40 protein-coding genes are annotated in these 56,325 nt (G+C 62.7%); 14 read left to right on the top strand and 26 right to left on the bottom strand.

Going from position 1 to position 56,325, the window contains the following annotated elements; translation table 11 throughout:
- The 3 genes from B5F40_RS12575 to B5F40_RS12565 form a co-directional block, all read right to left on the bottom strand.
- Window positions 1-667 (bottom strand): DmsC/YnfH family molybdoenzyme membrane anchor subunit (locus tag B5F40_RS12575; protein ID WP_087194631.1); only part of this gene is annotated, 667 nt, incomplete at its 3' end.
- 1 nt (window position 668) lies between these two features.
- Complete coding sequence (locus tag B5F40_RS12570) at window positions 669-1,331, bottom strand: 4Fe-4S dicluster domain-containing protein (RefSeq protein ID WP_087194630.1); 663 nt, start codon at window positions 1,329-1,331, stop codon at window positions 669-671.
- Between the two features lie 2 nt (window positions 1,332-1,333).
- On the bottom strand, window positions 1,334-4,243 hold the full coding sequence (locus tag B5F40_RS12565; RefSeq protein WP_087194629.1) for a molybdopterin-containing oxidoreductase family protein: 2,910 nt from the start codon (window positions 4,241-4,243) through the stop codon (window positions 1,334-1,336).
- 205 nt (window positions 4,244-4,448) lie between these two features.
- Between B5F40_RS12565 and B5F40_RS12560 the strand changes: the two genes are divergently transcribed.
- From B5F40_RS12560 to B5F40_RS12535, 5 genes are all read left to right on the top strand, one after another.
- Entirely contained in the window at window positions 4,449-5,420 is a 972-nt protein-coding gene (locus tag B5F40_RS12560) for a LysR family transcriptional regulator (RefSeq protein ID WP_162610978.1), read from the top strand.
- Between the two features lie 267 nt (window positions 5,421-5,687).
- Complete coding sequence (locus B5F40_RS12555) at window positions 5,688-7,052, top strand: PFL family protein (RefSeq protein WP_087194627.1); 1,365 nt, start codon at window positions 5,688-5,690, stop codon at window positions 7,050-7,052.
- A gap of 657 nt (window positions 7,053-7,709) precedes the next feature.
- The gene (locus B5F40_RS12545) at window positions 7,710-9,557 is read left to right on the top strand and encodes an FAD-binding protein (RefSeq protein ID WP_162610977.1); all 1,848 of its coding nucleotides are present in this window, start codon (window positions 7,710-7,712) and stop codon (window positions 9,555-9,557) included.
- Between the two features lie 337 nt (window positions 9,558-9,894).
- Window positions 9,895-11,196 (top strand): helix-turn-helix transcriptional regulator, encoded by a 1,302-nt coding sequence (locus B5F40_RS12540; protein WP_162610976.1) that lies wholly within the window; start codon window positions 9,895-9,897, stop codon window positions 11,194-11,196.
- Between the two features lie 404 nt (window positions 11,197-11,600).
- Complete coding sequence (locus B5F40_RS12535) at window positions 11,601-13,241, top strand: FAD-dependent oxidoreductase (RefSeq protein ID WP_087194623.1); 1,641 nt, start codon at window positions 11,601-11,603, stop codon at window positions 13,239-13,241.
- 119 nt (window positions 13,242-13,360) lie between these two features.
- Here the strand turns inward: B5F40_RS12535 and B5F40_RS12530 are convergent, their stop codons facing one another.
- The 3 genes from B5F40_RS12530 to B5F40_RS12520 form a co-directional block, all read right to left on the bottom strand.
- A complete protein-coding gene (locus B5F40_RS12530) occupies window positions 13,361-14,908 on the bottom strand; it encodes a helix-turn-helix transcriptional regulator (RefSeq protein ID WP_087194622.1) in 1,548 nt (515 codons plus the stop codon).
- Window positions 14,905-15,669: a TlyA family RNA methyltransferase gene (locus B5F40_RS12525; protein WP_087194621.1), complete on the bottom strand. Its 765-nt coding sequence runs from the start codon at window positions 15,667-15,669 to the stop codon at window positions 14,905-14,907. Before B5F40_RS12525 ends, B5F40_RS12530 begins: the two co-directional genes overlap by 4 nt.
- Before the next feature lie 405 nt (window positions 15,670-16,074).
- Window positions 16,075-17,841, bottom strand: coding sequence for an FAD-dependent oxidoreductase (locus B5F40_RS12520; RefSeq protein ID WP_087194620.1), 1,767 nt, complete (start codon window positions 17,839-17,841; stop codon window positions 16,075-16,077).
- Window positions 17,842-17,955: 114 nt separating this feature from the next.
- Here B5F40_RS12520 and B5F40_RS12515 point away from each other — a divergent pair, with 114 nt between their 5' ends.
- Window positions 17,956-19,485, top strand: coding sequence for a response regulator transcription factor (locus B5F40_RS12515; protein WP_087194619.1), 1,530 nt, complete (start codon window positions 17,956-17,958; stop codon window positions 19,483-19,485).
- Between the two features lie 325 nt (window positions 19,486-19,810).
- Window positions 19,811-19,963 (top strand): hypothetical protein, encoded by a 153-nt coding sequence (locus B5F40_RS16305; protein WP_162610975.1) that lies wholly within the window; start codon window positions 19,811-19,813, stop codon window positions 19,961-19,963.
- Window positions 19,964-20,075: 112 nt separating this feature from the next.
- Here the strand turns inward: B5F40_RS16305 and B5F40_RS12505 are convergent, their stop codons facing one another.
- The 9 genes from B5F40_RS12505 to argF all read right to left on the bottom strand — a co-directional run bounded on the left by B5F40_RS12505 (window position 20,076) and on the right by argF (window position 31,470).
- A complete protein-coding gene (locus B5F40_RS12505; RefSeq protein ID WP_087194617.1) occupies window positions 20,076-21,125 on the bottom strand; it encodes an aspartate-semialdehyde dehydrogenase in 1,050 nt (349 codons plus the stop codon).
- 690 nt (window positions 21,126-21,815) lie between these two features.
- On the bottom strand, window positions 21,816-23,096 hold the full coding sequence (locus B5F40_RS12500; RefSeq protein WP_087194616.1) for an aspartate kinase: 1,281 nt from the start codon (window positions 23,094-23,096) through the stop codon (window positions 21,816-21,818).
- A 915-nt stretch (window positions 23,097-24,011) separates the two neighbouring features.
- The gene (locus B5F40_RS16020) at window positions 24,012-24,512 is read right to left on the bottom strand and encodes a hypothetical protein (protein WP_140396506.1); all 501 of its coding nucleotides are present in this window, start codon (window positions 24,510-24,512) and stop codon (window positions 24,012-24,014) included.
- A complete protein-coding gene (locus tag B5F40_RS12490) occupies window positions 24,502-25,140 on the bottom strand; it encodes a DUF1700 domain-containing protein (RefSeq protein WP_162610974.1) in 639 nt (212 codons plus the stop codon). Before B5F40_RS12490 ends, B5F40_RS16020 begins: the two co-directional genes overlap by 11 nt.
- The gene (locus tag B5F40_RS12485) at window positions 25,137-25,460 is read right to left on the bottom strand and encodes a PadR family transcriptional regulator (protein WP_204217398.1); all 324 of its coding nucleotides are present in this window, start codon (window positions 25,458-25,460) and stop codon (window positions 25,137-25,139) included. Before B5F40_RS12485 ends, B5F40_RS12490 begins: the two co-directional genes overlap by 4 nt.
- A gap of 885 nt (window positions 25,461-26,345) precedes the next feature.
- A complete protein-coding gene (locus tag B5F40_RS12480) occupies window positions 26,346-27,338 on the bottom strand; it encodes a hydroxyacid dehydrogenase (RefSeq protein WP_087194613.1) in 993 nt (330 codons plus the stop codon).
- A 437-nt stretch (window positions 27,339-27,775) separates the two neighbouring features.
- The gene (locus B5F40_RS12475) at window positions 27,776-28,636 is read right to left on the bottom strand and encodes a dimethylarginine dimethylaminohydrolase family protein (protein ID WP_087194612.1); all 861 of its coding nucleotides are present in this window, start codon (window positions 28,634-28,636) and stop codon (window positions 27,776-27,778) included.
- A gap of 57 nt (window positions 28,637-28,693) precedes the next feature.
- Window positions 28,694-30,214 carry a YfcC family protein gene (locus B5F40_RS12470; protein WP_087194611.1) on the bottom strand — a complete coding sequence of 507 codons (1,521 nt, stop codon included), beginning with the start codon at window positions 30,212-30,214 and terminating at the stop codon, window positions 28,694-28,696.
- A gap of 239 nt (window positions 30,215-30,453) precedes the next feature.
- Window positions 30,454-31,470: an ornithine carbamoyltransferase gene (argF, locus tag B5F40_RS12465; RefSeq protein ID WP_087194610.1), complete on the bottom strand. Its 1,017-nt coding sequence runs from the start codon at window positions 31,468-31,470 to the stop codon at window positions 30,454-30,456.
- Between the two features lie 239 nt (window positions 31,471-31,709).
- Between argF and B5F40_RS12460 the strand changes: the two genes are divergently transcribed.
- Window positions 31,710-33,119: a sodium:solute symporter gene (locus B5F40_RS12460; protein ID WP_087194609.1), complete on the top strand. Its 1,410-nt coding sequence runs from the start codon at window positions 31,710-31,712 to the stop codon at window positions 33,117-33,119.
- A 112-nt stretch (window positions 33,120-33,231) separates the two neighbouring features.
- Here B5F40_RS12460 and B5F40_RS16715 read toward each other — a convergent pair whose 3' ends face one another.
- Complete coding sequence (locus B5F40_RS16715; RefSeq protein ID WP_239443049.1) at window positions 33,232-33,777, bottom strand: PucR family transcriptional regulator; 546 nt, start codon at window positions 33,775-33,777, stop codon at window positions 33,232-33,234.
- Window positions 33,778-33,787: 10 nt separating this feature from the next.
- Window positions 33,788-34,405: a PucR family transcriptional regulator ligand-binding domain-containing protein gene (locus B5F40_RS16710; protein ID WP_239443048.1), complete on the bottom strand. Its 618-nt coding sequence runs from the start codon at window positions 34,403-34,405 to the stop codon at window positions 33,788-33,790.
- A 1,131-nt stretch (window positions 34,406-35,536) separates the two neighbouring features.
- Here B5F40_RS16710 and B5F40_RS12445 point away from each other — a divergent pair.
- A complete protein-coding gene (locus B5F40_RS12445; RefSeq protein WP_087194607.1) occupies window positions 35,537-37,156 on the top strand; it encodes an amidohydrolase in 1,620 nt (539 codons plus the stop codon).
- Between the two features lie 271 nt (window positions 37,157-37,427).
- Here B5F40_RS12445 and B5F40_RS12440 read toward each other — a convergent pair whose 3' ends face one another.
- On the bottom strand, window positions 37,428-38,654 hold the full coding sequence (locus B5F40_RS12440; RefSeq protein WP_087194606.1) for an MFS transporter: 1,227 nt from the start codon (window positions 38,652-38,654) through the stop codon (window positions 37,428-37,430).
- Between the two features lie 227 nt (window positions 38,655-38,881).
- Here B5F40_RS12440 and B5F40_RS12435 point away from each other — a divergent pair, with 227 nt between their 5' ends.
- Together B5F40_RS12435 and B5F40_RS12430 are read left to right on the top strand one after the other, a co-directional pair.
- On the top strand, window positions 38,882-39,859 hold the full coding sequence (locus B5F40_RS12435; RefSeq protein WP_087194605.1) for a zinc dependent phospholipase C family protein: 978 nt from the start codon (window positions 38,882-38,884) through the stop codon (window positions 39,857-39,859).
- Between the two features lie 10 nt (window positions 39,860-39,869).
- Window positions 39,870-40,958: a trimeric intracellular cation channel family protein gene (locus B5F40_RS12430; RefSeq protein WP_239443047.1), complete on the top strand. Its 1,089-nt coding sequence runs from the start codon at window positions 39,870-39,872 to the stop codon at window positions 40,956-40,958.
- Window positions 40,959-41,108: 150 nt separating this feature from the next.
- Here the strand turns inward: B5F40_RS12430 and B5F40_RS12425 are convergent, their stop codons facing one another.
- Together B5F40_RS12425 and B5F40_RS12420 are read right to left on the bottom strand one after the other, a co-directional pair.
- Window positions 41,109-41,738 carry a DUF47 domain-containing protein gene (locus tag B5F40_RS12425; RefSeq protein ID WP_087194604.1) on the bottom strand — a complete coding sequence of 210 codons (630 nt, stop codon included), beginning with the start codon at window positions 41,736-41,738 and terminating at the stop codon, window positions 41,109-41,111.
- 9 nt (window positions 41,739-41,747) lie between these two features.
- Window positions 41,748-42,800, bottom strand: a complete 1,053-nt coding sequence (locus tag B5F40_RS12420; RefSeq protein WP_087194603.1) for an inorganic phosphate transporter — start codon at window positions 42,798-42,800, stop codon at window positions 41,748-41,750.
- 385 nt (window positions 42,801-43,185) lie between these two features.
- On the opposite strand from B5F40_RS12420, the gene B5F40_RS12415 reads away from it, so the two are divergent.
- Window positions 43,186-44,322, top strand: a complete 1,137-nt coding sequence (locus B5F40_RS12415; RefSeq protein WP_087194602.1) for an MFS transporter — start codon at window positions 43,186-43,188, stop codon at window positions 44,320-44,322.
- 296 nt (window positions 44,323-44,618) lie between these two features.
- Here B5F40_RS12415 and B5F40_RS12410 read toward each other — a convergent pair whose 3' ends face one another.
- The 4 genes from B5F40_RS12410 to B5F40_RS12395 all read right to left on the bottom strand — a co-directional run bounded on the left by B5F40_RS12410 (window position 44,619) and on the right by B5F40_RS12395 (window position 52,753).
- Window positions 44,619-45,281, bottom strand: coding sequence for an MBL fold metallo-hydrolase (locus tag B5F40_RS12410; protein WP_087194601.1), 663 nt, complete (start codon window positions 45,279-45,281; stop codon window positions 44,619-44,621).
- A gap of 188 nt (window positions 45,282-45,469) precedes the next feature.
- Entirely contained in the window at window positions 45,470-47,872 is a 2,403-nt protein-coding gene (locus B5F40_RS12405) for a RelA/SpoT family protein (RefSeq protein WP_087194600.1), read from the bottom strand.
- Window positions 47,856-51,410, bottom strand: a complete 3,555-nt coding sequence (gene recJ, locus B5F40_RS12400; RefSeq protein WP_087195427.1) for a single-stranded-DNA-specific exonuclease RecJ — start codon at window positions 51,408-51,410, stop codon at window positions 47,856-47,858. The genes B5F40_RS12405 and recJ overlap by 17 nt, the downstream gene beginning before the upstream one ends.
- A gap of 314 nt (window positions 51,411-51,724) precedes the next feature.
- Complete coding sequence (locus B5F40_RS12395) at window positions 51,725-52,753, bottom strand: helix-turn-helix transcriptional regulator (RefSeq protein ID WP_087194599.1); 1,029 nt, start codon at window positions 52,751-52,753, stop codon at window positions 51,725-51,727.
- A gap of 442 nt (window positions 52,754-53,195) precedes the next feature.
- Between B5F40_RS12395 and B5F40_RS12390 the strand changes: the two genes are divergently transcribed.
- Window positions 53,196-53,621, top strand: coding sequence for a TOBE domain-containing protein (locus B5F40_RS12390; protein ID WP_087194598.1), 426 nt, complete (start codon window positions 53,196-53,198; stop codon window positions 53,619-53,621).
- Window positions 53,622-53,717: 96 nt separating this feature from the next.
- On the opposite strand, the gene B5F40_RS12385 is transcribed toward B5F40_RS12390, so the two are convergent.
- Together B5F40_RS12385 and B5F40_RS16015 are read right to left on the bottom strand one after the other, a co-directional pair.
- Window positions 53,718-54,155, bottom strand: coding sequence for a hypothetical protein (locus B5F40_RS12385; protein WP_140396505.1), 438 nt, complete (start codon window positions 54,153-54,155; stop codon window positions 53,718-53,720).
- Between the two features lie 16 nt (window positions 54,156-54,171).
- Entirely contained in the window at window positions 54,172-55,305 is a 1,134-nt protein-coding gene (locus B5F40_RS16015; protein WP_140396504.1) for a hypothetical protein, read from the bottom strand.
- Window positions 55,306-55,664: 359 nt separating this feature from the next.
- Here B5F40_RS16015 and B5F40_RS12380 point away from each other — a divergent pair, with 359 nt between their 5' ends.
- Window positions 55,665-56,312: an RNA polymerase sigma factor gene (locus B5F40_RS12380; protein WP_239443046.1), complete on the top strand. Its 648-nt coding sequence runs from the start codon at window positions 55,665-55,667 to the stop codon at window positions 56,310-56,312.
- Window positions 56,313-56,325 lie beyond the last annotated feature (13 nt).

Below are 56,325 nucleotides of genomic sequence, written 5' to 3'. Positions count from 1 at the left end.
CGGCCCCGGCGTCGGCCATCGCCTTGGTCGGGTGCGTGGGGTCGAAGTAGAAGCCGACCTCGGCGAAGGAGCCGCCGGAGGCCTGCAGGAAGGCCGCGAAGGCGACCGCCGCGAGGGCCGCGAGGGCCGCGCCGACGAGGGCCGGCGGCGCCGCCGGCGCCACGTCGTCGCCGCGCACGGCCATGACGACGGCCATCGTGCACGGCCCCATCACGCAGGCGTTCCCCAGCGCGTAGAGGATCCAGAGCGCGCTGTCCCACGCGGGGCGCGCCGCCATGGTGTAGCTGTGCGCCATCACGGCCACGAGCGCCGCGCACGCCGCGACCGCGACCCAGCACAGCCACCTCGGGACGCTCGCGCCGTCATCGGACTTGCGCATCGCGACCAGGTAGGCGACGGCGACCGCCGCGAGCACGACGACGACGATGAGCTCCTGGGTGATCCCGGAGGTCAAGCGCCCGAACCCGTTGAAGATGCGCTCCCAGTGCTCGAGGTGGAAGAACACCGCGACCCCGCCTACGGCCAGCAGCGCGGCCGACGCGGCCCACGCGGCCGCCTGCGACCTCTTCGCGTGCCCGCCGAGCGCCATCAGCGCCTGCGCCCCGAACAAGCCCGCGCTCCACGCCACGAGCGTGGTGAACGCGATCAAAGGCCACTGCAGCTCCATGCTACTCCCCTCCCTTCCACTCGCGGTTGCGCAGGATGTACGCGAACGACGGCTTGTTGCCCACGTCGGGCAGATGGCGCACATCGGGCTCGTCGAACGGCTGCACCGAATCTCCCAGCCGCACCCGGGAGACCCTGCAGCTTTCGTAGTCAGGGCTCTCCCCGGGTCCGAGCAGCGCAGGGCCCTCCAGATTCTCGATTCCCGCGTCCAGATCGCCAAAGAACCGCGCCCGCGCGCCGCACTGCGACACGCACTGCGGGAGCTCGCCCTGGGCGACCTTCTGCTCGCAGAGGGTGCACTTCTCCACCACGCCCTCCTCCTCGTTCAGATACCGCACGTTGTAGGGGCAGGCCATCGCGCAGAACTGGCAGCCTATGCACTTGGACTTGTCGATCTGCACGGTTCCGTCCTCCAGCTTGTGCGAGGCGCCTGTCGGGCACACCTTCACGCACTCGGGGTCGGCGCAATGCTGGCAACCCACGGGAAGGTAGTACATCTCGACGTTCGGAAAGGACGCGCCTTCGGACCGAGGGTTCGGACCAACCCGCAGCACCTTGACCCAGAACTCTCCCAATTCGGTTCCATTCACGGCCTTGCACGCCACGCTGCATGCAAGGCATCCGACACAGCGGTTCAAGTCGGTGACGATAACCGCTCTCGACATCGCTATTCCCTCCCTTCGTAGTTCGGAACCCACGCATGCAGACGCTCATCCTCGCCGGATGTGATGACCTCCCGTCCGGTTGCAGGGTCGCAGGGCACCGGATTGCCGAACGGTGAATTTTCGGGCGTGGCCTTGTACACCTTCACCGGAAACCCTCGCAGGGTGGTCGCACCGCACAGCGGATCTTGGTCGAATCCGTACACGAGCATGTTGATGTTGCACAGGTCGAAGCCCTTCCCCGGACCCTCCGCCTCGGGGAACCACCAGCCATGGTTCGCGTTGACCGTGCCTTTGCCGATACCATGATACAAGTCGACCACTTGCCGCACTTTGCCGTTCGCGTTCTCGATCCACACCCAATCGCCCTGCTCCAAGCCTAGCTCGGCGGCATCGGCAGGGTTCATCTCAACGCGCGGCACCGGCCACAGCTCGCGGCACCACGGCAGCTGCCGGTGCTCGGTGTGGAAGTACACCGGCGAGCGCGAACCCGTCGTCATGACGAACGGGTACTCTTCGAAATCGTCAGGCGCGGAAACGGGCGTGCGCGGCGGCTCCTCATAGTCGGGCAGGATGTGGCGCGCATCTCCGTACGTCTCGATCACCGTCGACCAGATCTCGGTCAAACCCGTTGGCGTGAAGAACCCGGTGAAGCCGTCGTTGGGACTTGTCCCCATGCCTCCCGTCTGCCGAAGTTTGCCCGTCTCCCAACGTCGATAGCTGTGCCACACGTCGGACAACTCGCGCGCGTCGAACCAGCCATGCTCTTGGAACGACTCCTTGAACTCGGCCCAGGACATCTTCATACCCGTCACGTCGTGGTCAAGCTCCTGCTCAAGGGTGTACCACTGCCTCTCCGGATCGCTATCCCATGGTTTTCCCATGGCCTTGAACAGCTTCAGCGTCAACTCGGTATCCATCCGCGCCTCTCCTGGCGGTTCTACGCACTTCACCGTTGCGCCGATGCCGCCAGACGGTCCCTGACTCATGCGCGGCGAATCCACCTCGAGCCAATGAGCCGCCGGGATGAGCACGTCGGCCATCTCGGTGGTCGGCGTGTGCCACAGATCCGACACCGAGAAGAACTCGAGCCGTTTGAGCGCCTCGTAGGCATGAAGCGAGTTGTCCATGTTGATGAACTGCGCAGCCATGCAGATGCCACCTCGAAGAGGATACGGCTCGCCGGTGATCGCCTGCTCCCACGCCGACGCGCAATCGCACCACATGTCGAACCAGCGGATGACGGGAAACTTGTCGCCTCCGGCCATCTTCTCGTTCGCAGCATAAGGCGAACGCCCCAGAGGATCGCGCATGAGGGAGGTGTCGCCCATCGGGCCGGCCGGGCTGTTGTTGAACCCGAGCATGCGGGTGGGCCCGCGGTTGCCGCCGGGAACGTCAGTGTTGTTCGTGATGGCAGAAAGCACCGCGAGCGCGCGCTCGGTCTGTATGGCGTTGCCTATCTGGTCGGTTGCAAGCTGGTAATGGATGCCCCCGTTTCCGTAGCTGCTGCCAGGATCGATAGGGGTCGCCCACGCCAGGCACGCCTCCTCGATCAGCCCCGCGTCAACGCCGGTGATCTCGGCCGCCCGTTCGGGCGTGTACTGCGCGCACACCTCGGCGAAGCGGTCCCACACCGGACGGGCCTTCACCGTGCGCCCATCCTTCAGCACAACGTCGAACTCCCCGAACAGGGCGGGATCTTTGTCAGGATCGAACCGGCTCTCGTCAGGCAGAAACGCCGTGCTCACGCGCGGATTGGCATCGGGTACCTCGTGCCCTTCGGTCTGGGGCTTTCCGCTCTCCCCCTCCCACGCATGGACCTCATTGTCCCAGAACGTCAGATGCCCTGACGGATCGTTGCCATGCAGCGGATGGGCGTCATCGGTGCCGGCAAGGTTGTCCCACACCATGAAGCGCAAGTGGCTGCCCCCTTCTTTGAGATCGCTCTCCTTCAGCAGGCGCGTTTTGAGATCGGTGCCGCCGCGACCGTCCTTTGCGAAGCCGCCCGAAGGCTCCATGTCGTCAACCACCAGACACGCCCCGTTCGTCCAGCGTTTCACGAAATGCGCGTTGTACAGATCGCGCTCGATGACGATGTTCGTCCACGCCATGGCAAGCGCCCCGTCGGTGCCCACGCGGATGGGCAACCAATAGTCGGCCTCCTTGCCCAACGGGGTCATGCGCGGATCGACAACGATGTGAACCTCGGCGCCTTCGGCGAGCGAGGACACGGTGCGGCACGTGCTGTCGTAGTTCGAGTACTCGCATGCGGTGCCCCATTGCACGTACACCTTCGCCTTGCCGGTGGCCTCGTACCAGAACATACCGAAGTCGTTGACGAGCGCCGTCGCGAAGGCGCGCGGCCCCTTGCATATCTGCAAGGCCTGGATGGAATTCGGAGTCTCGAGCAACGTGTTCAAGCTGGAATAACACGCGCATTGCACCCATACGCGGCTGGTGCCTCCCATCGTGAACAGCGCCTCTCCGCCGTACTTGTCCTTGATGGACTGGAAGTTCTCGGCAAGCAAATCGAGCGCCTCGTCCCAGCTGATGCGCTCCCAACCGGGATCTTCGCCCTTCGGCCGCGTGCGTCGCATCGGATAGCGCAGCCGATCAGGATGATAAGCCGCCTGCATGGACGACTGCGATTTCGAGCAGCAGTTCCCCTCGCTTTGAAACGCGCTCTCGTCCCCCTCGATGCGAATCACCCGACCGTCCCGCACGGTCACCCACACGCCGCATTCCATCTTGCCGCATGCGCGACAGCATGACCGCACGCGCTTGACCTCGCCCCGGGGCTCCTCGGACGCATGCGCCAACGCGCCATCATGCGGCGCATGCGCCGACACCGTGCACGCCGCCGCAGCGGTGATCATCGCCTTGGCGAACGTCCGACGTGTCAAGGTCTTGTTCATGCATTCCCCCTTTCGTCAGTTTGCAGCACCGCCATTTTCAACCAGAAAAGGGGAAACGCATTTTGCCGTATCCGCAACGATGTTTCCGCATTGGAAAGATGAGATCACGCACGCCGTGGCTCGTTCGGCAGCGCCTATACTGTTGGAAGACGAACCTTTGACCAAAGGGTCGATCAGCACGGAGAGGGTCAGGGGAAACGCAGATATGAGGGAGAACAACGTTAAAATCAGTCATTTGGAGGAGTTCGCCACGCTTGCCACGACGCTGAGCTATTCGCAGACGGCGAAACGTCGCTACCTTTCGACATCGGCGCTGAGCAAGCACATCGCCTCCCTCGAGCGCTACGTCGGCGAGACGCTGTTCGCGCGCGATACGCACTCCGTGGCGCTCACGACCGCTGGCAAGGCGTTCTACGAGGGGATTCAACCAATCCTCGACGACTACGAGCGCTTTCTCGCCGACTTCAAAAAAACCTGCTGGACAGAGGGCGACCACCTGCTGGTACGGCTCTCCATCCGACCGCCGTACCTGGTGCGCGCCTTCGCCGATCTGGGAGCGCCTGATCGGCTCCCATTTCGCGTGTCGTACGCGTCGAGCTTCGAAAACCAGCATGCGCACTTCCTGGAAGTAACATCCGAAGGCCTGGTCATCCTGTACGACTCCGGCCGAATCGACCGCGAGCGCTTCGACGTCGCACGCTTGGCGGAAGTACCGCTCGTCGCTCTTCTGCCCATCACGCATCCTCTGGCTCAGAAAGACGTGCTCTCCTTCGACCGCGACCTCAATCAGCAGACGCTCGTGAAGCTGCACAGCCGTTTTTTCTCGCCAGGATGGGACGCCATCGAAACGCTGCTCGCCCGACACGGAGTCGAGGCCCGCAGCACTTCGTCATTTGCATCGTCGTCGTTCGACCTCGCCATTCTCAACGGCTTCGACGACATCCTGCTGGTGCCGGAAAGCCCCACCGCACCGTTCACGCTCCCGGCAGGAGGACGACATAAGCTGCTGCGATTCAAAGAGCGCCGCTGCTTCGACGTCGTGGGCGTATGGAGCAAGACCATGGCCGACAGCGCCTCCGCACGAACCTACGTATCCCTGCTCAAGGAAACCATCGCCCGCCTCACCCCGCAGTTTGCCTGTCAAGAAGCGCAACCTCCGACGCCGAACCGAGACTGACCGAACCGACGCGAGGCGCAGAACAGCTGACACCGCTACGAGGCGGGGCTCGCCCCCCCCCCCGTACCGTCGTGCAATGCGTCCGCCGTCGAACCCGCCCCTGCACCACCGCGCGGCGAGTTCCCCGTCGAGGCCCACCCGCGCCCCGACCTGATCGCCCGTCGGGAGAAACGCCGGAAATGGCCGAACCGGACGCCCGACACGCGAGTCGTTTGCTAGACTGGTACGATACGCATCCCGAGGCCATACGAGAGAAAGACGGGCATCATGCAGATCACGCCGGCAGAGATCGCCGAAACGCTTGCCATGGTGAGCAAGCAGCACCTCGATATCCGCACCATCACGCTGGGGCTGAACCTGCGAGGTTGCACGGACGCCGACATCGACGTCATGGCGCGCAAGGTGTACGACCGCATGACGAGCGCCGCCGAGCGCCTCGTGCCCACGGCCGAGCAGCTCGAGCGCGAGTTCGGCATCCCCATCGTGAACAAGCGCATCTCCGTCACGCCCATCGCCGAGATCTGCGCCGCCACCGACGCGACCGACCTCACGCCCATCGCGCAGGCCATGGATCGCGCGGGGAAAGAGTTGGGCGTCGACTTCGTGGGTGGCTTCTCCGCGCTCGTGCACAAAGGCGCGTCCGCAGCAGACGTCAAGCTCATGGATTCCATCCCGCACGCGCTCTCCGTCACCGACAACGTGTGCTCGAGCGTGAACGTGGGCTCTACGCGCGCGGGCATCAACATGGACGCCGTGCTCAAGATGGCCGGCATCGTGAAGGCCACGGCCGAGGCCACGGCCGACCGCCAGTGCATCGGCGCGGGCAAGCTCGTGGTGTTTTGCAACGCCGTGGAGGACAACCCCTTCATGGCCGGCGCGTTCCACGGCTCGGGCGAGGCCGATGCCGTGGTGAACGTGGGCGTGTCGGGCCCCGGCGTGGTGCGCGCCGTGCTGGCCGACCTGCCGAAGGACGCCGACCTCACGAGCGTGGCCGAGGCCATCAAGGCCGTCGCGTTCAAGATCACGCGCGCCGGCGAGCTCATGGCGCGCGAAGCCTCGCGTCGCCTGGGCGCGCAGCAGGGCATCCTCGACCTGTCGCTGGCTCCGACGCCGGCCGAAGGCGATTCGGTGGCCGAGATCCTCGAGGCCATCGGCGTGGGCACCTGCGGCGGTCCCGGCACCACGGCGGCGCTCGCCATGCTCAACGACGCGGTGAAGAAGGGCGGCGTCATGGCGTCGTCGTCGGTGGGCGGCCTGTCCGGCGCGTTCATCCCCGTGTCCGAGGACGCCGGCATGATCCGGGCGGCCGAAGCAGGCGCGCTTTCGCTCGAAAAGCTGGAGGCCATGACCTGCGTGTGCTCGGTGGGCTTGGACATGATCGCCATCCCCGGCGACACATCCGTGGAGGCCATCTGCGGAATCATCGCCGACGAATGCGCCATCGGCATGATCAACAACAAGACCACCGCCGTGCGCGTGATTCCCGCCATCGGCAAGACCGTAGGCGACCGGCTGGAGTTCGGCGGCCTTCTGGGCTATGCCCCGGTCATGCCCGTGAACAGCCATGCCGGCACCACTTTCGCCCACCGCGGCGGCCGCATGCCCGCCCCGTTGAACTCGCTGAAGAACTAACGCGCGCCCAGTCTGAACGCCTGCTGTGAGAGCTGCCGCACGGCGGCTCTCACAGCGGCTCGCACCCCATGGCGAAGCGCTCGCAAGGTTGCATCCGACGAAAGGATCTTCAGGCTGCGGCTTTGCCTCCGATTACGTCGCGGAAGACGGAGCAGCCATACGTCAAGCGACCGCAATGCCGACCCTGGCAAAGCACGGCTTGCTCGAAGCCACATCGCATGCCGACGCGAAAAGCAGAGGCCCCTCCGGCTCGCCCCTGCCGCCTTCCACAACGCTTTCCGCCTCGCCTCGCGCCCCGCCTCTTCGCCACACGTGGCGGCGTTTCGAAAAGATGCCCTTGCCCCACTGCGCGAACGCCGTGAAACGGCACAGGACAAGGCTCACAAGGAAAGATGGCGTTATCCCAAACGCAGCTTATGAACTTGATATGACAGCGCGATCTAGCGCAATGCGCAAAATGCACCTCATGCTTCCAACCAACCGACATCATTCCTCAGGGGTGATCTCGTCAGCCCTACCAGCAAAAAGGGAATTCACCCCTGAGGAATGATGTGCCTACGCCATCGCCATCGCATCATGCGTTTCGATCTTGGCAGCGTCGACTGTCGCACAGAGACGCACAGGAGGGCCAAGATGGGGAACGAAAGGATCACGATCATGAAGAGAAACACGAACAATGAAGGCAAGGAGAGCCATAGCCTCTCGCGTCGCACTTTCCTTGCGGGTGCAGCCGTCACCGGCTTAGCCGCAGCCGGAGCGTTAACCGGATGCGCACCAAAAACAGCTAGCGAAAAAAGCGCTTCCGGCGAAAGCGGCTCTACCGCACCTGAGCATCGCTGGCAAAGCCAAGCGGCGGCTGACTGGCGCACTCCGCCCGAGCCAATCGACGAGGGAGAGATCGCCGACGGCGGCACCTTCGATATCGTCGTAGTGGGCGGCGGCCAATCGGGCACGTGGACAGCGCGCTCGGCAACCATGAACGGAGCGAGCGTCTGCGTCGTAGAAGCGCAGCCCGAGGACAGCTTCTTCTACATCGGCGGCGAGGTGGCCGTTGCAAATAGCGAATGGGCGCTTGAACGCGGTGCCGATCACATTGACAAGATTGAGTTCATGACGGGCTGGCTTGTTCGAAACGCCAACCGCACAAACCAACGCCTCATTCGCAATTTCGTCGATTACTCCGGCCAAATCATGGATTGGAGTATCTCCGAAATCGACGAAGTCGATCCCGATTTTTACCACAACACTGATCGGACGAACATTTATTCGGCCGAAGCTGACGACCGGATGGTCATGGATCCCTCAGGTTACAAATTCTACCGCTCCACCATTATGCACCGCCCCATCACCGGCGGTGGTTCCGATTGGGAGTGGGGCTCCGTTGTCATGACGCATCATCGCGAGAAGGCCATCGAAGAAGGCGCAGAGTGGCATTTCAATACGTACGCCGAGTACCTTGAGAAAGACGACTCCGGACGCGTGATAGCAGTTGTTGCCCGCAATCAAGACGACGACAGCTATGTGCGCTATACAGGCACGCGCGGTGTAGTGCTAACCGCTGGCGACTTCCAAGCAAACGAAGATATGCTCCGCGACCTCAACGACGAGTATCGCCATCTGGCTGAAAACTACGGCGACATCGAGTTGGCCACCTCCGGCGGCATGGGCGTCAAAGACGGCATGGGCATTAAGCTAGGCGTGTGGGCAGGCGGCCATGTAGAAGCCGGGCCGCGCACGGGAATGAACACGGGACAATCGGGTCCGTGGGAAACGGCGCCGTGGGGTCCAGGCTTCATGCTACTTAATCAGCGGGGCCTGCGTTTCTGCAACGAATGCGCAGGTGGCACCGAAGGCTCGGGCTATCAGTCTAGCCGCCAGCCGAAAGGCGTCATCATCTCGGTGGCTGACGCGAACTACCTCGACACCGTCGCTTGCATGCCTCCGGCGCACGGCTCCATCAACCTTACATCAAAGGTGACTTTCCACGGCATCGATCCGTTAAAAGAAAAGATGGCCGCGCTTGACCCCTCGTCAGACGAACCGAGCGAAGATGGAGTATACTGCGCCAACACCTTCGAAGAGCTGCTCGACAAAATCGGATGCTACAACGAAGAGCAGAAGGCCAACGCCTTGCAGGAATGGGAGAAATGGAACCAGTACGCTGAAGCCGGTCTTGACGAGGACTTCGCCATGGACGCGCGCATCATGAAGCCACTCACCACGCCGCCGTTCTACGCGATCACGGGCAACGCCGAGGACATCTACGTCGGCCTCTGCCAAACGACCGGCCTCGACACCGACTTCAACGGCTGCGTGCTCGACTCCGACCTATTTCCTATCCCCGGCCTGTACGCGGCCGGCAACAACTCGGGCAACCGCTACATTGTGAATTACTGCACGCCCATAAGCGGCATGAGTTTAGGGCTGTGCATGACCGAAGGTATGCTGCTGGGCAAGCGCCTGGCCACCACCGAGCCTGAGGATATCGAACAAAAGAAGGCTTAGGACAACAGAGATCCCTCCATCCCACCGATCCGCCACCCCTTCCTTGAACGCCCGGGCGCGCCCCCTCCCCGCGCCCGGGCAATCGAGCGCGATCCGGAAGGATCGTGCTTTCGTCGAAGAGAAGACTCTCAAAGAAGCCATATTCGCATGTTCGCGCACTATTAGCCTCGTTTTTGCCCGCACGGCCCCTTGCGACGTTTGACTATAATGGAAGTTCCGAGAAGCGGCAAACGAGGAGGGACGTTTGATGCGCACGCCAGAGATAACCAGAGCATCGAAAACCGCAGCATCGTGGCCGTACCTCGGAAGGGGCCTGCACTTAGCAGCCCTCTTGCTCATGCTATCGCCCACGCCGTCACTCGGAGCAGGCTTTTCTAACGCCAGCGCTCTTGTGGGCGCGCGCTTCGCGTTTTTCTGCGCCTTCGCCGTATCAGCCCTCTTCACCACCGCACTGTGGAAGAGGCTTTCACCCGCACGCATGCATTCCGGCGCTGTCGTAGCCGCCATGATCGTCCAAATCATCGGCGGTCTTGGCTATCCGCTCACCGTCGCAGGCGTCCTGCCCCAACAGTTTCTTGCCATCGACCTGGTGCTATCGGCGCTCGTACTGCCCATCATCGATCTCGCTTGGGGCGAAGCGTACGCTCAGCTTCCTATGCGCTCCATTATCGCCCGCACCGCCGGTTCACTTGCCTTGGCCGTCGCCGTACTCGTGCTCGTCCAGGTGCTGCCCGACACGTTGTCAGCCTCACTTATGAAGCTGCTGCCACTCGGATCAGTCTTGCTCATCATCATACTGCGCAGCTCGCCCTCTTTTCAGCCCCACGAGCCGCCCGGCTGCGAGCTGCGCACTATGCAGCCGTCATGGAAGCTGCTTGCCGGTATTTGCTGCGTAATGGCGGCCGGCGCTATCCTGCCAGGTTCGGCTGAGACGGGCGGGTTCATCTCGTGGTGGTCCATCATCGTCGGCAACACGTTGGCCGCGATGCTCATCTTAGCGCTGCTTGCATCAGGGCGACAAGGCGACTTTCAGAAAGCGCTTGTGATGTTTGCAGGCATCATGACCGTATGTTACGCATTGTCGGGACTGCTCATAGGAGCCGATTCGGGCGCGTCATCCGAGCCGTACAAAATCGCTCAGCACTGCATCATCCTGGCTACGCAGCAGTGCCTGTCTATCGCACTATGGTTCATCCTGCTCGACATCGCGCAAAAGACTCACACCAGCCCGTTCCTCGCATGCGGGCTCGGTTTGATCGCTACAGAAGCAGGACGCACCGCTGGCACAGGCATCGGCATGTTCGCACCGCTCGACCCGGCAGCATTGTCCATTCTCGCGTTACTCGTCCTCGTTCCCGGTATGTACTTCTTCGCTACAAGCGAGCGTCCAAAGGAAGTGATCGTCAATGCCGAGGATGTGCTGCAGCGTCGGCTCGCCCGCATCGCCAAAACAGCTGGTCTTACGGCACGTGAGTGCGAAATCCTTAAGCTGTGGGTGACGGGGCATCGCCTTGATTACGTAGCTGAATCACTGTTCATCTCGAAAAACACAGTGAAAACGCATCTACGGCATATCTATCAGAAAACGCAGACCTCCAACAAAGAAGAGCTGCTCGTGCTATTCGAGCGGCAAACGTAGGCCGCGGAAAGCGCGACGCCGCAGCGCTGCCTCGCTCGAGGTTTCCACCGTATCCAAAACCTTTGCCGCATCGCAGCACCTACCCCCGGCCATCCTGAGTGCCGCGCTCCAGGGAGGGAAACCGACAAGGGCGAAACCCGGACCGCCGCCCCTCGCGCAGCGCCAATTCGGACGCTCTACCAGATCGCAATGCGCGCCGATCGCTGCCCCCGCATTTTGCGGGGGCACGCCCACCCGTTGCCAAAACGCTGCACTTAGGGGGTGCCGTCCCATCGACGTCCCAGGTAGCATGCTGTTCGTCCGATGCGCGGCCCCTCGTCACCCAACGGACGGCGAGAAGGACGAACAAACAAGCGCGGACTGGAAGGCTGCCAAGCAGCACCGCAAAGACAGGGAGGACCACCATGAGAGAAAGCACTCCGTTCGAGCAGAGCAGGCGCACGTTTCTGAAAACAGCAGGCGTGGCGCTTGCCGGAGCGGCCGGCCTCGGCATCGTCGGATGCGCGCCGAAGGGAACCGCGGACGAGGGCGCGAAGAGCACCGCCGCAGGCGCCGACACGAAATGGGACGAGGAGTTCGACATCATCGTCGTCGGCGCGGGATGCGCAGGGCAAGCGGCCGCCATCACCGTCGCGCTCGAAGGCGACGGAGCCACCTGCCTTTTGGCCGAGAAGGGCACCATGCCGGGCGGCAACAGCCCGTATTGCAAGGGCACCATTGTCTACGCCGAGGACGAGGATGCGTTCAACCAGTACATGCTCGAAATGCGCGGCGAGGAGGGCACCACGCCCGACGACGTGATTGCCGCATACGCCAAAGGAGCGGTCGAGAACTACCCATGGGTGTTCGAGACGCTCGGCGCATCGCTTGAGGAGGCGTCCATCGTAGCGCCCTCCACAAAGGACGACCCACTGGCCACCGCACCCGAATGGCCCGAGTTCGAGCACTGCTACGCGCTTGGCAAACTGACCGTCGCCGGCAACAAGGACGTCGAGATCAAGGGCGACACGCACATCACGAAGCTTCTCGACCGCGTGATCTCCGACCATGCCGACACCATCGAATATCGCACGGACGCGCCCATGACCGAGCTCGTCCAAGATCCGTCCACCAAGCGCATCCTCGGCGCGGTCATCGACGGCAAGAACGTCAAGGCGAACCGCGGCGTCATCATGTGCACGGGCGGTTTCGAGGCGAACCCCACCATGCGCCAAGACTTCATCGGCCAAGGCGGCGCGGAGCCAGCCGTCAACAAGCTGAACACGGGCGACGGCCACAAAGCCTGCATGAAGGTGGGCGCGGACTTCTGGCACATGGAGCACGTGGCGGGCTTTTGGATGGCAGGCCGCGACCTCGAGAACACGAAGTTCACGAACAACCAGATCATCTCGCCCTGCCCCAAACAGTTCGGCATCACCGTGGGCGTGAACGGCCGCCGCTACTACATGGACTGGGACGGCTACAGCAACAAGTCCGACATCGAGTACATGGACGATCCGTCGCTTGCCGTCGGCAGCCGCCACGGACACATGCAGATCGGCGGCGAATGGCCGCATCTCGCACAGCCGCGCAAGGCGTGGTTCGTGTTCGACCAAGCCGGCCTCGAGGCAGGCGCCATCCCCGCCGAAACCACGAGCGACCCCGTGGCCGACAAGCTGGCCTATTCCGCCAACACCATCGAGGAGCTGGCCGCCCAGATGGGCGTGCCGGCCGACGAGCTGAAGACCACGGTTGACCAGTGGAACGAATGCTGCGCCAACGGCAAGGACATCTTCTTCCATCGCCCGGCCAGCACGCTCACGCCCGTTGCGACTCCGCCGTTCTACGCGCAGATGTGCATCCCGTCGTTCCTCAACACCGACGGCGGACCTGTGCGCAACGCCCAAGGCGCGATCCTCGATCCCGACGGCAACCCCATCCCCGGCCTGTACTCGGCCGGCGAGTTCGGCTCCATTTGGAGCGGGGTCTACCAGGGCGGCGGCAACGTTGCCGAGTGCCTCATCTTCGGCCGCATATCGGCCCGTAGCGCCCTCGCGAACGCCTAGCGCGACTTCCTGTTGACAATCCCCTCCCTCCCGCGCGCCCGCCTGCCCAGCAGGTGGGCGCGACGCGTTTCGCCGCAAGACGTCGCAGGCGAAACCCGCAAAACACGCAGGTGAAACCTCTAGAGCGCTTTCACGAAGTCGATGAGGTCTTGCTTGGAGTGAACGTCGAGCTTCTGATAGATGTTCTTCACGTAGCTGCGCACCGTGTTGTCGGACAGCACAAGCGCGCTCGCGATGTAGGACGAGCTGCGACCCTCCGCCAGGAACATGAGCACCTCGGCCTCGCGGTTCGTCAGCCCGTAGCGCTCGCGCACGAGCGCCTCGCGCGGATCGGACTCGTCTTCCGCCGCCCCGGATCCCGCCGCACGCGCGGCAACCGCCCCCGTCGGCTCCCCAGGATGCCACACATGCTCATCGACGCTGGTCAAGCGCCCCTCGCGCAAAGCCTCCTCCGTCTGCCGCCGGAAGCGGCAGCGTCCGCACACCTCGGCGAACAGCGGTCGCACCCGCGGAATCGAATCGGTCAGCAAGAATCCCACGCTCACCGCAAGCAAGCATATCATGACCGCGATGATGAGCATCTGCCACGGGCCCGCACCGTCGCCGCCAAGCTGCCACATGACCAGCCGGCCGCTCTCGCGAAAGAACAGATGCAGGAACCAGAAGAACCCGAGCACGAGATACGACGGCAGCGCGCGATGGCGCGCGACGTCGTAGGAGACGAACCACAGAAAGCCCACCTGGAACAGATTGGTGACGGCGATGAGGGTCGCCCCCACCTCGCCGGCCAGCGGATCGAGCGTGGAGAGCAGGATCACGCCCGCCGCGAGCGCTGCCAGCTGCGCCTGCCACAGCACGGCGAACTTGAGCCCGCGCCCCTTCACGAGCGTCCACCACACCACGCCGAGGGCGGCCGCGGTCACGGCAAGATGCTGCGCCAGGTGGAACAGCGGCGACAACTTGATGGACTCGCCGAACGGGAACCCGCGCGACACGCCCAGCACGAAGCTGAACAGGGCGATCCCCACCACCAGACGCACGATGGTGGAGCGGGGCTCGTCTGCGTACACGTCGTCGGGCGGCGGCGCGACCACTCCGCGCCCTTCGCGTGCGTCAAGCGCCTTCTGAGCCTGAAAGAACATGGCGAGCGTCACCATCGGCAACATCATGCTGATGAAAAACGCCGTGCTCTCCTCCACGATGCCGATGAAAATGCCAATGATGGTGGAGAGCGCAAGCGACGAGAACGCGACCAGCAGCGCCTCGCGCAGCCCGAGCCGTATGTAGAACGTGATCCACATCCCCCCTCCCCACGCAAGGCCGACCCCCGAGCATACGGCCGCGACCGGGGTGAAAGGCAGCGAGGGGAACAGCGACTGCACGAAGAACAGCAGGCTCCCCGCCGTCATGAGGGCCGCCGAAACCCACCCGAGCGAGCGCTCGAAGCGCGGCGAGAACGCTTTGCGCACGGCAATCGCGCCGAGCACCACGATGCAAGCGCAACGCGCGAAGTTGATGGCCACCGTGGTGAGCCCGGAATCCACCCAGATGTAGCGCGCGTACAGGATGCACTGGATCCACACGAGCACGAACCCCGTGCCCAGGAACGAGAACGACAAGCCGGGCAGATACGTTTTCGCGAACGCCTCAAACTCTCCCCGGCTCATCCGGCAAGCCCCTCCCCGTCGCACGAGGAGGTTGCACCGCGCACCGCGCGCACGAGGTACTCCACGTTGCCCTCGGGACCGGTGATGGGCGACTCGACCACGCCCGTCGACTCGAAACCAGCGTCTGAAAGCGCCGCGCGCACCTCTTCCACCGTGCGACGGCGCACCGCCGCGTCGCGCACCACCCCGCGCTCCGTCTCGCCGTGACGCGACTCGAACTGCGGCTTCACCAGTCCGATGAACACGGTGCCAGGTCGCGAGAAGCGCGCGAACGTGGACGCGAGCGACGCGAGGCCGATGAAGCTGAGGTCGGCCACGATCACTTCGAACGGCGCGCCCAGATCGGCAGGGTCGGCCAGCCTGATGTTCGTCCGCTCGAACACCTCCACACGCGGGTCTTGCCGCAGCTTCCACGCAAGCTGACCGTACCCCACGTCCACGCAGGACACGTGGGCGGCACCCGCCTGCAGGAGGCAGTCGGTGAAGCCACCGGTTGACGAGCCGATATCCAAGCAACGCGCGCCCCGCACGTCCTGGCCGAACGCATCGAGCGCGCCTTGGAGTTTGCAGCCTCCGCGCGATACGAAGCGCTTGCGACCCTTCACCGCGATGTCGGCATCGACCGGAACGCGCACGGCCGCGCTCGTCGCGTACGCATCGCCCACCTTCACTTCGCGTGCGATCACCGCACGCAGCGCGGCATCCGCATCCGCGCAGTATCCCCGCTCTACAAGGAGCGTGTCGAGTCGTTGTTTCTTCATGCCGACATTATACGCCACCGATCATGCGCGAAGGAGAAGGAGGCCGCTTGTCTAGAGCGAGAACCCAAAGCAGGTCATGGATGCGGAACCTGTTCGCCGAGGGAGGCGCCGAGCAAAGCATGCAGGACGATGAGGGACGAGCCGAAGCGAGAATGCCCGAAAAGGACCGACGCGCGGAGATGCCGACCAAGCGAAACGCAAGGACGGGGGGCATCCCGAGACGAGAGAGCCCCGAGACGGATGCGCGGAAAACGGAGAGCCGGCAGGTCGCAAGCCACCGAAAGAGATCGGGGCGCCGGATCGTCGGAGGAACTCCGGCGCCCCTCGCCCCCCCCTTGCGGCCGCGCGTCCCAGAAAGATTCAGCCTTCGGAAAGCCGCAAGGGGGGGGGCAAGGACGCGCGCAATTACAGCTCGGCCAGATCGCGTCCGAGCAGATACGACAGCGTCCCGCATACCGCTCCAAGGTTCTGCCCGGGCATGACGAAGTTGTACGTGTTCGCGTAAAAGTCACCCGTCATGATACCTGTGTTGTACAGGCCCTCGATGGGAATGTCGTCCTCCTCGCACACCTGCATCTTGTCGTTGGTGCGCAGGCCTCCGCACACCGTGAGGAAGGTCGCGCCGGTGATCTTCGTCGCATAGAACGGGGGCGTTGAAATGGGATGGAGGACCTCTGGGTTCACATGGAACTGCTCGTCCACGCCCGCCTCGGCATAAGCGTTGTACTGTTTGATGGTGGCCAGCGCCTTTTCCTGATCGATGCCGTCCATCTGGGCGACCAGCTCCTCGATGGTGTCAGCTTTATAGTACGCGGCGCCCGTGCCGATGGACTGCTTGCCGCTCTCGGCATTCTGGTCCCACGAGGCGATCAGTTCTTCGGGCGAAAGCGGCATGATGCCGTTCTCGTGGTCGATGCAGCAGCCGAACTGCTCCCATTCGTCCTGCGTGTAGGCGTACGCCGTATCCCATACAGCGTAGGCGGTCTTTTGCGGAAGCTGCAGCACCGAGATGGCGCCGTACGCGAAGTTCGTGCACTCGTTTTGGTAGCGCTCGCCGTGAACGTCCATGTTGAGACCCCAGAAGTTGGAGATCACTCCGTGCGCCGGGCCCGACGCGCCACCGTTGATCATGGGAGGCACCGGATAGGCTTTCTGCCATGCGGCACCCACCCACAGGCCCATCTTCTGACCGTCGCCCGGCATGAGGCCCGAATACACAAGCTCGGCGTCGTAGTCCACGTCGCCGAACGTGAGCGAGTCTTTGAAGTTCTCCCACGCCCACGGACTGTACTTCGCCATCATGTCGGGATTCTTCGAGAAGTCGCCCGTGGCCAGCACCACGGCCTTGTTCGCTGCGTACTTCACGTACGAGCCGTCCTCGCGCTGCGCGACCACGGCGGACACGCGGCCCGTGTTGTCGTCGTCGCGAACGAGGTAACGCGCGACGGTCTTGTAGTGGATCTCGCCGCCAAAGTCGTCGGTGAAGATGTCAGCATACGCCTGGACCTCGAGCGGCGCTCCGTACAGTGCGCCGAAGGGCTGCTCGTCGTTGTAGAAGTTATGCGACGCGGGCGGCACGGTGATGGTGCCGTCAGGATCGTAATAGCCCGGCTCGAGGCAGCACTTGAGGCCCTTTTTCTCCATGTGGTCGATGGTCCAGTCGATGGATTCGGCGGAATGGTTGATCCATCGCTCCCACTTCTTCTTGTCCATGAAGTACGAACCCGCAGTCTGCTCGGCCTTCACGATCTCGCGCGCCGATTCGGGCGTGTAATCAACGCCTTTGGCTTTCTGATACTTCGAGCCAATGGCGTGGTTCGATCCACCGCGGCTGATGGGCTTGCTGCTTGCGGAGAACACGATGACGTCTGCGCCCTGCTCGGCAGCGGACACCGCCGTGCACAACCCCGCCATGCCCGATCCCACGATGACGATGTCATGCGTGTACGTTTCGACAATGTCCGAATCGGCCACCGGCTCGGGCGGAATCTCGAAGCTCCATTTCACTTCTCGACAGTTGTCCGCCGTCAGCACGTCCGCCGCGCCGTTTGAAGACGAAGCGGCGCCCGCCCCTTCGCTCTGCGGCGCACACGCCGCAAGCGCAGCGCCCGTAGCTGTCAACGCACCGGTTGCCAAGGCTCCTTTGAGAAAATCTCGACGGTTCAGTTCCATACGCGATCCCTCCTCGCTCATCCACGATCAACAACGAAACCTGCCCCAGTCTCGCATGAAGCATCGTGACGCGCATTCACATGAAGCTGGTGTTTTGCCTGGGGGGAGGATCACATGGATCAGGTGAAATACGCGCGATCCCTGCCCGCCTGGCAACTTTGCGCCATGGGGAACGCGTTTTCGCCTACAATAGCCACGGGAGGGGCTATGGCGAATGCAAAGAAAACCCAGCTGTTTTTGGTCGCTGTCGGGTTCGCATGCTTTCTGGCGATGAACTCGTTCTCGCTGTGGGGCTTCGCGTTCCTTCCCCAGTTCGCATTCGGCGAAAACGTGCAGAGCGGGTGGAGCGCCCCTGTGTCGCTGGGCAACATAGCCGCGTTCTTCGCCTTCGCCGTCGGCTCGGCGCGACTCCCAAAGCTGTTCGACCGCGCCCCGTTCTTCGAAGCGGTGCTGCTGGTGGCGGCAGGCACTATCTTTCTTTTAGGGTTTTTCGTCACTTCGCAGACCGTCCTGCTCACCGTATCCGCAATGTTGGTAGGTGTGGGCACCACGTGCTGCTTCATCTGCTGGGAGACGGCGCTGTCGCTAAGCGAACCGCAAGAGACGAGAAAGCAGATCGTCTGGGGATCGACGCTCTCTCTTGCGCCTTTCGGGCTGTTCTTCGTGTTCGGCCAGACAGGGCTACTGCTCGCCGAGTCGGTGCTCGCGCTCTGCAACCTCGTGCTCCTGCATTTCGCGCTGCGGTTTCCCAGAGCAAGGGCGGTCGGGCCGCGTAAAGCGGCGGATGCGGCGCGAGAGACGCTGCCAACCGTCTGCCGCCGCTTTTGGAAGCCGCTTCTCTGCATCGTCATGGTCGGCGTCATCTCCCCCGTCATCGGCCAGACGACGTTTTCCGGCAACCTCGCGTTCGCCGAGAACTGCGCCGTCGTGCTCTCGGCCAACCTCCTTTCGGCCGCCATCCTCGCCGTCGCGTGGCTGGCGCTGGGAAAGGACGCCTCGATATCGAAAACCTACGTCGTGCTGTTTCCCGTATTCATCACCGCGTTCTTGGCGTTCCCTTTCATCGAGGAGCACTACCGCATCGTCGTCTCACTCGTGGGGAGCTTCGGCTTCACGTTGTTCTCCATCGTCATGATGGTATCGTGCATCGACATCGCTTACGAGCGGGGTTCGAGCCTCGTGTTCACATATGCGCTGTTCGCCGGCATCACGTATTCGTCGCGCCTGATTGGACAGGAGGTCGCTGCCATGATTGTCCGCAATTCGCCGTCGCAGGAGATGCAGATCGTCATGAGCGCGTTCGTGCTTTTGTATGGCTGCTCGCTGGCGATGTTCGCCCTCGTGCGCAAAGGCACGACGGACCCGAGCAACGACGTCCCAGGTGGCATCGACGTGCTGCGGCAAGCATGCGAGCAGCTCTCTCGCGAGCGCGGGCTGTCGGCGCGGCAAGCCGAAGTGCTCGACCTGCTCGTGCACGGATACGACGTGCCGTCCATCGCCGAGAAGCTCTTCATATCGGAAAACACCGTACGCACGCACACGAAGAAAGTGTACGCTCTGCTCGATGTGCACTCGAAACGCGAGATCGTCGACCTCGTGAACGCCCGCAGCGCAACGAGCGGAAAGGCAGGCGATGCGCCCTAAGGGAGGGAACGAATCGTTTCGAACGCCGGAGAGGGCTCCGGCGAAAAGACGTCCCGCACACCTCAGCGAGCAAAGGGCAGCCCGCGAAGAGCGACGAGGTTGGCGATGCTGGGAAAATGCCGGCGGGATCGCGAACCGATCAGGCAAGCACCGCAGCGCCGCTTGCCGACCGAGCGTTCGACCAGAAGCGCGCCCCATGCCTGTGCGAAGAGGATCGCAGACCGCACTCGCGGAATCTTAACCATCAGCGCGTTTCCTTTGTACCTTCTTAACAGCCCAGCCGATAAGCTGTCCCCAACGTATCGGATCGCAGAAGGAGAGCGCTGTGGAAGCAACGATGATCGAGATGGTCGCGCTGTTCTTGTCCGGATTCGCCTGCATGGGATCGGCATTGCTCCTCGCCGGGCTCCTGTTCGTGGAGAGGACCCCCGCAGGCTGGCAGATCAGAACCCCTTGGCAGCCCCGTCGATCCCGCTAGGCGCGCAGAGCGCAGAATTCGCCAGAACCCGCTCGCCAAACGCCTGAGCCCGAAATGACAGCCGAACGGAAGCGCGTCTGCGGGATGTCGCAAGGCTTGCAGGCGCATCCTCCTACGGAAGCAGCAGCTGGGCGATCTGCACGGCATTGAGCGCCGCGCCTTTGCGGATCTGGTCGGCCACCACCCACAGCGCCAAGCCGTGATCCACCGTGTCATCGCGGCGGATGCGGCCCACGTAGGTGTCGTTCGTACCCGCCAAAAGCCCCGGCATGGGATACGCGTTCTCGGCGGGGTCGTCCAGAAGCGTCACGCCCGGCGCCGCCGCCAGCGCCGCACGCGCAGCCTCCACGCTCACCTCATCCGCGAACTCCACGTTCACCGCCTCGCCGTGGCAGCGCAGCACGGGCACGCGCACGCAGGTGGCGGCCACGCGGATGCGCTCGTCGCCCATGATCTTCTTCGTCTCCACGACCATCTTCCACTCCTCTTTCGTGGAGCGGTCGTCGAGGAACTTGTCGATGTGCGGGATGCAGTTGAACGCGATGCGGTGCTGGAACGCCTCGACGGTCAGCTCGTCGTCGGCCTTGCCGTCCAGAAACTCGCGCGTCTGGTCGTACAGCTCGGCCATCGCCGGCGCGCCGGCGCCGCTCGCCGCCTGATAGGTGGACACCACCACGCGCGTGATGCGCGCCAGGTCGTAGAGCGGCTTCAGCGCCACCACCATCTGGATGGTGGAGCAGTTCGGGTTCGCGATCACGCCGGAATGCCACGCGATGTCGCCCGGGTTCACCTCGGGCACCACGAGCGGCACGTCCGCGTCCATGCGAAACGCGCTCGAGTTGTCGATCATCACCGCGCCGGCGCGCACCACGGCCTCGCGCAGCTGTTTCGACACGCTCGCTCCGCAGCTGAACAGCGCGATGTCCACGCCCTCGAAGCTCTTGGGCGTCATCTCCTGCACGGTCAGATCGCCCGCCGGCACGTCGCCGCAGCCGTCGAAGGGCAGCTTCTTGCCCGCCGAGCGCGCCGAGGCCAGCGCCCGCACCTCGCTCGCCGGGAAGTCAAGGTCGTGCAGCACGCGCAGAAACTCCGCGCCCACCGCGCCCGTGGCCCCCGCCACCGCCACCACCGGCCGCGCCGGCATGATCTTCGTCCACGTCATTCGCTGCTCCTTTGCTGCACGAAAAACCCGACCCGTTGCAAAAAACGCCCTCGATGCGGTTATACTACAAAAGTCAGCGGACCGCCTGAGGTGAAGACCAGGCGGCACCGTTAAAGTGGATAGACCGCTAGTTGCTGCTAGCGGTCATCTTTTTGATGCGCCATCAGCGTCTTGGCGAACGCCACCGCCTCCTGCAGCAGCCCGACGATCGCAGCCGCCAACCCGGCAGCCAAGCTGCCAGCTGAAGGAACGCGAGCATGGCATCCAAGCGAGTCGCCTCCTTTCGCAAAAGAAGGCGCCGCCCGACGCTCAGAACCTACGTTCGCCGATCCATCGACATTCTAGCACGAGAAGCGCCCCGCCTCGCATGCAGCGCCGATCTTTCGACGACGCGCTCCCGACGGTTTCCGCCAGCCCCCGATCAGGCAGTCCCGGCCATCGCCGCCGCCGGATTCGCCGGCGCGATCTTCGCCCACGCCATCGAAAACCCCCTTTTTCAAAAAACCTATAGGTTGGCGTAGTAAGTCAGCGAGCGGCGCTGGAGTGCACCGCATTCGTGGGATCGCGCGGACGAAGTGTGCTTCGTACGTGAGTTCGCGAGATCGCGCGAAGGCGGCGCACTCCAGCGCCACGCAGCGTCAAGCAGTTCCGCCGGTCGGTAGACCGGCGGAACTGCGGAACGGCGGAACCTCACCGCCCCTTCGCCATCTTCGCCGCGATCTCCTCGGCAGAGAGCTGCGTCTCCTCGAACACGCTGTCGCTGTCCAGATCGAACGCCGTGTGCAGGCAGCGAACGGCAGCGGCGGCCTGCGCGCCGTCCACCACCACGGACAGGCGAATGGGCGAGGTGGAGATGGCCAGGATGTTGATCTGGTTCTCCCCCAACGTCGAGAACGCGCGCGCCGCCACGCCGGGCGACGACTTCATGCCCGTGCCCACGAGGCTCACTTTCGCGATGTCCTCGTCCACGTCGTAATCGCGCGCATTGATGCCAGGCAGGATGCGCTCCACCGTTTCGCTAGCGCGCGCCAGATCGGCGCCGGGGCACGTGAAGCTGATGTCGGTGAAACCGTCCTCGGAGATGTTCTGGATGATCATGTCCACGCTCACGTTGTTGCCCGCCAGCGCGCTGAACACCTTCGCAGCCACACCGGTCATGTCGGGCACGCCGCGGATGGTGAACTTCACCTCGGACGTGTCGTGGGCGATGCCGGTGATGACGGCTTCCTCCATCATGTCGGTTTCCTCCTTGATATAGGTGCCCGTCGCGTCGGAGAACGCAGAGCGGGAATGGATGACCACCTCGTATTTGCGCGCGAACTCCACGGCGCGCATCTGCAGCACGCCGGCACCGGCGCCCGACAGTTCCAGCATATCGTCGTAGCTGATGGCGTCCAGTTTCTTGGCGCGCGGGCACACGCGCGGGTCGGCCGTGTACACGCCGTCCACGTCGGAGTAGATCTCGCACACGTCGGCGCCCAAGCCATGGGCCACCGCCACCGCCGTGGTGTCGGAGCCGCCGCGGCCAAGCGTGGTGATGTCGCCGTTCGCATCGATGCCCTGAAAGCCCGCCACCACGGCGATCATGCCTTTGTCCAAAGCCTCCGTGATGCGCTCGGTGTGCACCATCATGATCTTCGCCTTGGCATGGGCGCCGTCCGTCTCGATGCCAGCCTGGCGACCGGTGAAGCTCATGGCCTTGTAGCCGCGCGCTTCGATGGCCATGGCGAGCAACGTCATGGACACCTGCTCGCCGGTGGACAACAACCGGTCCATCTCACGGGCGGGCGGGTTGTCGTTCAACTGGTTCGCCAGACCCACCAGCTCGTCGGTGGTCTTGCCCATGGCCGAAACGACAGCCACCACATCGTGTCCCTGCTGCTTCTTCGCGATAAGCTTCTTCGCGACCATCTGGATGCGCTCGGGCGAAGCGACGGACGTGCCTCCGAATTTGCATATGATGAGCGACATGACGTTCTTTCTCGTCCGGGGAATGCTGGTCGGATTACCACTATACCAAACATCCAGCGCGGAACCGAGCGAAAACCCGTCGTCAAACGCGTTTTCCATGGGGAATGCGAAGCGATGAGAAGGCACGAGACGCCTGCGCGAAAATCGAGCCACGCCCAGATGCGCAACCCGAAACGGACAGCGCAACCCGCCATGCCCGCCGGACTGCCATCGGACCCCGCACGGACATGCGACCTGAAGCAGACGCCCCGAAGAGGGCGGCAAGACGTGCACAGCTTCGATTTGCATGGAAAACTCGGCTTCCGAAAAGAAACGGGGGGGGGGCAACCACCTCCGAACACGCCGGTCCCCGGCCCCCCGCACGTCAACAGATGCATCGAGCGGAGGAGGGGGGCATCCACCGCCGTATCACGGACTCTCTCGCCAGCAGCATTCCGCCGCCCCCCAGTCGAAAGCGGCGCCCCGCTTGACGAAGGCCTCGCGCCCCATGGAGAGATGTCGCCCTCCGCCGGCTCTAATCGATAGCGACGCCCCGCCCCCGCCGCGTCCGTCCGACCCGCCGATTCGCGCACGCCGACGGCGATTTGGCAAGAGGGACCGTGCGAAATGGCACAGATCGCGCCTTGTGCATAGATGTCGAACTCCGTTCAGAGCGTTTTTCGCTTTCTGAAAATCAGCGACCTGCGGAAATGGAGGCGGTGCAGCAGCAAGGGGCACCGAAAAAAGTCCGCGATCCATGCACAAGGCGCGATCTGTGCCATTTCGAACGGCTTTCCGCACCGCCTCCCCATTTTTCGATGTTCGCTCGATAACAACGCCCCAAACTCTGATGCTTTCAAAAGCTTCCAACCCGACTTCGATCACCGACCCTTGCCTTGCCGCCGAAAGAAGCACCCGCGAGCAGAGATCGCACGACTACCAGAGCGAATCGGCAACGAAGGAGAGGGCGCGAAGCCAGATGGAGAGCTTGTCCGAAAATCCGAACGCAGCCGGAGGCTCCTCCCCTGCGGACGGTTTGGGCGAATCGACGACCGACGATTCGGAAGCCACAGACGCCGTAGCCGATGGAACCGACGCCGCCGAAGACGAGATCGCGGAGGCGAAAACCACCGGTCCGGTCGGCAAGCCGGAAACCTCAAAGGCAGCTGGAGGAAGCGTTTGGCGAAACGCCGCCGAAGCGGCAGGAGACTCAGGAGCCGCAGGAACCTCGGGCATTGCCGGAGCAGCCGGAGACGACGGAGCAGCCGACGGCTCGGAGGAAGCCGGTACTCCCGGGATGCTGATTCCCGCAGGAACGGGCATCTGAAGCTGCCGCACGTCGAACCCGACCACCATCAGCGCGGCCATCATGAGCATAATCCCCAAAGCGCAGCACGCCCCGGCAATTGCAAACCACCGCTTCATGTTACCCTTCATGCGCAGCCCCCTTCTCGTCGAATCGCCCGGATTTCGGCGCCTTCACGAACAGCGACTTTATTTTCGCCGCGTACTTCCGCGACGCCTCGATAAACCACACGCTCGCCCTCTTTGCTCCGAACAGGCAGAACACTCCCAAGCCGAAGCAGAGCAGCCCGCCGCCCAACTGCCACACCCCCACCACCGGCATCCCAGTCGCCACGCAATACACAAACATGATCAGTCCAAGCGGAGCCCCCAGCAAAAGTCCGCCGGACACAAGCCAGACCGAAAACGCAAGCGCCCAAATCAACACGTACACGCTGAACGCCGCCGATGCGGCAACAAGCGCAAGCGTCACCCAAATAGGCGAAAGCGCCACGGCCAGAATCCAGTTCACCGAAGCGCTGCCCGTCTTCGACTTCGCAATGGCTTTCGGAATGGGCGGCAGTTCCGCCACGATGGACCGCGCCACCTCCGAAGGCCCTCCAAGCGCTGCCACGGCCTCCGCCTCGGACGAACCGTCTTCGATGCGGTCGTCGATCATCTCCTCGATGAAGGCGACGGACTTGTCTGCCTCCGATGCGGGAAGGCCGGCCAGCTCGCACCGAAGCGCCTCCAAGAACTCCCGCTTTCCCATCTTGCTCATGCGTCGCCCCTCGCTTCCTCGCCTCTGATGAACCGGTAGATCGCCTGCACGTCGTCCCATTCGTCCACGAATTCGTCCAACCGCGCGCGACCTTCGGACGTGATGCGGTAATACTTCCTCAGCCGCCCGTTGTGCTCGACGGAGCGCACCGTCAGATGCCCCGCCGCCTCCAACCGCTTGAGCAGCGGATACAACGTCGATTCGGTCAAGCCCAGCACATCGGGAACGCTTCGCAGGATACGGTACCCATACGAGTCCTCGGTGCGTATCGACGCGAGCACGCACGCTTCGAGAAACCCTCTCTTCATCTGCGCGTCCACGTTATATACCTCCGTTAGTCTTATACTATGTATTACATAGTACTATATGACGCGATGTCTTTCAAGAGGGAAGCGAGAAGCCGGAAGACAGGAAGAGACGGGCATAAGACCAGCTGCTCAAGCAATACCGCCGTTGGCTCAACGTGAAGCGAGAAGCCGGAAGGCAGGAAGAGACGGGCATGGATGAGAAAAATGCAAGGAACGAGAAAGGAGGGGCACGAGCGAAACTGAGGCGGGGAGGCGGAAGCACGAAAAGGGATGGAGCGTGGAAAAGCCGGGGCTGCAATCATAAGCGTAAGAGGCCGAGAGGAGAAGAGAGGCGCGAGACGAAGAAGAACGGCTTACGATCACGTAAGGACGAGGTAAGCGTTCCCCAAGCCACCCGTAAGGTGCAGCGTCCATACTGTACGAAAGACGAAAAGCGCGCATGTCGCAGATGACGGGAGGGCTTATGGGCAGATCGCTCGGAACAACCTGCAAGGCAATCGCACTTGTCGCGGCAACAGGAGCCGCCCTGTTCTTCGCCTGCCTTTTCGGCGAATGCAGTCGGGTACGCTACCCCACCCGCGGGAAAGGACCCTCCCGCATTTCGAAACGCGGGAAGTGAAGCGAACCTTCGGCCTTTGCCTTTGCGCATGCTGGCGAGCGGTGCTCGCTCGACAGAAGCGGCCGCAACCATGCGCGAAACGACCGCGCTGCGCATCGGCGGCCGCGACCGTGCGCCAAGAAGCGCAGCGATCACGAGCGGAGCCCGGCCCTCGCCCCCGCCCATGATCGTTTCGCCCCTCCTTCAACGCCCCGCGAACACGCGCACCCGCAGCCGTCCACCTTCAAACGCCCGGCCAAGCCCGCCTCTCGAAGCCTACGCCCCGCTCAACGCGAGCCTCATCGCACCTCGTTGACCAGCTTGAACACCCGCTCCTTCTCCCCTTTCAGGAAGTGGACGATGTTCTCGCAGCTCAGACGCTCCAAGTCCTCGATGGCCGTCGTCGAGTAGAACGCCGAGTGCGGCGTGATGATCACGTTGTCGCGCCCCACGAGCGGATGGCTCGCCAAATCGGGCGTCTCGTCGTACAGCACGTCGGCGCCGAACGCGCGCAACGCGCCCGCGTCGAGCGCTGCCACGAGCGCCTCCTCGTCCACGCACAGGCCGCGGCCCAAATTGATGAAGAGGGGTCGGCGCGCCATCGCGGCGAACGCCGCTTCGTCGAAGTAGCGTGCGTTTTCCTCGGTTAGGCACATATGGTTCACGATGATGTCGGACTGGGCTAGAAGCTCGTCTTTCGTCACGCGCGTCACGCCGCGTTCGCAAAACTCCGCGTCCTCCACGTACGGGTCGCACGCTATCACGCGCTTCACCAAACCCGACGCCTTCCCAGCCGTGCACTTGCCGATCTTTCCGAACCCGACGATTCCCAAAACCTGATCTTCCAGACGCGGCCACTGCGGAGCGGCGGCGTAATCCCACCTGTGGCGCTCGTCGATCTCGCGCTGGTAGAACTTGAGGTGCTTGTTAAGCGCGAACATATACGCGATGGCGCTCTCCGACACGTCCCAGGTGCAGTACTCGCCCACCGGGCATACCCCGATGCCCCGCCGCGTTGCCTCGTCCAAATCAACTTGGTCGAATCCGGTGGAGTTGAGCGACACCACCTTGAGCTTCGGCGCATGGTCCATCGCCTCGGCGTCCACCGTGACGAACGCCGTGAGCAGCGCGTCGGCGTCGGCGAGGCGGGCGTAGAACCCGCCGCGGTCGGCCTCGTCGTACTCGTACACCTCCACCTCGACGTCCGCGCCGAGGCCCGCTCGCAGCGTTTCGATCTCCAACGCGTGATCGGGCATCATGGAGTCGGGGTGATCGCAGATCAGAACCTTCATGAGCATCTCCTATTCGCTCGCATCCGAAGACGTGACAAAAGACGAAGAACGGGACGGGGGCATGGGGGCTCAAGGGAGGACGATGACAAACGCCGCAAGCGGGAAGCGGAAGCCGGAAAGCGGATGGCGGAAAGGGACGGCGGAAGCGAGCAGCGCCCCTCTTCGCATCCACCCATGCGCCCCGTTCGCAAGATTGTCGCGCAGGCGAACGGAGCGCATCCTCCCGCACGCAGCAGACGTCGCCGCGCCTCCAACATGAACTGCGCGCATTCCCAACGGACGCGCCCTCCCACATACGGCAGGCATCGCCTTCGACCCTCCCGACTGCACCCCGGAACTCCCCGCCCCGCGCTTCCAAAGCCCGCCCGATCAAACGCGCGACCAGGCGGGCAAGGCGACCGTCCGCAGCCTCAAGCGCCGCGGACGGCCTGCTCGCGTTACGGGCGCTCGATGGGCTGCGTGAGGCAGTGGGGGCCGCCGCCCGCATGCAGGATCTGGTCGAGCGGCACGTCGATGACGTCGATGCCGAGCGCGCGCATCTTGTCGTTGATGTGCTTGTTCTTCTCGATGGCGATGACCTTGCCGTCGCCGATGCACTGCACGTTGCAGCCGTGCTTGTACATGTCCTCGCTGTCCACGGGAATGAGCTCGAAGCTGCGGCGGCGGAGCATCTGCAGGAAGTTGTACGGCAGCTGGTCGATGCAGGCAAGCGCCACCTGCGGGGCCACGATGTTGAAAATCATGTCGAGGTGCAGGTTGTCCGGCGGGCACGGCACGCCCACCACGGTGTAGCCGAACTTCTGCAGCTGGTCGCGCAGGTTGTCCACGCCGGCCTGGTCGGTGCGGTCCACCTGGCCGAACGCCAGCGTGTGCTCGTCGATCATCCAGAAGTCGCCGCCCTCCATGCAGCCGGCGTTCACGCGGGCCACGATGGGCACGCCCATCTCCTTCAATTTCTCCTCGTAGGCCACGGCCTCCACCTGACGCACCGGATGGCGGAAGTGGCCTATCACGGCGCCTTCCTTGATCATGCAGCCGTAGTCGCGGGCGAAGGTCATCACCTCGAACTCGGGGCGCGCCTCCACCTCCACGACCTCGATGCCATTGGCCTTGTAGGCGTCCACGAGCATCTGCCACTCGGACACCATGACCTCGTTTTTCTCCTTATCGCCTTTCTTCATCCACTCGGCGGTGATCACGTTGATGCCGTTGAACTTGTAGTAGCGCGGCGAGCACATCATCACCTTTTTGAGCGGATTGGTGGCGTTCGACACGTACACCTTCTCGTCTTCAGCCATGGGAGTCTCCTTTCTCTAGCATGGTCTTCGATCACTTGCGTACAGGTCGCTCGGGTCTTAAATCATTACCAGCACTGCCAAGAACGCACAGCAGCAGGCAAAGAGGATGCCGACGATAGGCGCGGCCTTCTTCACCCAGTCGCCGTAGCTCATGTGCGCGGCGGCGGTGCATGTCATCACCACGATGGAGCACGGGGTAATCATCTTCGCCAAGCCAAGCGCCATCAGGTAGATGATGACCATGATGTACACGTCCACGCCCGCGAACTGGGACAGCGTGCCCATGATGCCCATGGTGGCGGCGGCAAGGCCAGTGGACGAGGGAATCAGGCAGGCAATCAGGAAGTAGCACACCAGCGCCACGATGACGAACGCCACGGGCGGAAGCGAGGCCAACGCGCCCTCGCAGGCATGCAGGATAGACGGGGTTATCTGGCCGTTGTCCATGACAACCTGGATGCCTCGCGCCAGCGGCACAACGAACGCAGTGGGAACCAGACCGGCGGCTCCTTTGAGGATGATGTCGATGGTTTCATCGGCGCTGTAGCGCATGACCACGCCGATGAGGATGACCATGACGAGCGTAATCATCGACAGTTCAGGGAAGTACCAGTTGCCGAATGCCGTCATGTCGGTACCCAGGATGTTGCACACGATAGGCGTAGCGGCCACCCAGGCCACGAAGTCCTCAAAGAACGTCCAATCGGGGTTGAGCGACGTCCATGGCGTCAGGCCGATGATCATGAACACGAATGTGAGGACGAACAGAGCCAGCGCGCCCTTCTGGCGGCCCGTGAGGGCAAGGTCTCCGTCATCGGCTGCGGGGAATTCTTTCAAGTCCTGCTCGCGACGGAAGAACTGGATGGACTTCTCCGGGTGCGCCTTGATCCTATCCGCATAGCGGCAGATGAGGAAAATCACAATGGCGTCGAAGATGACGAACATCGCCACGCGCTCCAGCATACCCTCGCCGGGCGAAATGCCCGCGATGCCGGACGCAATGCCCGTGGAAAACGGGTTGATAATGGACGACAGGCAGCCGATCTGGGTGCCGAACACCACGATCATGATGGCCGTCACGGTATCGAGCCCTAAGGCCAAGATAACCGGGACGAACATCAAGAAGTACACGATGCCTTCCTCGTAAGCGCCTTCCAACGTGCCGAAGAACGACATGATGACAACCAGGATGGCGATGAGCAGGTGCATGTTGTTCTGGTTGGCGTTGGTGATGCGCTTGATGGCGGTTTTCAGCGCACACGTGCGATCCATCATCTCAAGCAGGCTGCCGAACAGCAGGATGGTGAGCGAGATGGAGATTGCGCCGCTTACCGTGCCGCCGCCCAGCATGCCCGTGATGGGCGCCATGAAGATGTCCCACAGGCCTTGCGGGTTGGATTCCACGGTGTGGTACGTGCCCGCAACGGCATCGCCGCCTTCGGTCAAATCGTACGCACCGCCCGGAACAACCCAGGTCAAAAGCGCAATCAGCGCGATGATGGCGAACAGTATCACGTACGTGTTCGGCATCTTGAACTTTTTCTTCACTTTCTTTTTCGCTTCCACTTCTTCAGCCATGGAAGCCCCCTTCTCTCATGGGTCGCAAAGCCCTCCCTTATGCCTTGCGACCAACGGACAGAATGGACGAACCGGGTTCGGGGCGTGTGCAGCCAAGCCCCAAGGGCGAAAGCCCCTTAGGCTGCCACGAGACACAGGCGCGCCCCTTCCCCGAAAACGCGCGAGAACGGATGCCGCCGCCCCCGGTAAGGCCATGATCCAACAGCACGACTCGACGGGTTTGGCAGCATCCCCGCTTCCTACACGCGCGGGATGTACAGGTTGCCCAGCGTGGCGGCCATGATGGCCTTGATGGTGTGCATGCGGTTCTCGGCCTGCTGGAACTGACGGCCGCGATCGCAGTAGAACACGTCGTCGGTGACCTCCATGGCCTCGATGCCGTGCTTGTCCTTGATGTCGGCGGCGTAGTCCGTCTCGGCGTTGTGGAAGGCCGGCAGGCAGTGCAGGAATATCCAGTCGGGGTTCTTGACGTGACTCACGAGCTCGGCGTTCACCTGGTAAGGCGACATGAGGCGCACGCGCTCGGCGAATTGGGACTCCTCGCCCATGGCCGCCCACACGTTCGTGTACACGGCGTCGGCGTCCCTCACGGCTTCCACCGGGTCGTTCGTCACCGTGATGTGCGCGCCGCTTTGAGCGGCGAAGGCCTGCGCCACCTCCACGATGGCCGGATCGGGCTCGAGCTCGGCCGGCGTGGCGTTCACGTAGTTCACGCCCAGGATGGCGCTCGTGATCATGAGGGAGTTCTGCACGTTGTTGCGACCCTGCCCGCAGTAGGCCAGCGTGAGGCCCTCCAGCATGCCGAAGTTCTCCTTCATGGTCATGAAGTCGGCCAGCATCTGCGTGGGATGCTCCTTGTCGGTGAGGCCGTTCCACACCGGCACGCCGCTGTACTTTGCGAGGTCTTCCACGTGCTCCTGCGCAAATCCGCGGAACTCGATGCCGTCGAACATGCTGCCCAGCACGAGCGCGGTGTCGCGCACCGTCTCCTTCTTGCCCAGCTGGATGTCGTTCTTGCCCAGGTACTCGGGGTGCGCGCCCAGGTCGATGCACGCGGTGGTGAAGGCGGCGCGGGTGCGGGTGGAGGTCTTCTCGAACAGAAGCGCGATGTTCTTGCCCGCGAGGTAGTGATGCTCGACGCCCTTCTTCTTTAGGTCCTTGAGGTGCTCGGCGAACCCGATGAGGTACGTCAGCTCGTCTTTGGTGTAGTCCCTCGTGGAGAGGAGGCTGCGCCCCTGGAATACGGACTCGGTCATGTGCAACTCCTTTCGAATCGATGCCCTGTGCGTCCCACCCCGACGGTCGCTGCGCCCAAAAGCGCCGCCCCTCTCGGCAGGTCGGGCACGAAGGCATCATACGCAGCGCCGCCGAGCGGGCCTCTAGACGAGCGGACAAAACCGCTGCAACCCGCTTTGTCCGTTCGAACAAGCGCCCACGCGCAGCGGGAACTTAGGATGAGGCAAGGCTGACAGAGAGCGAAAACGGGGGTTCGAACATGGTTCTCTCACCCATCGACTACGTCATCATCGCGCTGTACTTCATCGTCATCGTGGCTATCGGCTTCACCGCCGCGCGGCTTTCCAAAACGCAGGAAGACTACCTCGTGGCTGGCAGACGGCTTTCGTTTCCCCTGTTCTTCGGCTGCATGGCGGCGCTCACGCTGGGCGGGGGTTCCACGATCGGCAGCACAGAGCTCGGCTACGAGTACGGCTTCGGCGGCATCTGGCTCAACCTGAGCATCGGGCTAGGCTTGGTGCTCGCGGGGTTTCTGGTAACGAGCAAGCTGTCCCGCTTGCGCGCCCTCAGCGTGAACGAGGTGGTGGAGAAAAGCTACGGACCCACGGCGCGCGTGTTCAGCTCGACGCTTACGCTCATCTACACGCTCACGCTCAGCGTGGTGCAGGTCATCTCCATCGGCACCATCATCAACGGGGTCGTCGGCCTCGACCCCACGCTGTCGATGGTGGCAGGCGGAGGCATCGTCATCCTGTACACGTTCGTGGGCGGCATGTGGTCGGTCACCATGACCGACATCGTGCAGTTCGTCGTGAAGACGGTGGGCATCCTCATCCTCGCCCCCATCTTCTGCATCTCGGCTGCGGGCGGTTGGGATGCCCTTGTCAGCAAGGTGCCCGAAACGTACCTGTCGGTGGGCAGCATGGGTTTCGACAAAAGCTTCTCCTACCTCGTGCTGTACGTGCCAGGGCTCATCATCGGACAGGACATCTGGCAGCGCATCTTCACCGCCAAAAACGAAAGGGTTTCGAAGCGGGGCACCATCGGCGCGGGCATTTACAGCATCCTGTACGCGCTGGCCACCGTCATCATCGGCATGAGCGTGGCCGTGCTGTTGCCCCACCTCGACGATCCGCAGAACGCGTTCGTGGTGGGCGTGTCCACGTTCCTACCGATGGGCGTGCGCGGCCTCGTGCTGGCTGCGGCCATGGCGGCCACGATGTCGGTGTCAAGCGGCACCATCTTGGCCTCGTCCACCATCCTGTACAACGACTTGTACGCGCGCTTCATTCAGAAAAGAGGGGATCGCAGAACGGCGCTTCTTGAAGAAGTGACTGTCACGCGACTGTTCGCCCTGATCATCGGCGTAGTGGTGATGATCTGCTCGCTATGGATCAACGATGTGCTGGCAGGCATCGACATCTGCTACGGCTACCTGTCAGGCTGCGTGTTCGTGCCGCTCGTGGCCAGCTTCGTGCTCAAGCGCTTCAGCCCCAACGCAGGGCTGTACGCGCTCGGCGCGAGCGCCGTCGTCGTCACCGCGTGCTTCCTCGTCGTCGGCACGTCCAGCTCCGTTCCCATCGTGGCGGGCATGATCACAGGTCTGGCAGTGTACGCGGCAACGAACCTCTTCGACAAACGGAAGACGCCTTCGCCGTTCCAGCAGTAATGAGGCACCTGGCGAGGGCGATTGACGACTCAACATGAGTTTGCAATTACGATCGCACGTGAAAAACCCTCGGGTTTTGCAAGGGCCGGTCCTGTTGGGACTGGCCCTAGTTTTATTTAGACCTTGCGAGGTCGGGCAGGAACACGAGGCTGAGCAGGTTCACGAGCGCCTTGTCGTCTTCGCGCGGGATGTCGAGAACAGCCTTTATTTTGCGCATGCGGTAGCGCACGGTGTTGGGATGCTGGTGCAACTCATCGGCGATCGCCTTCACGTCACCATGCCGAGCGACAAGCACCTCAGCCGTGCGCATGAGCTCGGTACCGTGCTCCTCGTCGTAGGCGGCAAGCTTTGATCGATGCAAGTCGCTTGCGCTCATGAACAGGCGATCGCTCTTCGCGGCAATCGCAAAGGCATCTAGATGCAGATCGGCCCATCGCACCAGGCGCAGCCCTTGCCGCTGCGCGCTGGCGACGGCGGAAAGCGCCTGCCGGATGGAAAGATCGCCATCGCTCAAAGGCATTGTCTCGCTCGCGCCTCCGTACAGGCCGGCCTCCTGAGCAGCCACAACCAGGCAGCGATCTTCAGCGGCCGACCGCTCCTTCTCGCTTGCCGACGAATAGGACACGAACGCCAAAATGTGCTCGCGATAGCGGCACACCCCGACCGACTCAATGGCAGGGAACTCCTTTCTCAGACCCCCCCCCCGCCATCGCGAGGGACACCGAATCGAGCATAGCGTAGAAAGAGCACGTGTCACCCGCGCGCAGGGCGAACGCGAAGCATTGCAGCTTCGACCCCGTCACACCGACGAGAGAGCTCAGGCGCACACGCACGCGATCGCCGTCATGGGCATCCATCAGCTCGTCGAGGGCCTTTTCCTTGTCCAGTTCGTCTCGATCACGCTGGATAAGAGCAAGCGACTGGTATGCCACCGTCTCATGGTAGGCTCCGTCGTACAGGTAAAGCGGCACACCGCACGCTTCGCTGGCCATGCGCACAGCATCGCTGATGGGAGGCTCGTACACTGTTTTGATGGCGATGGCGGAAACGTCGCGGCGCATCATCGCCAAAAGCGACTTCTCCGCAAGGTCGGGATTGCCGTACGCGAAACCCAGGTTCGTCAGGATGAGCTCGCCCGGCTTGTACACGCGGTACTCGTTGTAATCGGGCGGGCAGTCGAGAATGCCCACATTGCGCACCTCGCGACGCTCAGCGCCTTCGCACGGGGCGATCGGCTCCACGCGCGTGAACGCCGGCAACGCGATGATGTCCGCGACGGTAACCATGGCCCCTCCGTCCTCCGATGCACCCGACCTGCGCATCATACCCCATCGAGCATGTCCGGAAAAGGCCGCACCGCGCGAAATAGGCGGGCGAATCAAAAGTTTGCGCGTATGCCTAGAAAATCATAGATACAGAATATCCGTTCGCAAGATAGTTCTCAGTTCGCAGGCGATGCCGATCCGAACGGAGAAAGCTATGGCGAAGAAAGGGACAAGTAGCCCTTCTTCCATCGCGCAGTTCTGACTCGAGCAAAGCCGAAGCTCGCTACCGAATACCGAACGCCACGTAGGAGATGGCGAGAAAGCCCGAAAGACCCCCCCCCCCCGAGAGCGCACACGCAGCCTTTGAGCACCAACATGGCGGCGAACGGCAAAGGCAGAGGAAGCGCAAGGATCACGGCCAGGGCCAACGCCCATCCCGCCAGCACGGCGGCAATCATTGCAACCGCGCTCACCACCACAAGGGCGACCGCATACGAACGCGGCAGAAATCCCACTACGCCGGCAACTGCGTCGGGAGGGGCGAAACGACCGCCCCCAAGCAGCTCAACGCAAGCTAGCGGAATAGCGCACGAAACAAGCCCGACGCCCCCAGCTCGGCAACCCCGCGTCAGAAAGGCCGGATGTATCGCCGGGGCACACCGCATGCAAGATGGCGAACACCGCCACTCTCGCCGCACCGTCGACAAAAACCGTAGTCAATGGCGCACCTGCCCACAGCGCAAGCGACAACATCCACTTTGGTCAGCCCAGCTGCTCTATAGCGAGTGTCCCCGCACCATCTTCGCAGAGCATTTCATCGTGCGCAGGATCGACATATTCGAAAAGGGGCAGAAGAAGCACGTGGCATCCGCGGACAACCAGTAGAAAGCATAAGACGACGGGACACAACGTCCGCAACCGCCCAACCAAAAGAGGGAAAGCGGGCTCACGACGCACGCCTTCGACGAGGGTTGCAGGTTTGCACGACTAGACCGTACAAACCCGAGCTCGACTCGCCGACCCCGCATCCAACCTTTCCGCGCATCATCGGCGCACCTTTTCGAGGAAACGTTTTCTCAACCCTGCCGGCAAAATCCCCCTCTTGATGCCCCTTCCATCGTATCCTTTTCATTCGCATAGATAGGAGACCTCATGAGCACGCTTTTCCATAACGCAACCTTTTATCCTATGACCTCAGAAGGTGCGCGAGCCGAAGCCATTGCGGTCGACGACGACGGCATCATCTCATTCGTCGGATCGCTCGAAGAGACCCGCAGCCGAACCCCTGATGCAGACGAGATCGACCTCGGAGGAGCCCATGTGCTACCCGGGTTCATCGACCCCCACAGCCACTTCGTTGGAGCGATGCAGTACGTGCTGTACGCCGACCTCTCCACCTGCGCCTCGTTCTCGGACATCCAGCGCGTCATCCGAGATTTCATCGACGAGCGCAACGTCGGCCCCGACGGCGTGGTCATGGCGACCGGATACGACCAAAACGCGCTGGCCGAAGGACGCCATCCCGACAAAACCGTCCTCGACGAGGTTTCAACCAGCATCCCGATCATGGCCGTCCACGCCTCCAACCACATGGCCGTTGCGAACAGCCCGCTGCTTCGGCTGGCCGGCATCGACGAATCGACACCCGACCCCGAAGGAGGTCATTTCGGGCGGGTGGGCGACACGCTCGAGCCCGACGGATACGCCGAGGAACCCGCAGCCATGAACGCGCTGTACGCCGTCACCACGCCGCGCATCGCCTTCGACCCAAACGCCATCGCCGACGACATGCAGCTCGTGTACCTCGAGCACGGCGTCACCACCTGCCAAGACGGCGCCACACCCGCGAACATGGTCGACATGCTGCGCGCGCTCGCCGACAACGGCAAGCTCAAGATTGACGTGGTGGCCTACCCCATGCACGGCGAGGACGTAGACGCTATTCTTGAGAAGCACGCCGACCTCGACGGCCTCGACTACCATGGGCATCTGCGCATCGGCGGGCTCAAGATGTTCTTGGACGGATCGCCCCAGGGCCTCACCGCGTGGATGACCGAGCCCTACTCCGCAGGGCCCAAAGGAGAGGACGACTGGGTCGCCTACGGCACCATGACCGACGAGGATGCCGCCGCGTTCGCCCGCAAAGCCATCGACTCAGGGCATCAGCTGCTGTGCCACGCAAACGGCGACGCAGCCAGCGACCAGCTTCTGCGCGTGTACGCCACCGCCCTCGACGCGTCCGACAACCCTCGCAAGCGCGAACTGCGGCCGGTGATGATCCACTGCCAAACTGCGCGTGCCGACCAGTACGATCGCATGGCCGAGCTGGGCATGATCCCATCCATCTTCTCGTCGCACATCTGGTATTGGGGAGATGTGCACCTCAGGAACTTCGGCCCGAACCGTGGCGGCCGCATCAGCGCTTGCGGCGATGCCAAGCGGGCCGGCCTGCCCTTCACGCTGCACACCGACACACCCGTGCTGCGACCGAACTTGATCGAAGCGGCCTGGTGCGCCGTGAACCGCGTGACGAAGAACGGCGTGCAACTCGACGAAGAACAAAAAGTAAGCGTGTACGACGCCCTGCGCGCCATCACGGCGAACGCCGCCTACCAGTACGGCGAGGAGGACCGCAAAGGCACGCTCGAGCCGGGCAAGCTGGCCGACTTCGCCGTCCTCGACCGCGATCCGTTCGCCATCGACCCCGCCGACCTGCGCAACGTTGCCGTGCTCGCCACCATCAAGGAGGGAAAAGAGGTGTACCGAAAGTAGCGGGCGGGCTTATTGGAAGGGCCTCTTCCGACACGCCGCCTTTTCCGAGGCGACTCGGACGCGCCGACAACCCCTACCGCCGCCCCGATTCGACCGATCGGAGCGGTCGGAAGGTTTTCCGAGGAGACTCCCAGGAAGCGCTCCTTGGCAGCGCAATCTCGCCGCGACTCCTTTTCGCCCGCGAAAACGGAGCAGCCCGGCGAACCGAGCATCCGCACCAAACTCGCCGCCGCCCGGGTCGGCACGCGTCGCCCCAGTCCCAGCCCGTGCGCTACCCTTCGGCCTCCGGCATCTTCACCAGCAGGATGAAGCCCAGCACGAACAGCGCGGCGACGGACAACACGCCCACCGAAGAGCTGCCCGTCATCTGCGTGAACACGCTCACCAGAAGCGTGCCCATGACGGCGGCGTACTTGCCGAAGATATCGAAAAAGCCGTAGTACTCATTGGCGCGATCCTTCGGTATGAGCTTGCCGAACTCGCTGCGCGAGAGCGCCTGGATGCCGCCTTGGAACAACCCCACGCACACGGCCAGCACCCAGAACTCCACAGCCGAGCGCAAGAAGAACGCCGCGAACAGCGTGATGCACAGATACGCGCCGATGGCCACGAGCAGCATGCGCTTCGTGCCGAACCGTCCAGCCAGCCGCCCGTAGGCGATGGCCGAAGGGAACGCCACGAACTGCGTCACCAACAGCGCCAAGACGAGCTGCGTGGAGTCGATCCCCAGATCGGTGCCGTAGCTCGTGGACATCTTGATGATGGTGTGCACGCCGTCGATGTAGCAGAAGAAGGCCAGCATGAACAGGCGCAGCCGCCGGTCGCGCCAGATGCGCCCCAGCGTGCGCGCCAGCCCGGAGAACGTATCGCGCACCAGATGGGCGGAGTGCTGTCGATAGTGCGTCTGCCGCACGTTGCGCAGAAGCGGGATGCTGAACGCCACCCACCACGCGGCCGTGATCAGAAACGCGATCTTCATTCCCGCGTCCATGGGGATGCCGACGGACGGACCGCCCAGCACCACTGCCAAGCACGCAACGAACGGCACGCACGAACCGATGTAGCCCCAAGCGTAACCCTGCGACGACACCTCGTCGTAGCGATCCTCGTCGGTTGCGTCCACCAAGAACGCGTCGTAGAACACCATCGAGCCGTTCAGCATGACCGAGGCGATCACATAGACGATCAGAAACGCGATCGCCGTCGAAGGGATGCCGAGGGCCGCCAGCGCCACGGCACCCGTGCCCACGGTGCCCACGAAAAACTTCTTCTTGTTGCCCTCGAGGTCGGCGAGGCTGCCCAGAATGGGCATGAGCAACGCCAAGACGAGCGACGCCACCGTCTCTGCATAGCCCCACGCCACCACCACCGAAGAGCCCGGCTCCGCGATCGAGGCGAAGTACACAGGGATAAGCGCGGTGGCCAGCATCATGAACGCGGAGTTGCCCACGTCGTAGAGAATCCAGCTCTTCTCCTGCTTGGTCAGCTTGCCCGCCATATTGAAACCTTTCGCCTCGTTTGGTCATGCGGCCGCCCCACCCAACGCGGTCGAATGCTCGCTCCGCGCCGTCGGCCCCGAAGCCCGCACGCCCCGCCCTCCGTTCGCAAGCGGGAACGAACCCTCCTCCACAAGTGGGAAACCAACGGTTAACAACCGCCCGCTCATTGTATATGATAGCGAGTAGCATCGTCCGTAAAATCGCCGTCAGAAACGGAGCCTTCCCCATGCCCTCCCTCATCACCCACGACTTCTTCGGACGCGACATCTACGATCGCTTGTTTGGCACCATCGGCGGCTCGCGCGACGAGGCTGACGCCTTCCTTCTGGGCAACCAAGGCCCCGATCCGCTGTTCTACGCCGTGCTGAGCCCTCGCATGCGCGCCCACCGTCGCTTGGGCAGTACCATGCACAGCAAGAAGCCCACCGAGCTCATCAAGGCGCTCAAGGACGCGTTGTCAATCTTGAACGGCGCGGAGCTTCCCATCGGGCGCGCCTATGCGCTTGGCTTCTTGTGCCATTATGCGCTCGACTCCACCGCGCACCCTTTCGTGTACTATCACGAGTACCGCCTGTGCGACGCCGGCGAACCGGGCCTCTCACGCGCCGACGGCAGCGAAGTCCACAGCCTTATCGAAAGCGAGCTCGACGAGCTGTTGCTGTTCACACGGCGCGGGCAGACGGTCGCCACGTTCGACCCCTCCGCCGAGATCCTCAAAGCGAGCGACTTCGTGCTGCATGTCGCGTCGAAGCTCCATGTCTACCTGGCCCTCACCGTGTATGGCGAGATCGTCCCGAAGCCCCTGTTCTCGACCTCCGTGAAGGATTTCCGCGCCGCACAGCGCTTCTTCCACTCGCCGAGCGGATGCAAGCGCGCCCTCATCGGCCGCCTCGAACAGATCGCGCGCCCGTTCTCGTTCTACCGTTCGATGAGCCACCGACCCGTCGAGCTCTCCGAAAGCGCCTTCGACAATCGCGACCACGATCCCTGGACGAACCCCTTCACAGATGAGGCGAGCCTGGCAAGCTTCCAGGACCTCTACGACGAAGCGCTTGGGAAGGCGCAGGCCGCCATGGCCTCGTTCGACCGCGACGACTTCGGCTCTAAGGCCGCACGCGCCATCACGAGCGACCTCGACTTCTCAGGGCGACCCGTAGTGGCCATGCTCGTGGCCGTCGAGGACAACGCGCCCGTGCGCGTTTAAGGCGGTCTACATGCTCGATGTCGTCCTCGCCGTACCCTTCTGGTTGGAGATGGCCGCAACGCTGACCGGCGGCTTGTCGGGCGCCATGAGCGCCGTGCGCGCTCGCTACGACATCTTCGGCGTGGTGTGCATCGCCATCGTAACCGGGCTGGCCGGCGGCATCATGCGCGACCTCCTGTTGCAGAACTACGGCATTTACGCGTTCCAGCGACCAACGCTCATCCTCGCGTGCGCGGTGGCGGGCGTGGTGGTGTTCTATTTCGGCAAGCTGGCCACCTATCTCGACCCGGTGGTGGACCTGCTCGACAACCTGTCGGTGGCGCTGTGGGCCGTCATCAGCGTGGGCAAGGGGCTCTCAGCCGGACTCGACGTGGTGCCGGCCATCATCCTGGGCACCATCACCGCTGTGGGCGGCGGCATCTTGCGCGACATCGCCATGAATCACGAGCCCAATGCGTTTCAAGCGGGGGCGCTGTACGGATCGGCCGCGCTCATCGGGTCGACAGCGTACGCGCTGATGGCGCAGAACCACATCCTCGACTCCTATGCGCCCATCACCTGCGCCGTCCTCGTGATAGGGATACGCTACGCATCGCTGTTCTTCGGATGGAGCACCAAGCCGCCCAAGGACTACTCAGACGTGGTGGCCAGCGTGGTGGCGCGGCCCGTGAAATCCGTCGCACGACGCGTGCGGCCGCCAAAGGGCAAAGTGGAGCGCGACAAGGAGCGCAATCGCGCCTACGCGAAGGTTAAATACATCTGGGCGCGCCTCAACGGCGAGATCCCGCCACCGCGCAAGCGCCGAGAACTCGAAGCGGCGGCGAGAGCCGACGGCAGGGCCGACACGGCCGCAAGTGCGGAATCTCATGCAGGAGCCCACGCGGGAAGCAGCATCGAAAAACCGGCAACGGCAAGCATGTTCGAATGCCCTGCCGCAAGCACTCGAACAACGGAAAGCGCTCAGGCAAGCTCTGGCGCAAGCGTCGCGAGCGATCCGAGCGACCGCATCATCGTCAATCGTGATGAGCTGCACCGCATCCTCGAAGCAGGCGCACGCACCGACGACGCCCCCAGAGACCCTTTCGAGCCACGCCTTTAACGCATCGTGCGTAGCCTGCGGAGCCGCGCCCACGCCCTGTCGCATTGGGCGCGTTGTCGCCCGAAACGGTCGTTTTTCGCATTGAAAACGACCGTTTCGGGCGACAACGCGGAACGCAAAGTGCCGAGTCGCCTCGTCGCTGTATGACAGCTACACGTTCTTCAGCAAAATGGAGCTCATCATGTCGGCGGCGTGCTCGCAGGAGTCGCAGCACTTCTCCATGCGGTCGAAGATTTGCGACCATACCAGCACGCGCATCGGATTCTCACGATCATTGGTGTGCAGCTTGCGGATGACGCGCATGTACAGTTGGTCGGCCTCTTCCTCGTAGGTGTTCACATCTACGATGAGCTGCTTGAACGTCTTCGACTTCTTGAAGTTGCGGAAATCCTCCATCGCTTTGTCGAGCGCTTCGCAGCTCTTCTTGATGAGCAGCGCGAACTCGAGGGCGTCGTGGTGCATGAAGTGCACATCGTACATGTAGAAGCGCTGCATCACGTCCTCGATGTAGTCGATGATGTTGTCGAGGTACTGGGACAACTCGATGATGTCCTCTCGCTCGATAGGAGTGATGAAGTCGGTTGCCACCGTCTTGAAGATAGCATGGTTGATTTCGTCGCCTTTGTGCTCAAGCTCGTGCGCGCGCTCCATAACCCCCTTCAAGTGCTCGGCTTCAGTGAAGCCCTCGATGGCTTCGATCAGAAGATCGGCCTCCTTCACCGCCACTTCCGTCTGCTTTTCGAATGCGTCAAAATAATCGAACTTCGCCTTCTTGGCCATGGGCCCTCCTTACGAGAACATCAGGAACAGGTGGGCGAACGCGAACCCAAGCACTCCGCACCCAGGAAACGTCAGCACCCACGTCTTCACCATATCGACGGCGATTCCCCACTTCACCGCGCTTTTGCGTTTCGCGGCACCCACGCCCATGATCGCCGTCGTGTTCGTGTGCGTGGTGGAAACCGGCAAGCCGGCGAAAGTGGACAACATAAGGCAGAAAAACGTCGCGCAACTGGCGGCGAACCCCTGGAACGGCTCGAGCTTCACCATGTCCACGCCGACGCTCTTGATAATGCGCTCGCCCCCGACAGCCGTGCCGACACCCATATTGAGCGCGCAAAAGAACATGAGCCACACGGGTAGGACCATCTGGTCGGTCTGGCTCGACCCCGTCGCCAACGCGATGGCCAGCACGAAAATGCTCATGAACTTCTGGCCGTCCTGGGCGCCGTGCATAAACGCCACGGCCGCTCCGGAGGCCACTTGCGCACAGCAGAAGAACGCTGAGGAGCGACGTCGGTCGACGTTGCGGCAGCACCGTGCGACCACCTTGGAATTGGCCCATCCAAGGAAGAACCCAAGCAGCGTAGACAGCACGATGCCGTAGACCACCTTCACCCACTCCGCGCCGTTGATAGCACCGAACCCACCTTGCAGCGCTACGGCCGCACCGGTGAGACCCGCGATGAGCGAGTGGCTCTGGCTGGTGGGAATACCGAAATACCAAGCCGTAGCGCCCCATACGATGATGGCCACCATGGCAGCCATGAGCGCAATGAGGGATTGTCGCGCGTCACCACCGAAATCGACCATGTTGAAGATGGTGTGCGCAACTGCCGACGTGACCAACGACACCGCGAGCAAACCGAAAAAGTTGCAGATCGCTGCCATAAGGACAGCGCGTTTGGGCTTCATGGCTCGCGTGGAAACCACGGTTGCGATGGCATTGGGCGCATCAGTTGCACCGTTCACGACGATGACACCGATGGTGAGCAAGGTCACCGCCACCAGAACCGGGCTCGAAGCGAGCCCGGCGATGAACGTCGCCCACTCTATGGTCACAAGCACCCTTTCGAAAAGATGACAAAAGGCCGGCAACTCATCAGTTTAGCGCATATTCGACGATGCGGAAGGGTTTCCCGCCTCCTTTTTACCGGCAACCGACGGCCCATCGGTGAAAAACCCGCGAAGGACGTTCAGCAACCCCTACTCAACGCCGCGGTGCCGAGCACGGCATCCGAACAGTGGTACAGTAACGAGCCGGAGGGAACACGAGGGACGCTAGGGAGGATGTGCAGACGCATGCTCGAGCTTGCACAAAAACGCGAAACCCTCGAACACGCCCAAAACGGCGCCGCGAGCACCCGCCAAATGCCACGGGCGCTCGCACCGGTGCGCACGCACGCATGAAAGAGCGGCGCATCGATAGGAAAACGGGGAGGGTATCATGGAGGGACGACGCCAACTGACACTGCAGACGGTTGATTTGACCGCGAGTTTCATGGTGTGGGTCGCCTTGTCGTCGCTTCTGCCCTCCATTCGGCAAGATATAGACGTCCCCGCCAGCCAAGTGGGATTGGTCACCGCTGTTCCCGTGGTGCTGGGCTCGATCCTGCGCGTCCCCATGGGCCATTGGGCAGGCCTGTTCGGGGCGCGGACCGTGTTCTTGACCAGCTTTGCCGCGCTCCTCGTTCCCGTTTGGTTTCTCAGCGAAGCGTCGACAACTGCCGACTTGCTGATGGGCGGCATGTTCCTGGGCATCGCGGGCGCGGTGTTCTCTGTGGGCGTAACCTCGTTGCCGAAGTATTTCCCCTCGCGACGCCACGGCTTCGTGAACGGCGTATACGGCTTCGGGAACATGGGCACAGCGCTTAGCACGTGGCTTGCCCCCGCGGCGGCCTCGGCCATCGGATGGCGTGATGCCATGAAACTGTACCTCGTGCTGCTCGGGGCGCTCATAATCGTGAATTTCGCGCTGGGCGACCGTCGCGAACCCCGCACGCGCGCATCCGCCATCCGGCAGCTTCGGATCGTCGCAACCGATACGCGGCTGTGGGCCTTGTCGCTGTTCTACTTCGTGACGTTCGGAGCGTTCGTCGCGCTTACCGTATATCTGCCAAGCTTCCTTACATCGCACTACGGGATGAGCGAGACGGATGCGGGAGCCGCGACCTCGACGTTCATCGTGCTCGCGGCTGGCGTGCGCGTGCTTGGAGGCTGGCTGGGTGACCGGCTGGACTGCTATCGGCTCCTCGCGGGCGCGTTCGCCGCGTTGGCGCTCGGCGCAGGCGTGCTGGCCGCTGCGCCGGGACTGCCGACGTATCTGGCGGGCATCTATCTGATTGGCATCGCATGCGGCATCGGAAACGGTGCAGTGTTCAAGCTGGTTCCTCTGCACTTCGCAGAGCAGGCCGGCCCCGCCAACGGCATCGTGTCGATGATGGGCGGGCTCGGCGGATTCTTCCCGCCGCTCGCATTGAGCGCATCGACAACGACGTTCGGTACGGAAGCAATCGGCCTAGCCGCTTTCGGCGCCTTCTCCTTGGCATGCCTGGCGATGACGCTCGCCATGCACAGACGCTGACCGAACGCCCAACGTAAGGCCCATCTCATCAACTACGCACAAGCTGCATGCAGGATTCCACGCTTCAAATGGCCGCAGAATCCCTTTTTGGCACAAGAATCGCTCGGAATCGGACCATGCGCCTCTTGCCGGTTTTCGCAACCTGGGTTTTCCCGGCAGGTACTCTCTCGCATGATGGATTCCGCGCCAGAACGGGATTCCGCGGCCATTTTCGCGCCGAATTCGTGCACCGGGCGCTCTTCGGCAAAATCGCAAGAGGCCCACCCCCCCCCCGGATTGGAGAGGGTGAAGCCCTTTTACGCGTAGTAGGCGAACACGCGCTTGCGCTCGGCGCCGATAGTGGTGAGGTCATTGTGACCTGGAAGCACGATGGTGTCGTCGGGCAGCACCGCCAAGCGCTTGAGCGAACGGCGCATGGCGCCCATGTCGCCGCCCGCGAAATCGGTGCGGCCGATGGAGCCGCAGAACAGCGTGTCGCCCGACACGAGCACCGGCGCTGCGGCGATATCGGTGCCGAACTGGGAGTCGATGAACAGGCACATGCTACCCTCGGTGTGCCCCGGGGTGAGAATGACCTTCCATGGCATGTTCCCTATCTTGAGAACGTCGCCGTCGTTCACCACGTGGTCGACTGGGCACGGCGCGAAGCGGGTGTCGTCGCGTGGCAGCTTCCTCTCGCCCGAGATGATGGGCGCGTCCACGGCTGACGCGACCACCGTTGCGCCGGTCTTGTCGCGCAGCTCCTTCGCCGCGCCCACGTGATCGGAGTGGCGATGCGTGAGAACGATCGCGTCCACCGAGCCGTTGGCGGCGCCGAGGATGTCGTCGGCCTTGCACGACGGGTCCACCACGATGGTGGCCGAGCCGTCGGAAATGAGGTACACGTTGTTCTGCAGCATGCCGAGCACAAGGTACTCGATGGGCACGCATGCGCCCTTCACGGTTCGGGTCTGGGCCATAGTGATCCGTCCTTTCATACGTTGACAATTCGTCGGCGCGGGCAAGACCTTCGCGCTATCAAAAAGCGACTCTCCCTGCGGCCAAGCGCGTTTCGTGCCCGAAGGCCAGAAGCGGCGCCGAGAGCGGAGGCCGCGAAAGCTCTCAACGAGGCAGCACCCGCCACCCTGCCGAACGACGGGTGCGCCCGCTACTTCTTCTTCGCGCTCCCGGCCTTGGGAACCATACGGCGAGCATCGAACACCCCTTCCACACCGCGCAGCCTGCTCAGCACGACGTCGATATGATTGACGTCCGACACCTGGAACAAAAAGCGCATCTCCACCATACCGTCGCGATGCGACGTGGTTGACGACGACAGCACGTTGGCACCCTGCTCCGACAAGATGACCGCCACGTCGCGCAGCAGATTCATGCGGTCGAGCGCGTCGATGAACACCTCCACTTTGAACGACGTGTTCTTCGGAAGATCGCTTTCCCAGGCTACTTCGATGATACGCTCGGGCGTCTGCTTGAGATCCTGCGCATTCGGACAATCGGCGCGATGCACCGACACGCCGCGGCCGCGCGTGACGAAGCCCAGGATGTCGTCGCCCGGCACCGGGTTGCAGCAGCGAGACAGGCGCACGAGCACGTCGTCGATGCCCTTCACCACCACGCCGTTTGAAGTGTGCGCCTCGTGTCTTTTCGGCGTTTTCACGCTGGTCAACATCGGAGGCAGCTTGCCGGTGGACATGTCGCCCGCACCCAAACCGAGCGCCTCGTCGGCCTCGCTGCCCCTGTCGACGAGCACTTTGAGCAGGCGGTTGCCCACGTGTTGCGCGCTCTCCTTGCCCGTGCCGATGTTCACGAGCATGTCGTCGGCATCCTTGAAACCCATATGCTCGGCCACCGATTTGAGGGCGCGCATGGACTGAGCGCTCGAGATGCCAAGGCCGTGCTTGCGCATCTCGCGCGTGAGCTTGTCACGACCGACCTGCAAGTCGTCGCCACGACTGGCCTTGCTGAAGTACGAGCGGATCTTGCTGCGCGCGCTCGGCGTCTTCACGATGTTGAGCCAATCGCGCGAGGGGCTTGCGCTCTTCTGGGTGAGGATCTCCACGCGGTCGCCCAGCTGCAGCTCGTAGGTGAGCGGCACGATGGCCCCGTTCACCTTCGCGCCCACGCAATGGTTGCCCACCTCGGTGTGTATAGCGTAGGCGAAATCGACCGGCGTCGACCCGGCGCGCAGGCTCATGACCTCGCCTTTCGGCGTGAACACGAACACCTCGGTGGGCGCGAGGTCGACCTTGAGATCCTTCAGGAACTCACGCGAATCCTGCGTCTCGTCCTGCCAATCGATCATCTGGCGCAGCCACGCCAGCTGCTGATCGAGCGCATCGCCGCCCTTTCCGCTCTTCTCCTTGTAGCGCCAGTGCGCGGCCACGCCGTACTCGCTTTGACGATGCATGTCCTCGGTGCGGATCTGCACCTCGAGGGGGCGCCCCGCCGGACCGATGACCGTGGTGTGCAGGCTCTGGTACATGTTGAACTTCGGCATGGCGATGTAGTCTTTGAAGCGGCCCGGCATCGGATGCCACAGCGTGTGCACCGCGCCAAGGGCCGAGTAGCAGTCCTTCACCGTCTTGACGATCACGCGCACCGCGATGAGGTCGTATATCTCCGAGAAGCCCTTGCCCTTCTTCGTCATCTTCTGGTAGATGGAGTAGAGGTGCTTCGGACGGCCCATGATCTGCGCCTGGATGCCGACCTTCTCCATCTCGCCGTGCAGTATGGAGATGATCTGGTCGAGATAGTGCTCGCGCTCTGCACGGCTCTCCGTAACCATGCGGCTGACCTGCTTGAACTTGTTGGGCTCCAAATAGTAGAACGACAGATCCTCAAGCTCCCACTTGATGTTGTTGATCCCGAGGCGATGCGCGATGGGGGCGTAGATCTCAAGCGTCTCGCGCGCTTTGAATATGCGACGGTCCTCGCGCAGGGCGCCGAGCGTGCGCATGTTGTGCAGGCGGTCAGCCAACTTGATGACGATGACGCGGATGTCCTTGCTCATGGCCACGAACATCTTGCGAATGGTCTGCGCCTGTTCGTCCGAGAGGCTCTCCACTTCGATGCGCGTGATCTTAGTCACGCCCTCGACAAGCTGCGCCACCTGCGGGTTGAACTCCTCTGCCACTTGCTCGGCCGTGACCTTCGTGTCCTCGACGGTATCGTGCAGGAGCGCCGCGATGAGCGTCTCGACGTCCATGCGCAGATCGGTGAGAATGATGGCCACCTCCACAGGATGCGCGACGAACGGCTCGCCGCTCTTGCGGCATTGACCCGCATGCGCCTCGCTCGCGAACCGGAACGCCTTCGCCAAAAGCGCCTCGTCGGGCTCCGACAGGTACGTGGACGTGAGCCGCTGCAGCTCGGCGAAACGATCCTCGGGCGTTTCGGCGCGAGGAACGTCTTTCTTCGCGTCGGACGCGAACGACTTCTCGGCCACGTGGGGGCGTCCCAAAAGATTGTCCTCCACGGTCTGCTTGTTCGAAGCGGCTCCGGGAGTGATTCCCAACAGCTCTTCGCGATCGCTTTTATCGCCCGCGCTCATCGTTTCGCCCCCTCTCCGCTCCACGAGCCTCAGCCGGCAGGATGGGGCGCGAAACGCGCGCTTCCAAGGTGCCAGAATCGCTCTTCATCGCCCAGTCTCGAAACGCATGGAATATCTCGCGCTCCCCCAGGCCCTCGCGGTAGCGCACGCTGTCGGTGAGCTCGACTTTGCCCTGCGTCTCCTTGACATGGATGGAACGCGCCATGCCATCCGCTCCGTACGCGGTGTGCGTCTCGACAAGGCCAAGCTCGCGGAACACCGCCACGCCGCACGCCGCGGAGGCCGGGCTCACCGGGAAAGCGTCGGTGCTGGCCGCATCGGCCAGCTCGGCATCGCTCAACGTGAAGAAAGGCTCGGCGCTTCGACGCTGCAGCGCGCGCAGCGTACGGTACACCTGCGCGAGGCAGTCGTGGTCGGGCGTCATGTCTCGCAGGATGTGCTCGTTGATGCCGGCATCGGCGCGCCCGAACAGAAGATGGATGCCCGCAGGCCGGCCGTCACGCCCCGCACGACCGCTCATCTGGTTAAACTCGATCTCGTTGAACGGCAGGTGGTAGAGCACCACATGGCGGATGTTGGGAATGTCGACGCCCTCTCCAAACGCGGAGGTGGCCACGAGCACTTTGAGCGCATCTGTTCGGAACAACTCCTCGATGCGCTTGCGCTCGGCGCGGGAGAGGCCTGCGTTGTAGAAGCCGATCAGCGGAGCCATCTGCGGCACGCGCTTGCGCAGCGCCCGCGCCACCGCCACGGATCGCTCGCGGGAGTTCACGTAAACGACGGCCTTCTCACCGCAGGCCACGAGGTTGGCAAGATAGTCGTCGCGATTCTTGAGGTTGCGCCGATCGTCCACCTTGAGGTTGGGACGCGAAGCAGGATCGCACACGCACACGTCCACTGGCAGCTCGCGCCTGATAGCGTCGGCAACATCGTCGCCAGCCGTAGCGGTGAGCGCAAGCACCGCGAGGGAAGCGCAAGCGGCAAGGCTCCCTCCTGAGAGCGCATGGTCGCCCGTCTGCCGACCGGAGCGAGACACCGCGTCGCATCGCCCCTCTTCGCACGCGAAGGCCTCCGAAACCCCCTTCCCTTCGGCAGGCGCAAGGCAAGGGGAAGCGGACGCGAGAGCCGACGCGCTGGATGTGTCGGAAGGGGCAGAGAGTCGAGCGATCGCCGAGCCGATCGTGGCGTAGGCCACGCGCTGCCCCGCCCTCGCAAGGCCCACGTGGTGAGCCTCGTCCACTACGACGAACCGCACGCGCCCGGTGGAGGCGAACTCCTCGGCATGCCACGCGAGGAACTCCGGCGTGGTGAGCGCGATGTCGAACGTGCCGTCGGACAAACCAGCAAAGCCCTGGCGACGCTCCTCGGGCGTGCTCTCGCCCGTGAGAACGACCACGCCGATACCGAAGCGGTCGAGCGCCTCGCGCAAATGAAAGGCCTGGTCTGCGATAAGTGCGCGCAGCGGATAGACGAACAGGCTGGCTTCATGGCATGCAAGCGCACGCACAGCGGCGTGCACCTGGAACGTGAGCGACTTGCCGCGCCCCGTCGCCATGATGCCAAGCACCGACCTTCCGGCGCGCAAATGATCGAGCACCTCTCGCTGAGCGTCATGCAGTGAACGGTCCCCAATGATTGCGCGCACGACCTCGCGCTCGAGCGCTCCGGGATCGGCGGTAGCGCGGCGCTCCCATTCCTTCCGGTTCGCGGCGCGGGCGGCCTCGTAGGCCTCCACGTCCTCGGGGCGGTGCGGCGCATCGGCAACAAGCTCAGCGTCGCTCGTTGCGTACAGGTCGGCCACGAACGTGAGGCTTTCCGGATTGAGGCATGCTTCGAGCGCACCGCACGTGCGCGCGGGCGCAAGCGATTGCAGCATGGCCTTCACCGAACGGCGACCGCGCCATTCGTCTATCTGCACCTCGAACGCAGCGTTCACCACGCTGTCCGTGCTCATGAGAGCCTCGATGTCCGAGCAATGGAACATGATCCCCGACACTGTTGAGCGACCGTCGGAAAGGGCGCACGAGAAATGGTTCTTCTCCGCGCCCACCGCACGGCAGTTCGCCAGCGTCACGTCGCGCGCCAGGTAGACGGGCACGGGATGCTCCTGCCCGAAAGGAGCGAGCCGTTCGAGTTGGGCCACGCTGTCCAGCGTGAGCTCGTCGAGCCCCACGCACGCATCGATGTTCACGAGTGGATGGAACGCGCCCTCCGGCAAGTCGTCCAAAAAGGAAGCGAGGCGGCGCTCGAACTCCGGCAGGTTCTCCGCAGGCAGCGTCACCCCCACGGCCGCCTCGTGGCCTCCGAATCGCGTGAGCAGATCGGAAGCGCTCTCCACCGCCTTGAACAGGTTCACCTGCCCCACGCTGCGGCCCGATCCGCGCGCTTCTTCGCCGTCGATGGTGAACAGCAGGCTGGGCACGCCGTAAGCGTTCACCAGGCGGCTGGCAACGATGCCCTTCACCCCCTCGTGCCAGCCCTCCCCCGCCACGACGAGCGCGCGCTGGCCGTGGTAGACCTCTGCAGCTTGGGCTTTCGCGATCTCCGAGAGCTCGGCTTCGATGGCGCGCCGCTGGTCGTTCACGGCCTCCAGCTGGGAAGCCAGGCGCTGAGCCTCGGCCAGGTCGTCGGTCATAAGCAGATCGAGCGCGAGCTGCGCATCCCCCATGCGACCGGCAGCATTGAGTCGAGGGATGACCGAGAAGCTGAGGTTCGTGGCGCTGACGGGCTTGTCGGCCGCGCCGCTCGTAGCGAGAAGCGCGGCGATGCACGGGCGCGGTGCGGCGTTCATGCGCGCGATACCGCATGCGACGAGCGCACGGTTCTCGCCGCGCATGGGCATGAGGTCGGCCACAGTGCCGAGCGTGGCGAGGTCGGTGTAGTCGCGCCAGAGGTGAGGCTTGCCCAGACGGCCCCCCAAAACCTGCACGAGCTTGAGCGCAACGCCCACGCCGGCCAAGATGGAGCTTTCGCAGGCGGGATCGCATTTCGGATCGGCCACGGGCACGCCCTCGGGCACGAGATCGGCCGGTTCGTGATGGTCGGTGATGGCTAGCCCCAAACCTGCTTCTACGATGGCCGCCGCCTCGTCCTTGCAGGCGATGCCGCAATCCACCGTGACGATGAAGTCCGGGCCGAGCGCACGTGCGCGGGCGAAGGCGGCCTCGGAAAGCGCGTAGCCCTCCTCGAAGCGCAAGGGGATGAACGGCGTGGCTTTGGCGCCAAGAGCACGCAGACCGCGAGTGAGCACGGCGGTCGCCGAAATGCCGTCGAGGTCGAAGTCGCCGAACACGAGGATGTGGTCGTCGCGCTTCACAGCGGCTTCCAGCGCATCGGCCACTTCTGAGAGACCGGGAATGGCATAGGGGTCGAGCCAATCGCGATCGAGCGAAGGGGAGAGGAATCGGCGCGCCTCGGCGGCGTCGGCGATTCCGCGGGCGACAAGGGTGGCGGCGACGAAACGCGGCAAACCGAGCGCGCGTTCAAGACGCGCCACAGCCTCCGGATCGGCCGCCTTGATGTTGAACCGGGCAGACATGGCTTAAGGTACCTCACATGCAAGAAATTCGAATAGTCCGCTTGCCATTTTCCCACAATCGGAAGGCCGTGTCACCGAGAATCGCAACACAGATGGCCCCCACGCGCCCGCAGGAGATGCAAAGGGAGGAGCGCGCCTCGCGGGACGGGCGCCGAAAGGCGCGCCGTCGTCGCGGACGCGAAACCCCTCTCCTGCATCGCCCCGGCACCATCGGGGCGTCCAGCGCGCCGCCCATCGCCAAAAGGCCGCACGCACCCTTGCACCAGCGAAATGCCCGCCAGCCCTGAGCGGAACCCGCAATCCGCCAACCCGGCCTACCTCTTTTGGAACGCGTCCATGAGGACGGAGACCACGCCGCACAGGAGGCCGCCGACAGGCCAAGCCAGCCAGAAGTACGTGGAACCACCGGATTCCCAATCCACGTCGTCGATGTTCTGACCGTTGAACAGCGGGGCGAACAGCAGAAGCAATCCCACCAACGTCGCCGCCATCATGATGGCGGCGCAGACGGCGCCCACCTTCTGCCTGTGCCTCCTCTTCTGCAAAAACGCAGCTTTGCGTTCCTCCTCGATGGCCAGATTCGCAATCTCCTCAATCTCCAGATCGTCCGCTACGCTCTTGTTGTACTGAGCCACATTCGTGCGACCGTACATCATGGCGAAATGCGTGATCAGCCACGTCCCTACGGCGGCTAGTATGATGAGCACCGACGGTCCAACGTTCTCGTACGCTCCGTCCTCCGTCAGCAGAACAGCCAGCACGCCTGCGAAGATGATCCCTATGCCGACCACCATGCCGTATGTAAGCCGCCTGCTGGCCGCAGACTTCTCCTCGGCGGTGTAGAAGTCCTCGATGTAGGGGTGCGCCTTCTGAAACGCCGAATGCTCCATGCCGGCGGGAATGATAAGCGAAAGCCCCGCCAGAAGGCCCAAAAGGAAAACGACCATGAACAGCGCGTCGGGGTTGGCGAAAGGCAGCACGCGCCAGCCTTCGAACAGAGAGCCGATACCGGCGCCCAGCACGATGATCGCGATGCCCGTGGGCACCTTCCGCGCAAAGCGGCGCATATGCTCGTCGTAACCGCAGACGTCCTGCGGAGCGCCCTGGGGCACGGTTGCGCCCGAGCGCGCGGCGGGACGGGCCGTCAGATCGCCCTTCACCAGGTCGTCCAGCGTGCAGTCGAAGATATCGCACAGCTTCAGTAGCTTGTCCATCTCGGGATAGGCGCGCTCGGCCTCCCACTTCGTCACCGATTGGCGGCTGACGCCCAGAAGCATCGCCAACTGCTCTTGGGTCATGTTGCGCGTGGCGCGCAGATGCTGTAGGTTGTCGCGGAAACTCACGGGTGGTCCTTTCATCGTCGGGTGAGGTGCTTCGTCTCGCCGGCGATTCCACTATGCGGTGGCAAGCCGTTCCATTCTACCAACATGCGGCTGCATTTCGGGAAACTTCCAGGCGCCTTGCGGTTGCAATCACCTGATGAGGGATGCTTTCGCGAAAAAAATTTCCAGCAGAGGAGAGCGCGCCCGCCGCAGCGCCGTGACGCGCAGAGCGGGTGCGGCGCTTCCGCATGCAAGCGGGGTGCATGCAAGAGGGTGCCGCGCCCGCCGCAAAGCCGCGATGCGCGGGGCGGGCGCGACGCGAAAGTGAACGAAACGATACGAGATCGTACGAGCACGGCGCATTTCGCGCACAGCCCTTCCCTCGCGCGCGCCGATGGGCGATACTGCGCGCAGACCGAACGGGCTTTCCGAAATCGGAAGGCCCCAACCGAAAGGACAGGATATGAAGATCTCCGCTCGCAACCAGCTCAAGGGCACCGTCAGTGCCGTCTCCGAAGGCGCGGTGAACGGCATCGTCACCATCGACCTCGGCTCCACGCAGATCAAAGCCGACATCACGATGGAGGCTATCAAGGACCTGGGCCTGAAGGAGGGCATGGACGCCGTGGCCATCGTCAAGGCCAGCAACGTGATGTTCGCCACCGACACCGAGCGCGTCGCGGGCATCTCGGCCCGCAACCAGATCGCCGGCATCGTGGCATCCGTGAAGAAGGGCGCCGTGAACGGCCACGTGACCATCGAGACGGCCGACGGCGCGCGCATCATGGGCTCCATCACGAACGAGGCCATCGACGAGCTGGGCCTGGCCGAGGGCGGCAAGGCGCTCGCCATCGTGAAGGCCACCGACGTCATCGTAGGCGTGGAGTAAACTAAAACTCGCACGACCCATACATGCGGGTGGGAATCCCCCCCCCCATCGCAATCCGGAGGCCGCGCATCGCGCGGTCTCCGCGCGCTTCAGATACTACAACCCAGAAGGAGCCTCCGCTAAAACCAAAGATTCGCCCGCCAATCCGCCGTTAGAGGTTTGGGAATCAAAATACGTCACCTTAACTTCATCACCTGGCTTGCACCTGTCAAGTTCAACAGGCTGAGATTCGGTGTGCTTGCGAAAGTCAAAGGCAACCTCCTCATTGGCGTAGATGCCTGAATCATGCATTTGCACGACAGCTGTCATATTCCCAACATCTACCTTTATTATTGTGCCCGTTCCATGCAATATCACGGAACCCATACTACTTACATGATCCACATTTCCATCCTCCGCACTATCTTTCCCCTGCATTTCTTCACCGAAGCAGCAACCAAAAAACTGCACCGAAAAAACAGCGAGGAAAGCGGTACCAAGCGCCGCTTTCCTCGCTTTCTCAAAGCAAAACGCGATCATTGCTTTAATCGACAAAGAATGTCCCCCTGAATTATGCGTAGCTCGCAAAATCGTAGTTGATGTATCTTACACCAGAATACCAGCCATCAAAGACCTGTAGGATTCTCAAAGAATTCCAATCAGTTTTACTCAAGGCTCTTATATAACCTTCAACAAACATGGTATGACCCGTCATCGTTCCATCTTGATTCCAGAGCCAACCATGCATAACGCTAGCATCTTGATTATTGACAGAGGTCACATACTCCTCGAATGTGGGCTTTCCAGAAGTTGTCCGCTGGGTCACATGCTTTCCACGAGACGCGAGGTAATTCACAAATCCTACTGCCCCATCATCTACGTTCGTGGCTCCCCACAATATAGATGTGTCTGGATTATAGGGATCTTGGTAAGTACCAGTGTAGTTCCAGATATCCAAATAAGCTTGCCCGTCATTCCATAGATCCACTAGGCCATAATATCCTGCAATTGCAAAATATGCCGTTACAGTACAGGCATATCGACCGGTAAGCTCTATAACCCTATCCTGCGTCGTGCTAGCCCACTGCGGCAAGTTCCCCGATGCGGTAATAGTGTAATCCCGATAAAGTATACTGATGGGTATCGTAGCGTCCTGCCACGTCGATGGATCCTTCGCTCTTGAAGAACCATCACCCATAATCCCATCGAGATCGGTTTCAACGCCAGAGTTCGTGTAGATCCGATCACTTGCTCGATCAACAATCCCGTATTCAAGCGGGCTTATTTGAACCATCGAGGGATCTTCGAGGGATCTTGCGTTTATGTTGCCAGAATCTTCGACAATAACGTCATAAGGACTTTTCGCGTTATCACCAATAGAATACTCTGCAACAAGATCTTCGAGACTAGGATCGAGTATCACATATCCATATGGGTTTTCATCTTTGAGGAAATTGACAATATAACCTTTGTCGCCATTGCTGTTGCAAAAAGTAACTGCGGAAGAGACTTCGAGATTTTCTTCAGGATAGAAACTGGACGCGAAATTGTCGGCTGCAGTCAGCGCTACTTCTTCTGTAAAGACAACGGTTTCCGTTGGTGTGTTTGATTCGTCTGCATACGCAGTAAATGGAACCATTCCGCCGAAGACAAGCGTAAATGCTACGACTACGGCTGTCAACTTGCGCTTCATCTTTCCCTGCATAAGAGCATCCTCTCTGTTTAGGTACTTACGCAAGATGACTGAACTAACTCGCTTGATTGTCAATAAAATCGAATGGTGAACTTATAAAGCTTCGATATCGTGCTTGAAAGTCACTCGAACAATTGACCTCCCTTCTTATACCTGTCGAACTACATTACGCCAGCTTTCAAGCTGACAAGTGGCCAAATATGATTATCTTTTTAATAATTACACACCAATAGATAATAATTTACACCTACGATATCCGAAGGACGCCTTGAAACAGCCGTTCACCCGAGCGGCTGTTTCTTTTCCCGAACGAAAGATTCTTGAAACATCCCGCCTTCTTTAAACGTATGCTAGGGTGAAAGGAGGTGCCCATGCCCCGAGAAACACCCGACGAGGCGAACGATCGCGACCGAAGCGAGGCGCTTGCCTGCGCTATGCGCGACTGGGGCGATGCGGTGTACCGGCTGGCGCTCAGCCAGACCAGATCGCGCGCCGACGCGGAGGACGTGTACCAAGACGTGTTCCTGCGCCTGTACAACCGCACCGAGCCGTTCTCCAACAGAGAACATCAGAAAGCATGGCTTTTGCGCGTGACCGTCAACCGCTGCCACGATCTGGCACGATCTGGCTGGAAGCGGCGCACGGTGGAGCTTGACCCTGAACGCGACGCGCCGCTAGCCGGCGCAGACGGCGCGCCCGACGCAAGCGGCGCGCTCGACGGCGAAGACGCCGCCGTGTGGGAGGCTGTTGGCAAGCTGCCCGAAAACCTGCGCGCCGCCGTGCACCTGCACTACGTGGAAGGGTACTCCACCGCCGACGTGGCCCGTATCCTGAACAGCCAGCCCGCCACCGTGCGCACCTGGCTGTTCCGTGCCCGGGCGCGCATCAGGGAGCTGCTGGAGGCCGACGCCGCCGAAGATGCGCCCGCAACACTGCCGAACAGCGGGAACGCGTCCGCGGCCGGCAGTACGCCGACCTTGCCGCGGCCGCCCAACCCCGCAGCCCTGACCGCCGAATAGCCCCCTCCCCCAC

The organism is Gordonibacter sp. An230 (assembly GCF_002159915.1).
GTDB lineage: Bacteria > Actinomycetota > Coriobacteriia > Coriobacteriales > Eggerthellaceae > Rubneribacter.
This window is presented reverse-complemented; position numbering and strand designations above follow the sequence as displayed.

What these genes read in the sequence shown, in the direction of transcription:
- B5F40_RS12520 (WP_087194620.1), bottom strand. Translation starts at nt 17,841, where the DNA reads ATGGAACTGAACCGTCGAGATTTTCTCAAAGGAGCCTTGGCAACCGGT.
- recJ (WP_087195427.1), bottom strand. Translation starts at nt 51,410, where the DNA reads ATGTCTGCCCGGTTCAACATCAAGGCGGCCGATCCGGAGGCTGTGGCG.
- B5F40_RS12415 (WP_087194602.1), top strand. Translation starts at nt 43,186, where the DNA reads ATGGAGGGACGACGCCAACTGACACTGCAGACGGTTGATTTGACCGCG.
- B5F40_RS12475 (WP_087194612.1), bottom strand. Translation starts at nt 28,636, where the DNA reads ATGGCTGAAGACGAGAAGGTGTACGTGTCGAACGCCACCAATCCGCTC.
- B5F40_RS16015 (WP_140396504.1), bottom strand. Translation starts at nt 55,305, where the DNA reads ATGCAGGGAAAGATGAAGCGCAAGTTGACAGCCGTAGTCGTAGCATTT.
- B5F40_RS12565 (WP_087194629.1), bottom strand. Translation starts at nt 4,243, where the DNA reads ATGAACAAGACCTTGACACGTCGGACGTTCGCCAAGGCGATGATCACC.
- B5F40_RS12405 (WP_087194600.1), bottom strand. Translation starts at nt 47,872, where the DNA reads ATGAGCGCGGGCGATAAAAGCGATCGCGAAGAGCTGTTGGGAATCACT.
- B5F40_RS12390 (WP_087194598.1), top strand. Translation starts at nt 53,196, where the DNA reads ATGAAGATCTCCGCTCGCAACCAGCTCAAGGGCACCGTCAGTGCCGTC.
- B5F40_RS12460 (WP_087194609.1), top strand. Translation starts at nt 31,710, where the DNA reads ATGGTTCTCTCACCCATCGACTACGTCATCATCGCGCTGTACTTCATC.
- B5F40_RS12540 (WP_162610976.1), top strand. Translation starts at nt 9,895, where the DNA reads ATGCTATCGCCCACGCCGTCACTCGGAGCAGGCTTTTCTAACGCCAGC.
- B5F40_RS12555 (WP_087194627.1), top strand. Translation starts at nt 5,688, where the DNA reads ATGCAGATCACGCCGGCAGAGATCGCCGAAACGCTTGCCATGGTGAGC.
- B5F40_RS12570 (WP_087194630.1), bottom strand. Translation starts at nt 1,331, where the DNA reads ATGTCGAGAGCGGTTATCGTCACCGACTTGAACCGCTGTGTCGGATGC.
- B5F40_RS12535 (WP_087194623.1), top strand. Translation starts at nt 11,601, where the DNA reads ATGAGAGAAAGCACTCCGTTCGAGCAGAGCAGGCGCACGTTTCTGAAA.
- B5F40_RS12515 (WP_087194619.1), top strand. Translation starts at nt 17,956, where the DNA reads ATGGATCAGGTGAAATACGCGCGATCCCTGCCCGCCTGGCAACTTTGC.
- B5F40_RS12380 (WP_239443046.1), top strand. Translation starts at nt 55,665, where the DNA reads ATGCCCCGAGAAACACCCGACGAGGCGAACGATCGCGACCGAAGCGAG.
- B5F40_RS12530 (WP_087194622.1), bottom strand. Translation starts at nt 14,908, where the DNA reads ATGAGCCGGGGAGAGTTTGAGGCGTTCGCGAAAACGTATCTGCCCGGC.
- B5F40_RS12500 (WP_087194616.1), bottom strand. Translation starts at nt 23,096, where the DNA reads ATGTCGCTCATCATATGCAAATTCGGAGGCACGTCCGTCGCTTCGCCC.
- B5F40_RS12505 (WP_087194617.1), bottom strand. Translation starts at nt 21,125, where the DNA reads ATGACGTGGACGAAGATCATGCCGGCGCGGCCGGTGGTGGCGGTGGCG.
- B5F40_RS16710 (WP_239443048.1), bottom strand. Translation starts at nt 34,405, where the DNA reads ATGGTTACCGTCGCGGACATCATCGCGTTGCCGGCGTTCACGCGCGTG.
- B5F40_RS12410 (WP_087194601.1), bottom strand. Translation starts at nt 45,281, where the DNA reads ATGGCCCAGACCCGAACCGTGAAGGGCGCATGCGTGCCCATCGAGTAC.
- B5F40_RS12425 (WP_087194604.1), bottom strand. Translation starts at nt 41,738, where the DNA reads ATGGCCAAGAAGGCGAAGTTCGATTATTTTGACGCATTCGAAAAGCAG.
- B5F40_RS16020 (WP_140396506.1), bottom strand. Translation starts at nt 24,512, where the DNA reads ATGAAGGGTAACATGAAGCGGTGGTTTGCAATTGCCGGGGCGTGCTGC.
- B5F40_RS12430 (WP_239443047.1), top strand. Translation starts at nt 39,870, where the DNA reads ATGCTCGATGTCGTCCTCGCCGTACCCTTCTGGTTGGAGATGGCCGCA.
- B5F40_RS12525 (WP_087194621.1), bottom strand. Translation starts at nt 15,669, where the DNA reads ATGAAGAAACAACGACTCGACACGCTCCTTGTAGAGCGGGGATACTGC.
- B5F40_RS12480 (WP_087194613.1), bottom strand. Translation starts at nt 27,338, where the DNA reads ATGAAGGTTCTGATCTGCGATCACCCCGACTCCATGATGCCCGATCAC.
- argF (WP_087194610.1), bottom strand. Translation starts at nt 31,470, where the DNA reads ATGACCGAGTCCGTATTCCAGGGGCGCAGCCTCCTCTCCACGAGGGAC.
- B5F40_RS12470 (WP_087194611.1), bottom strand. Translation starts at nt 30,214, where the DNA reads ATGGCTGAAGAAGTGGAAGCGAAAAAGAAAGTGAAGAAAAAGTTCAAG.
- B5F40_RS12440 (WP_087194606.1), bottom strand. Translation starts at nt 38,654, where the DNA reads ATGGCGGGCAAGCTGACCAAGCAGGAGAAGAGCTGGATTCTCTACGAC.
- B5F40_RS12445 (WP_087194607.1), top strand. Translation starts at nt 35,537, where the DNA reads ATGAGCACGCTTTTCCATAACGCAACCTTTTATCCTATGACCTCAGAA.
- B5F40_RS12490 (WP_162610974.1), bottom strand. Translation starts at nt 25,140, where the DNA reads ATGAGCAAGATGGGAAAGCGGGAGTTCTTGGAGGCGCTTCGGTGCGAG.
- B5F40_RS12435 (WP_087194605.1), top strand. Translation starts at nt 38,882, where the DNA reads ATGCCCTCCCTCATCACCCACGACTTCTTCGGACGCGACATCTACGAT.
- B5F40_RS12560 (WP_162610978.1), top strand. Translation starts at nt 4,449, where the DNA reads ATGAGGGAGAACAACGTTAAAATCAGTCATTTGGAGGAGTTCGCCACG.
- B5F40_RS12545 (WP_162610977.1), top strand. Translation starts at nt 7,710, where the DNA reads ATGAAGAGAAACACGAACAATGAAGGCAAGGAGAGCCATAGCCTCTCG.